The organism is Pseudomonas sp. OF001, from assembly GCF_904426495.1.
In the GTDB taxonomy this organism is placed as follows: domain Bacteria; phylum Pseudomonadota; class Gammaproteobacteria; order Pseudomonadales; family Pseudomonadaceae; genus Geopseudomonas.
Genome location: NZ_CAJGBM010000019.1, coordinates 1 through 53,627 on the forward strand (window position 1 = coordinate 1; position 53,627 = coordinate 53,627).

The 53,627-nt window shown below is 70.2% G+C and carries 58 protein-coding genes and 1 pseudogene (1 of these 59 running past the window's edge); 18 read left to right on the forward strand and 41 right to left on the reverse strand.

From position 1 onward, the window contains the following. A partial coding sequence (locus RA210_RS12270; RefSeq protein WP_201485905.1) for an FAD-dependent oxidoreductase occupies positions 1–185 on the forward strand: 185 nt, incomplete at its 5' end. Between the two features lie 63 nt (positions 186–248). Here RA210_RS12270 and RA210_RS12275 read toward each other — a convergent pair. The 15 genes and pseudogenes from RA210_RS12275 to RA210_RS12345 form a co-directional block, all read right to left on the reverse strand. Further along, a complete protein-coding gene (locus RA210_RS12275) occupies positions 249–485 on the reverse strand; it encodes a DUF2789 domain-containing protein (protein ID WP_201486642.1) in 237 nt (78 codons plus the stop codon). Positions 486–565: 80 nt separating this feature from the next. Next, positions 566–1,003, reverse strand: coding sequence for a YqaA family protein (locus tag RA210_RS12280; protein ID WP_201486643.1), 438 nt, complete (start codon positions 1,001–1,003; stop codon positions 566–568). 39 nt (positions 1,004–1,042) lie between these two features. Then, entirely contained in the window at positions 1,043–1,516 is a 474-nt protein-coding gene (locus RA210_RS12285) for a hypothetical protein (RefSeq protein ID WP_201486644.1), read from the reverse strand. Between the two features lie 106 nt (positions 1,517–1,622). Then, the gene (locus RA210_RS12290) at positions 1,623–2,882 is read right to left on the reverse strand and encodes an OmpP1/FadL family transporter (protein WP_201486645.1); all 1,260 of its coding nucleotides are present in this window, start codon (positions 2,880–2,882) and stop codon (positions 1,623–1,625) included. Positions 2,883–2,997: 115 nt separating this feature from the next. After that, positions 2,998–3,339, reverse strand: coding sequence for an ArsR/SmtB family transcription factor (locus tag RA210_RS12295; RefSeq protein WP_136491626.1), 342 nt, complete (start codon positions 3,337–3,339; stop codon positions 2,998–3,000). A 106-nt stretch (positions 3,340–3,445) separates the two neighbouring features. Beyond that, the gene (gene moaA / locus RA210_RS12300) at positions 3,446–4,429 is read right to left on the reverse strand and encodes a GTP 3',8-cyclase MoaA (RefSeq protein WP_442963400.1); all 984 of its coding nucleotides are present in this window, start codon (positions 4,427–4,429) and stop codon (positions 3,446–3,448) included. A gap of 223 nt (positions 4,430–4,652) precedes the next feature. Then, a complete protein-coding gene (gene moaE / locus RA210_RS12305) occupies positions 4,653–5,102 on the reverse strand; it encodes a molybdopterin synthase catalytic subunit MoaE (protein ID WP_201486647.1) in 450 nt (149 codons plus the stop codon). Between the two features lies 1 nt (position 5,103). Continuing rightward, entirely contained in the window at positions 5,104–5,352 is a 249-nt protein-coding gene (locus tag RA210_RS12310) for a MoaD/ThiS family protein (RefSeq protein ID WP_201486648.1), read from the reverse strand. Then, complete coding sequence (moaC, locus tag RA210_RS12315) at positions 5,349–5,825, reverse strand: cyclic pyranopterin monophosphate synthase MoaC (RefSeq protein WP_136491631.1); 477 nt, start codon at positions 5,823–5,825, stop codon at positions 5,349–5,351. The genes RA210_RS12310 and moaC overlap by 4 nt, the downstream gene beginning before the upstream one ends. A 51-nt stretch (positions 5,826–5,876) precedes the next feature. Then, positions 5,877–6,458, reverse strand: a pseudogene (mobA, locus tag RA210_RS12320) (molybdenum cofactor guanylyltransferase MobA); the annotation flags it as partial. A gap of 102 nt (positions 6,459–6,560) precedes the next feature. Continuing rightward, positions 6,561–7,673, reverse strand: a complete 1,113-nt coding sequence (locus RA210_RS12325) for a dihydrolipoamide acetyltransferase family protein (RefSeq protein WP_201486649.1) — start codon at positions 7,671–7,673, stop codon at positions 6,561–6,563. A gap of 117 nt (positions 7,674–7,790) precedes the next feature. Continuing rightward, entirely contained in the window at positions 7,791–8,777 is a 987-nt protein-coding gene (locus RA210_RS12330; RefSeq protein ID WP_201486650.1) for an alpha-ketoacid dehydrogenase subunit beta, read from the reverse strand. Then, a complete protein-coding gene (gene pdhA / locus RA210_RS12335) occupies positions 8,770–9,867 on the reverse strand; it encodes a pyruvate dehydrogenase (acetyl-transferring) E1 component subunit alpha (protein ID WP_201486651.1) in 1,098 nt (365 codons plus the stop codon). Before pdhA ends, RA210_RS12330 begins: the two co-directional genes overlap by 8 nt. Before the next feature lie 71 nt (positions 9,868–9,938). Further along, positions 9,939–10,961: a Leu/Phe/Val dehydrogenase gene (locus tag RA210_RS12340; RefSeq protein ID WP_201486652.1), complete on the reverse strand. Its 1,023-nt coding sequence runs from the start codon at positions 10,959–10,961 to the stop codon at positions 9,939–9,941. Positions 10,962–11,157: 196 nt separating this feature from the next. Then, positions 11,158–11,610: a flavodoxin domain-containing protein gene (locus RA210_RS12345; RefSeq protein ID WP_201486653.1), complete on the reverse strand. Its 453-nt coding sequence runs from the start codon at positions 11,608–11,610 to the stop codon at positions 11,158–11,160. Positions 11,611–11,986: 376 nt separating this feature from the next. Between RA210_RS12345 and folM the strand changes: the two genes are divergently transcribed. The 6 genes from folM to cysZ all read left to right on the forward strand — a co-directional run bounded on the left by folM (position 11,987) and on the right by cysZ (position 15,283). Further along, the gene (folM, locus tag RA210_RS12350) at positions 11,987–12,697 is read left to right on the forward strand and encodes a dihydromonapterin reductase (RefSeq protein WP_136491150.1); all 711 of its coding nucleotides are present in this window, start codon (positions 11,987–11,989) and stop codon (positions 12,695–12,697) included. A 26-nt stretch (positions 12,698–12,723) separates the two neighbouring features. Next, a complete protein-coding gene (gene folE / locus RA210_RS12355) occupies positions 12,724–13,293 on the forward strand; it encodes a GTP cyclohydrolase I FolE (protein ID WP_136491151.1) in 570 nt (189 codons plus the stop codon). Continuing rightward, on the forward strand, positions 13,294–13,665 hold the full coding sequence (gene folX / locus RA210_RS12360) for a dihydroneopterin triphosphate 2'-epimerase (RefSeq protein ID WP_136491152.1): 372 nt from the start codon (positions 13,294–13,296) through the stop codon (positions 13,663–13,665). A gap of 82 nt (positions 13,666–13,747) precedes the next feature. After that, positions 13,748–14,041, forward strand: a complete 294-nt coding sequence (locus tag RA210_RS12365) for a DUF1244 domain-containing protein (protein WP_201486654.1) — start codon at positions 13,748–13,750, stop codon at positions 14,039–14,041. Further along, on the forward strand, positions 14,038–14,379 hold the full coding sequence (locus RA210_RS12370; protein ID WP_201486655.1) for a HopJ type III effector protein: 342 nt from the start codon (positions 14,038–14,040) through the stop codon (positions 14,377–14,379). The genes RA210_RS12365 and RA210_RS12370 overlap by 4 nt, the downstream gene beginning before the upstream one ends. Positions 14,380–14,527: 148 nt before the next feature. Further along, positions 14,528–15,283 (forward strand): sulfate transporter CysZ, encoded by a 756-nt coding sequence (cysZ, locus tag RA210_RS12375; RefSeq protein WP_136491155.1) that lies wholly within the window; start codon positions 14,528–14,530, stop codon positions 15,281–15,283. 49 nt (positions 15,284–15,332) lie between these two features. On the opposite strand, the gene RA210_RS12380 is transcribed toward cysZ, so the two are convergent. Together RA210_RS12380 and RA210_RS12385 are read right to left on the reverse strand one after the other, a co-directional pair. Further along, positions 15,333–15,827 (reverse strand): glutathione peroxidase, encoded by a 495-nt coding sequence (locus RA210_RS12380; protein WP_136491156.1) that lies wholly within the window; start codon positions 15,825–15,827, stop codon positions 15,333–15,335. A 113-nt stretch (positions 15,828–15,940) separates the two neighbouring features. Continuing rightward, positions 15,941–16,426 carry an FKBP-type peptidyl-prolyl cis-trans isomerase gene (locus tag RA210_RS12385; RefSeq protein ID WP_136491157.1) on the reverse strand — a complete coding sequence of 162 codons (486 nt, stop codon included), beginning with the start codon at positions 16,424–16,426 and terminating at the stop codon, positions 15,941–15,943. A gap of 200 nt (positions 16,427–16,626) precedes the next feature. Between RA210_RS12385 and RA210_RS12390 the strand changes: the two genes are divergently transcribed. Further along, positions 16,627–17,568, forward strand: a complete 942-nt coding sequence (locus tag RA210_RS12390) for an acyltransferase (protein WP_136491158.1) — start codon at positions 16,627–16,629, stop codon at positions 17,566–17,568. Here RA210_RS12390 and RA210_RS12395 read toward each other — a convergent pair. From RA210_RS12395 to pedF, 18 genes are all read right to left on the reverse strand, one after another. Further along, positions 17,558–18,607: an extracellular solute-binding protein gene (locus RA210_RS12395; protein ID WP_168772548.1), complete on the reverse strand. Its 1,050-nt coding sequence runs from the start codon at positions 18,605–18,607 to the stop codon at positions 17,558–17,560. The two genes, RA210_RS12390 and RA210_RS12395, sit on opposite strands and share 11 nt — an antisense overlap. Positions 18,608–18,733: 126 nt before the next feature. Next, complete coding sequence (locus RA210_RS12400) at positions 18,734–20,455, reverse strand: PAS domain-containing hybrid sensor histidine kinase/response regulator (protein ID WP_136491160.1); 1,722 nt, start codon at positions 20,453–20,455, stop codon at positions 18,734–18,736. After that, positions 20,439–21,596, reverse strand: a complete 1,158-nt coding sequence (gene ercA / locus RA210_RS12405) for an alcohol dehydrogenase-like regulatory protein ErcA (protein WP_136491161.1) — start codon at positions 21,594–21,596, stop codon at positions 20,439–20,441. Before ercA ends, RA210_RS12400 begins: the two co-directional genes overlap by 17 nt. 119 nt (positions 21,597–21,715) lie before the next feature. Further along, positions 21,716–23,704, reverse strand: a complete 1,989-nt coding sequence (locus tag RA210_RS12410; protein WP_201486683.1) for a S9 family peptidase — start codon at positions 23,702–23,704, stop codon at positions 21,716–21,718. 106 nt (positions 23,705–23,810) lie between these two features. Next, positions 23,811–24,965 (reverse strand): pyrroloquinoline quinone biosynthesis protein PqqE, encoded by a 1,155-nt coding sequence (gene pqqE / locus RA210_RS12415; RefSeq protein ID WP_201486656.1) that lies wholly within the window; start codon positions 24,963–24,965, stop codon positions 23,811–23,813. Further along, positions 24,937–25,215, reverse strand: a complete 279-nt coding sequence (gene pqqD / locus RA210_RS12420; protein ID WP_201486657.1) for a pyrroloquinoline quinone biosynthesis peptide chaperone PqqD — start codon at positions 25,213–25,215, stop codon at positions 24,937–24,939. The genes pqqE and pqqD overlap by 29 nt, the downstream gene beginning before the upstream one ends. Further along, positions 25,212–25,964 carry a pyrroloquinoline-quinone synthase PqqC gene (gene pqqC, locus RA210_RS12425; protein ID WP_090214703.1) on the reverse strand — a complete coding sequence of 251 codons (753 nt, stop codon included), beginning with the start codon at positions 25,962–25,964 and terminating at the stop codon, positions 25,212–25,214. The genes pqqD and pqqC overlap by 4 nt, the downstream gene beginning before the upstream one ends. Before the next feature lie 128 nt (positions 25,965–26,092). After that, the gene (gene pqqB / locus RA210_RS12430) at positions 26,093–27,004 is read right to left on the reverse strand and encodes a pyrroloquinoline quinone biosynthesis protein PqqB (RefSeq protein WP_136491773.1); all 912 of its coding nucleotides are present in this window, start codon (positions 27,002–27,004) and stop codon (positions 26,093–26,095) included. Positions 27,005–27,052: 48 nt separating this feature from the next. After that, positions 27,053–27,124 carry a pyrroloquinoline quinone precursor peptide PqqA gene (pqqA, locus tag RA210_RS12435; protein ID WP_003253598.1) on the reverse strand — a complete coding sequence of 24 codons (72 nt, stop codon included), beginning with the start codon at positions 27,122–27,124 and terminating at the stop codon, positions 27,053–27,055. Between the two features lie 323 nt (positions 27,125–27,447). Further along, entirely contained in the window at positions 27,448–28,968 is a 1,521-nt protein-coding gene (exaC, locus tag RA210_RS12440; protein WP_201486684.1) for an acetaldehyde dehydrogenase ExaC, read from the reverse strand. A 196-nt stretch (positions 28,969–29,164) separates the two neighbouring features. After that, positions 29,165–30,820 (reverse strand): methyl-accepting chemotaxis protein, encoded by a 1,656-nt coding sequence (locus RA210_RS12445; RefSeq protein ID WP_442963399.1) that lies wholly within the window; start codon positions 30,818–30,820, stop codon positions 29,165–29,167. Positions 30,821–31,009: 189 nt separating this feature from the next. Beyond that, positions 31,010–32,794, reverse strand: a complete 1,785-nt coding sequence (locus RA210_RS12450; RefSeq protein WP_136489597.1) for a PQQ-dependent methanol/ethanol family dehydrogenase — start codon at positions 32,792–32,794, stop codon at positions 31,010–31,012. Between the two features lie 171 nt (positions 32,795–32,965). Continuing rightward, positions 32,966–34,855: an SLC13 family permease gene (locus tag RA210_RS22010; protein WP_201486659.1), complete on the reverse strand. Its 1,890-nt coding sequence runs from the start codon at positions 34,853–34,855 to the stop codon at positions 32,966–32,968. A gap of 148 nt (positions 34,856–35,003) precedes the next feature. Then, positions 35,004–35,213, reverse strand: coding sequence for a hypothetical protein (locus RA210_RS12460; protein ID WP_136489599.1), 210 nt, complete (start codon positions 35,211–35,213; stop codon positions 35,004–35,006). A gap of 285 nt (positions 35,214–35,498) precedes the next feature. After that, positions 35,499–36,437, reverse strand: a complete 939-nt coding sequence (locus tag RA210_RS12465; protein ID WP_201486660.1) for a quinoprotein relay system zinc metallohydrolase 1 — start codon at positions 36,435–36,437, stop codon at positions 35,499–35,501. 108 nt (positions 36,438–36,545) lie between these two features. Continuing rightward, positions 36,546–37,286: a quinoprotein dehydrogenase-associated SoxYZ-like carrier gene (locus tag RA210_RS12470; protein ID WP_372239872.1), complete on the reverse strand. Its 741-nt coding sequence runs from the start codon at positions 37,284–37,286 to the stop codon at positions 36,546–36,548. A 124-nt stretch (positions 37,287–37,410) separates the two neighbouring features. Next, entirely contained in the window at positions 37,411–38,316 is a 906-nt protein-coding gene (locus tag RA210_RS12475) for a substrate-binding periplasmic protein (protein ID WP_201486661.1), read from the reverse strand. A gap of 6 nt (positions 38,317–38,322) precedes the next feature. Continuing rightward, positions 38,323–38,760 carry a cytochrome c-550 PedF gene (gene pedF / locus RA210_RS12480; RefSeq protein WP_201486662.1) on the reverse strand — a complete coding sequence of 146 codons (438 nt, stop codon included), beginning with the start codon at positions 38,758–38,760 and terminating at the stop codon, positions 38,323–38,325. A gap of 322 nt (positions 38,761–39,082) precedes the next feature. Here pedF and exaA point away from each other — a divergent pair, with 322 nt between their 5' ends. Both exaA and RA210_RS12490 read left to right on the forward strand, forming a co-directional pair. Then, a complete protein-coding gene (gene exaA, locus RA210_RS12485) occupies positions 39,083–40,957 on the forward strand; it encodes a quinoprotein ethanol dehydrogenase (RefSeq protein ID WP_136489604.1) in 1,875 nt (624 codons plus the stop codon). Between the two features lie 157 nt (positions 40,958–41,114). After that, positions 41,115–41,765: a pentapeptide repeat-containing protein gene (locus RA210_RS12490; protein WP_201486663.1), complete on the forward strand. Its 651-nt coding sequence runs from the start codon at positions 41,115–41,117 to the stop codon at positions 41,763–41,765. Positions 41,766–41,905: 140 nt separating this feature from the next. Here RA210_RS12490 and RA210_RS12495 read toward each other — a convergent pair whose 3' ends face one another. The 3 genes from RA210_RS12495 to RA210_RS12505 form a co-directional block, all read right to left on the reverse strand. After that, entirely contained in the window at positions 41,906–42,550 is a 645-nt protein-coding gene (locus tag RA210_RS12495) for a response regulator (RefSeq protein WP_201486664.1), read from the reverse strand. Then, positions 42,538–43,812, reverse strand: a complete 1,275-nt coding sequence (locus RA210_RS12500; protein ID WP_201486665.1) for a sensor histidine kinase — start codon at positions 43,810–43,812, stop codon at positions 42,538–42,540. The genes RA210_RS12495 and RA210_RS12500 overlap by 13 nt, the downstream gene beginning before the upstream one ends. Positions 43,813–43,974: 162 nt before the next feature. Then, complete coding sequence (locus RA210_RS12505; protein ID WP_136489608.1) at positions 43,975–44,412, reverse strand: copper-binding protein; 438 nt, start codon at positions 44,410–44,412, stop codon at positions 43,975–43,977. 156 nt (positions 44,413–44,568) lie between these two features. On the opposite strand from RA210_RS12505, the gene RA210_RS12510 reads away from it, so the two are divergent. The 4 genes from RA210_RS12510 to RA210_RS12525 all read left to right on the forward strand — a co-directional run bounded on the left by RA210_RS12510 (position 44,569) and on the right by RA210_RS12525 (position 48,427). Next, positions 44,569–45,741, forward strand: coding sequence for an ABC transporter substrate-binding protein (locus tag RA210_RS12510; RefSeq protein WP_201486666.1), 1,173 nt, complete (start codon positions 44,569–44,571; stop codon positions 45,739–45,741). 106 nt (positions 45,742–45,847) lie between these two features. Then, a complete protein-coding gene (locus RA210_RS12515; RefSeq protein WP_201486667.1) occupies positions 45,848–46,819 on the forward strand; it encodes a YVTN family beta-propeller repeat protein in 972 nt (323 codons plus the stop codon). Beyond that, entirely contained in the window at positions 46,816–47,538 is a 723-nt protein-coding gene (locus tag RA210_RS12520; RefSeq protein ID WP_201486668.1) for an ABC transporter ATP-binding protein, read from the forward strand. Before RA210_RS12515 ends, RA210_RS12520 begins: the two co-directional genes overlap by 4 nt. Positions 47,539–47,635: 97 nt before the next feature. Then, positions 47,636–48,427 (forward strand): ABC transporter permease, encoded by a 792-nt coding sequence (locus RA210_RS12525; RefSeq protein WP_201486669.1) that lies wholly within the window; start codon positions 47,636–47,638, stop codon positions 48,425–48,427. Between the two features lie 10 nt (positions 48,428–48,437). On the opposite strand, the gene RA210_RS22015 is transcribed toward RA210_RS12525, so the two are convergent. Both RA210_RS22015 and RA210_RS12530 read right to left on the reverse strand, forming a co-directional pair. Then, complete coding sequence (locus tag RA210_RS22015; protein ID WP_268932788.1) at positions 48,438–48,560, reverse strand: hypothetical protein; 123 nt, start codon at positions 48,558–48,560, stop codon at positions 48,438–48,440. Further along, positions 48,560–49,765: an MFS transporter gene (locus tag RA210_RS12530; RefSeq protein WP_201486670.1), complete on the reverse strand. Its 1,206-nt coding sequence runs from the start codon at positions 49,763–49,765 to the stop codon at positions 48,560–48,562. The genes RA210_RS22015 and RA210_RS12530 overlap by 1 nt, the downstream gene beginning before the upstream one ends. A 113-nt stretch (positions 49,766–49,878) precedes the next feature. On the opposite strand from RA210_RS12530, the gene yejK reads away from it, so the two are divergent. Both yejK and RA210_RS12540 read left to right on the forward strand, forming a co-directional pair. Further along, entirely contained in the window at positions 49,879–50,886 is a 1,008-nt protein-coding gene (gene yejK, locus RA210_RS12535) for a nucleoid-associated protein YejK (protein WP_201486671.1), read from the forward strand. 5 nt (positions 50,887–50,891) lie between these two features. Beyond that, complete coding sequence (locus RA210_RS12540; RefSeq protein ID WP_201486672.1) at positions 50,892–51,710, forward strand: polyphosphate kinase 2 family protein; 819 nt, start codon at positions 50,892–50,894, stop codon at positions 51,708–51,710. 120 nt (positions 51,711–51,830) lie between these two features. Here the strand turns inward: RA210_RS12540 and RA210_RS12545 are convergent, their stop codons facing one another. After that, positions 51,831–52,124: a GIY-YIG nuclease family protein gene (locus RA210_RS12545; protein ID WP_201486673.1), complete on the reverse strand. Its 294-nt coding sequence runs from the start codon at positions 52,122–52,124 to the stop codon at positions 51,831–51,833. Between the two features lie 134 nt (positions 52,125–52,258). Between RA210_RS12545 and RA210_RS12550 the strand changes: the two genes are divergently transcribed. After that, complete coding sequence (locus tag RA210_RS12550) at positions 52,259–52,924, forward strand: alpha/beta hydrolase (protein WP_201486674.1); 666 nt, start codon at positions 52,259–52,261, stop codon at positions 52,922–52,924. Positions 52,925–53,021: 97 nt separating this feature from the next. Next, on the forward strand, positions 53,022–53,627 hold the 5' end (the start) of the coding sequence (rhlB, locus tag RA210_RS12555; RefSeq protein ID WP_236574733.1) for an ATP-dependent RNA helicase RhlB. It continues 903 nt past the right edge of the window; only the first 606 of its 1,509 coding nucleotides appear in the window; its start codon is at positions 53,022–53,024; its stop codon lies beyond the right edge, outside the window.

Genomic DNA, 53,627 nt, shown 5'->3' on the forward strand with positions numbered 1-53,627 from the left:
AGGGCACCGTGGAGCTGACCCGCTTCGGCGAGATCATCGTCGACGCCAAGGGCCAGACCAACATCCCCGGCGTGTTCGCCGCCGGCGACGTGACCACCGTGCCGTACAAGCAGATCGTCATCGCCGTCGGCGAGGGGGCCAAGGCGTCGCTGAGCGCCTTCGACCACCTGATCCGCCAGGGCTGATCGCCCGGCACCATCAGCGCCGCGCCCTTCCTCCGGAGGGCGCGGCGTTTTCGTTCGCGCGCGCTATCGGGCGCGCAGCGCCGCGTTGAGGTTGTCGACCACCTCGGCCCAGTCGGCGTCCTCGAGGAGCTCCTCGCGCAGGAAGGCCGCCTGGGCAGGCGTCCAGAAACTGGCGTCGGCCAGCTGCACCTCGGGCGGCAGCGGCGCGTGGCGCTCGATGAAGCGGCGGATCGAGTCGTTGTCGTTGGGCAGGCCGAGCTGCTCGAACAGGTGGTGAAAGGCGTGGACCGGCTGTTCCATGGCATCCTCCCGCTGCATGCGGCGTGGTTGAGAACAGCACAGAGTATTGCCTACCCGGCCGGAGCCTGCCGGACCGCTCCTCAGGCCAGGCCCAGGGTGGCCGCGGTCAGCACTGCGTAGCGCGCGCCCTTGGCCAGGGTGACGCAGAGCAGCACGATCCAGAACGACTCGCGCATTACCCCGGCGACCACGGTCAGCGGATCGCCGACCACCGGCAGCCAACTGAGCAGCAGCGACCAGCGCCCATGGCGCTGGTACCAGCCCTGCGCGCGCTGCAGATGCTGCTCGCGCACCGGAAACCAGCGCTTGTGGCGGAAGCGCTCGAGGTACAGCCCCAGCAGCCAGTTGAGCAGCGAGCCGAGCACGTTGCCGGCGGTGGCCACCGCCAGCAGGGTGAGCACCGGATGCTGCTCGGCCAGCAGCATGCCGACCAGCAGCGCCTCGGACTGCAGCGGCAGCAGGCTGGCCGCCCCGAAGGCGGCGAAGAACAGGCCGAGATAGGCGCCGAGATCGAGCATGGCTGGGGGAGCTACCAGTCTAGGGCTGTGGCGAAAGGATTACGGCGCGTCGTCCTCGCGGATCGACGCATAGTCGAAACCGTAGACATCGCTGAACCACACCGGGTTTCCCTCGGCCATGCCGCCGTAGGTGATGCGCAGGGCCAGCAGGCTGGCGCCATAGCCGAGATCGGCCAGACGCCGGGCGAACAGGTCGCGGTAGAAGCTGCTGGCTTCCTCGTACTCGGCGCTGGCGCGGGCCTCCTCGTCGGGAAAGCGCGCGTCCAGCTCGGCATCGAAGCGCTCGAAACGCTCGGCGAAGTCGGCCGAGGCGTAGACGAACTCGTCCTCCTCGCCGCCGAACACGAAGGCCAGATGTTCGCAGGGCGTTTCCAGGTACTCGTCGTCCTGCTCGACGAACTGCTGCTGGCCGCAGATCGGGCAATGCACCCGGGGCGGCTGCAGGCCGAAGGGCTGTTCGATGGCGACGTAACCGACCTGGCCGGCGACTGCCGGGGAAGCGTTGTCCTGCATGAAATCCTCGCTGAATCGACCCGGAACGAAACGGGGCGACCGATCGGTCACCCCGCGGGTGCGGCAAGTTTACGGTGTCGCGCCAGAATCCGGGCGAAAAATCGTCTCAGAGCTTCCAGGCGTAGGCGATGCCGACGCTGTCCTGCTGCATCTTCAGGTCCACCTCGCCGCCACCGAAGTTCTGCATCGAGTTGCGTCCCTTGAGCTCCTCGCTGAAGGCATGGGCGTAGAACAGGCTGATCTCGTGGTCGGCTTCGGGCGCCCAGGTGGCGCCGAGAGTCAGGTGCTCGCGCACCACGCCGGGGGCCAGGGTGTTGAAGAAGGTCTCGCCCTTGTCCAGCGCCTGGTCGGCCCAGCTGTAGCCGCCGCGCAGGGTCAGCTGCGGGCTGACCGCGTAGCTGGCGCCGAGCTTGTAGACGCGGATGTCTTCCCAGCCGAAGTTCGGGCCGTCCTCGGAGCCGAGCAGGTGGCCCTGGAACAGCACGCTGACCGGATTGGAGATGGCCTTGACGTCGCTGTAGTCGATCTGCTGCACGTCGGCGGCCAGGGTCAGGCGGTCGGTGGCCTGCCAGGCCAGGCCGATGCCGTAGTTCTCCGGGATGTCGAAGCTGCCGTGGTCGGCGAACAGGCCCTCGTAGCGCTCGAACTTGCCGGTCTTGATCTTCGACGACCAGGCCACGCCGAGGGTCAGGCTGTCGGCGAGCCGGCCAGTCCAGCCCAGGCGCAGACCCCAGCCGTCGGAGTGGTCATGGCCGTTGTCGCTGACCTTGGCAGGCGACTCGGACATGGCGGCGAAGCCGCCGATGCCACGCGCCTCGAAGCGCTGCCAGGCATAGTTGAGGCCGATGCCGAAGCTGTGGCGCTCGCTGAAACGCCAGGCCAGCGACGGGGTGACGAACACCTGGCTCAGGTCGACGCCGGCCTCGCCTTGCACGCCAGTGAGCGCAGCAAACGGATTGCGGCCGTAGTCGGTGTTCATGCCGCCGTTGCCGTAGACCGCCAGGCCAAATGCCAGGCGCTCGCCGAGCTGGCGGGTGTAGCCGAATTCGGGGATCAGGAAGGACTCGGTGTCGTTGCCGTCGTAGTGGCCGTTGGCGCCCGGCACGGGAGAGCCGCTGATGTCCACGCTGCGCTCGGGCTTGAACCAGGTGACGCCCAGATCGAGGCGGTTGCCGACCAGCGCGGTGCCGGCCGGATTGGTCGCGGCGGCCAGGGCGTCCTGCGGCAGGGCATAGCCGACGCCGGCCATGCCGAGGGACTTGATGCCGTAACCGTGGGCGAAATAGCCGTTGGTGGCGCAGGCCAGCGGGCTGATGGCGGCGCTGCCGACGAGCAGGGCAGCGAGAAGCGGCTTGTGGAACGACACGGAAACTCCCCCGAAAACGCGTGGCCGCCACAGGCTGGCCGGAACGGGGGCAATATTAAATAAAATACATAACGTGCAATTATAATATTAGCTGATATTTTAATTCCTGAAAGTTCTATTCAGGTTCATTCGCTTCGTCACCCTGCGGGCAGTACAGCTGGTAGAGCGTGCCGAGCAGCACCAGCATCTTCGGCTCGGCGATCGAGTAGAACATGCGCTTGCCGTCGCGGCGGGTCTGCACCAGGCCCTCGTTGCGCAGCACCGCCAGCTGCTGCGACAGGCTCGGCTGGCGCAGGCCGAGGATCTCCTCCAGCTCGCCGACCGAGCGTTCGCCCTGGCTGAGCTGGCAGAGCAGCAGCAGTCGGTCCGGATTGCCGAGGGTGCGCAGCACGCCGGCCGCCTCCGCAGCGGCGGCACGCATCAGCTGCATGTCGAGATCGGCTTGGGCTTCGGTCATGGGTGGGAGCTCCTTGTGACGCTGACCTGCAGATGCGGAAAGCGAAACATTATCACCCGAACCCGTATCAGCGTCACGGCCGCAACTGCCGTACTTGAGGAGGAAGTCAGCCCCCGGTGGCGTTCATGAAGCGCAGCACCTGCACCTCGCCGGAGCTGGCGAACTCGTGACGCAGCGGCTTGCGCTGCAGCGCCGCACCTATGGCCTCGATCAGCGGCCGGTCCTCGGTGGGATGGCGGCGCACCAGGCCGCGCAGGTCCAGGGCGTTCTCGTGGCCGAGGCACAGCAGCAGGCGCCCCTCGGCGGTCAGGCGCAGGCGGTTGCAGCTGGCGCAGAAGTTGTGCGAATGCGGCGAGATGAAGCCGACGCGGGTCTGCGGATGGCCCTCCAGGCGCACGTAGCGCGCCGGCCCGCCGCTCTGCTCGGGGCTGTCGAACAGCCGGTAGCGCTCGGCGATGCGCGCGCGCACCTCGTCGCTGGAGCAGAACGCCTCGCCGCGGTCGCGGCCGACCTGGCCCAGCGGCATCTCCTCGATGAAGCTGATGTCCAGGCCGTTGGCCACGGCGAAGTCGACCAGCGCCGGCACCTCGTCGTCGTTGCGCCCCTTCATGATCACGCTGTTGAGCTTGATGCGGGCGAAGCCCGCCGCGCGCGCCGCCTCAATGCCGGCCAGCACCTGGTCGAGCTTGCCGGTGCGGGTGATGGCGTGGAATCTGGCCGCATCCAGGCTGTCGAGGCTGATGTTCAGGCGCCTGACCCCAGCCTCGGCCAGCGGTGCGGCGAGCTTGCCCAGCTGCGAGCCGTTGCTGGTCATCACCAGCTCGCGCAGACCGGGCAGCGCGGCGATCTGCCGGCACAGGTCGACGATGCCGCGCCTGACCAGCGGCTCGCCGCCGGTCAGGCGGATCTTCCGCACCCCCAGGCCGACGAACAGCCGGGCGATGCGCACGATCTCCTCGAAACCGAGCACCTGCTGGCGCGGCAGGAAGGTCATGTCCTCGGCCATGCAGTAGACGCAGCGGAAATCGCAGCGATCGGTCACCGACAGGCGCAGGTAGTCGATCCTGCGGCCATGGCCGTCGAGCAGCATGGCGTCGTTCATCACGGGACTCTCCTCGGTTGCCGCCGCAGCGGTCAGGTGTGCCGCCCGGATGCAAGGACTGCACCAGTGCGGCACCGGGCGATCGCCGGCACACCTCGCTCAATAGTTAAGCACGCTGCTCGGGATCTGGGCCGCACCGACGCGCACCGATGCAGGGCATGCCATGCGGCGGGACACTGCCGGCGCACCATGGCGAAGCATCCCTGCCCCGCTACTCCCAGCGCTCGGCAGCCGCCCGGTCGCTGGCACGGCCGTCGACCCAGCGCGCACCGTCCGGGGTGTCCTCGCGCTTCCAGAACGGCGCGCGGGTCTTCAGGTAGTCCATGATGAACTCGCAGGCCGCGAAGGCGGCCTGGCGATGGGCGCTGGCCGTGCCGACGAAGACGATCGGCTCGCCGGGCAGCAGGCGGCCGACGCGGTGGACGATGGCCACGCCGAGCAGCGGCCAGCGCGAGCGCGCCTGTTCGACGATGCCGGCCAGGGCCTTCTCGGTCATCCCCGGATAGTGCTCGAGGGTCATGCCGGCGACTTCCCGGCCGTCGTTGTAGTCGCGCACGTAGCCGACGAAGGAGGCCAGCGCGCCGATGCCGGCGTTGGCGGCGTGCAGCGCCTCCAGTTCGACGCCCGGCAGGAAGGCTTCCACCTGTACCCGAATCGTCATCTCAGCCTCCGGTCACCGGCGGGAAGAAGGCCACCTCGTCGCCGTCGGTCAGCGGCTCGGCGAGGCTGCACAGCTCCTGGTTGCGCGCGCACATCAGGCACTGCTCGGCCAGCACCTGCCAGGCGCCGCCGCGCGCCAGCAGGCGCTGGCGCAGGGCCTCCAGGCTGTCCAGCTCGGCCGACCAGGGCAGGCGCTCGCCGTCGCAGTCCAGCGCCTCGCGGTAGCGGGCGAAATAACGCACCTCGATCATGCCGGCTCCTCCGCACGGTAGTCGCCGCTCTTGCCGCCGCTCTTCTCCAGCAGGCGCACGCGCTCGATGGTCATGCCGCGGTCGACCGCCTTGCACATGTCGTAGAGGGTCAGCGCGGCGACGCTGGCGGCGGTCAGCGCCTCCATCTCCACCCCGGTCTGCCCGGCCAGCCTGCAGCGCGCGACGATGCGCACCGCATCCAGCCCCTCCGGCTCCAGTTCGACACGGATGCCGGTGAGCAGCAGCGGGTGGCACAGCGGGATCAGTTCGTGGGTCTTCTTCGCCGCCATGATGCCGGCGACGCGGGCGACGGCGAACACATCGCCCTTGGGATGGCTGCCGTCGAGGATCAGCCCGAGGGTGTGCGGCTGCATGCGCACCAGCGCCTCGGCGCAGGCCTCGCGGGCAGTGACGGCCTTGGCGGTGACGTCGACCATGTTGGCGCGCCCCGCGGCGTCGAGATGGGTCAGCATCGCGGTACTCCCGGCAGTGGATGAGGAATCGGGTTCAGCAAGCGCCATGCCAGCCGCCGCCAGCGCCTGGGGGGTGTTCAGGTTGGCCAGCCGCGGATCGTCCGCCGCGCAGTCCAGCGCACGGGCACCATGGGCCAGCAGGAAGCGCAGCGGGCTGCGCTCGCCGGCCTGCCAGGCACGCTCCAGCTCGCCCAGCAGACGGCGCGGAATCAGGGCGAACAGCGGCTGCCAGTGCCCGGCCTGGCGCAGCAGCAGCGGCCGCTCCGGCCCGCCGAGGGCCTCGCGGCGCATGGCCTCGAGCAGCGGCGCATCGACCAGCGGCGCGTCGCAGGGCAGCACCAGCAGCCAGTCGTGACGCATGGCGGCGAGGCCGGCGCGGATGCCGGCCAGCGGACCGGGGAAACCGCCCTCCGCGTCCGCCACCAGGCGGTCGGCGAAGGGCGCGTAGCGCCCGGCGTTGCGGTTGCAGGAGATCAGCAGGTCGTCGCTCAGCGGCCTGACCGTCTCGGCCAGCCAGGCGATCAGTGGCCGGCCGGCGAACTCCAGCAGGCCCTTGTCCGCTCCGCCCATGCGCTGCCCGCGCCCGCCGGCGAGCAGCAGGATGGAACAGGGCGGCAGGTCGGCGGCGGACATGGCGGGACTCCGGGTGGACATGGCCCGATGGTACACCGCCCGCCAGGCATTCGCTCCCCAAGGGATCCCGCGCACCGGGGAGGGGCATGGGTGCGGACCGCGTCAGCCCTCCGGCTGCTCCAGCGCCTCCACCAGCACCTTGAAGAAGCGCGCCGCCTCGCCGCCGGTGACCACGCGGTGGTCGAAGGTCAGCGACAGCGGCATGATCGGGTGCACCTCGACCCTGCCGTCGACCGCCACCGGCTCGTCGCGGATCTTGCCGGCGCCGATGATCGCCACCTGCGGCGGCACCACCACCGGGCTGGCGTAGCGGCCGAACAGGGTGCCGAAGTTGGACAGGGTGAGGGTCGCGCCCATCATGTCCTTGGGCGGGATCGAGCGCGCCTTGACCGCCTCGCGCATGCGCCGCATGCCCTCGCGCAGGTCGTCGGCCGTGCGCCCGCCGACGTTGTGCAGCACCGGTACGAACAGCCCGTCCGGGGTGTCCACGGCGATGCCCAGATCGAGGTGGTCGTGCTGGCGGACCGCCATGGCCTTGCCGTCGAACCATACGTTGAGCCCCGGCTCGGCGCGGCAGGCCGCGGCGATGGCCTGGGCCAGGCGCACCAGCGGATCGCGGGCGGCCGGCCAGCGGCTGAGGTCGGCGTCCTCCACCAGCATCACCGGCACCACCTCGGCGTGGGCGCGGGCCATGTTCAGCGCCATGCTGCGGCGCACGCCGCGCAGGCGCTCGCCGCCGAAGCTGGTGCGCGCGCTCTCGGCGGCCGCCTCGACGTCGGCGCGGGTGATCAGGCCGTCGGCGCCGGAGCCGGACAGCCCGGCCAGCTCGACGCCCAACTGGCGGGCCAGCTGGCGCACCGCCGGGGTGGCGCGCGGCGCCAGGTGCTCGCGGGTCGAGGGCGCGGCGCCGACGAAGAAACTGTCGCCCCCGCCGCCCTCGCCAGCCTCCAGCTTGCCGACCACGGTGCCGGTGTCCTCGCCCTCGCCCTCGTAGGCCAGCAGCGGTTCGCCGACGTGGAGGATGTCGCCCTCGGCGCCGTAGGTCCTGGCCACCACGCCGTCGTAGGGCGCGGGAATGTCGACGATGGCCTTGGCGGTCTCCACCGAGACCAGCAGCTGGTCGGCCTTGACGCTGTCGCCGGCCTTGACGTGCCACTGGACGATTTCCGCCTCCTGCAGGCCTTCGCCGAGGTCGGGCAGCTTGAAGTGTTTCATGTTCCGTTCCCCCAGTTTCTCCCCGGCCTGGACGGCCCGGGAGGGTTCGGCCGTAGGGTGCGCCGTGCGCACCGGCCGGATGAGTCCATGTCGGTGCGCACGGCGCACCCTACCGGCTCAGGCGTACTCCAGCACCGCCTCGCAGGCGGCGAGGATGTCGCCGACGTCCGGGATGTAGTACGGCTCCAGGCGGTACAGCGGCGGCGGGATGTCCGGCGCGGCGACCCGCTGGATCGGCGCGTGCAGGTCGAGCAGCGCGCGCTCGTAGAGGCTGGCGGCGATCTCCGCGCCCACCCCGCCGCTCTTCGGCGCCTCGTGGACGATCACGCAGCGCCCGGTCTTGCGCACCGAGGCCTCTAGGGTGTCGAGGTCCAGCGGCTTGAGGCAGGCGACGTCGATCACCTCGGCGCTGACCCCGCGCTCGGCCAGCGCGCTCGCCGCCTGCAGGGTCTCGTGCACGCTGGCGCCCCAGCTGACCAGGGTCAGGTCGCTGCCCTCGCGCAGGGTGAAACAGCTGTCCAGCGGCAGGCGGCGGCCGTCGTCCTCCAGCGGCTGCGGGTTCATCCGGTACAGGCGGGTCGGCTCGAGGAAGACCACCGGGTCGGGGTCGTCGATGGCCGCCAGCAGCAGGCCGTAGGCGCGCGCCGGCGACGACGGCACCACCACGCGCAGGCCGGGGACGTGGGCGAACAGCGCCTCGGTGGATTCGCTGTGGTGCTCGGGGGCGCGGATGCCGGCGCCCATCGGCGAGCGCACCACCAGCGGGCAGGTCAGCCGGCCGCGGGTGCGGTTGCGCAGCCGCGCGGCGTGCGACACCAACTGCTCCATGGCGGCGTAGATGAAGCCGAGGAACTGGATCTCCATCACCGGCCGCAGCCCCTGGGTGGCCATGCCGATGGACAGGCCGGCGATCATGTTCTCCGCCAGCGGCGTGTCGATCACCCGCTTGAGGCCGAACTGCTCGCGCAGGCCGAGGGTGGCACGGAACACGCCGCCGTTGACGCCGATGTCCTCGCCGAGCACCACCACGTTCTCGTCCTCGTGCATGGCGCGGTGCAGGGCCAGGTTGACCGCCTCCAGCAGGCTGTACTTTTTCTCACTCATGGTCGGCTCCTTGCGTGCGGCGGGCGATGCGCTCGGCGAACTGCTCGCGCTGCTCGGCCAGCGCCGGCGGCCAGCTGGCGTAGACGTGGGCGAACACCGACTGCGGGTCCTGCGCCGCCAGCCCCTCGTAGGCGTCGATGGCCCGCTGCAGCTCGGCCTGGCACTCGGCCACCAGCGCCTGCTCGCGGCTCTCGTCCCACAGGCCCTGGCCGACCAGGTAGCTCTGCAGGCGCTTGACCGGCTCCTCGTGCCAGGCCTGGTTGACCTCCTCGGCACTGCGGTAGCGGGTGGCGTCGTCGGCGGTGGTGTGGTCGCACAGGCGGTAGGTGACGCACTCCAGCAGGGTCGGCCCCTTGCCGTGGCGGGCGCGCTCGATGGCCTGGCGCAGGCGCTCGACCACCGCGATCACGTCGTTGCCGTCCACCTGCTCGCCGGCGAAGCCGGCGCCGAGCGCCTTCTGCGCCAGGGTCGGCGCGCCGCACTGGATGCGCCGCGGCACCGAGATGGCCCACTGGTTGTTGTTGACCACGAACACCACCGGCAGCTGCCAGGTGCCGGCGACGTTGAGCGCCTCGAGGAAGTCGCCCTTGCTGGTGGCGCCGTCGCCGCAGGTGGTCAGCGCCACCCGGTGCTCGCCGCGGATCTTGAAGGCGCTGGCCACCCCGCAGGCGTGCAGCGCCTGGGTGGCGATCGGTACGCACAGCGGAAAGTCGCCGCGCGCCACCTCGCCACGGTAGTCGCTGCCGCGCTCGTCGCCGCCCCAGTACAGCAGCATCTCGCTCATGCTCACCCCGCGCAGCAGCTGGCTGGCGGTGTCGCGGTAGTAGGGCACCAGCACGTCGTCGGCGCGCAGCAGGCTGCCGATGGCGGTGCCGACCGCCTCCTGGCCGAGGCTGGAGGCGTAGGTGCCGATGCGCCCGGTGCGCTGCAGGGCGATCACCTTCTGGTCGAACAGGCGGGTGCGGACCATGGCGCGGTACAGCGGCAGCAGCCGCTCGCCGTCCAGCGCCCAGTCGGGCAGCGGCCCCAGCGGGCGGCCGTCGGCGTCGAGGTAGCGGGTGTAGGGCAGTTCGATGGAGCTGTGGGGCATGGCTTCCTCCCTGGCACCTTGCCGGTGCGTGGCGGCCTGCCGCTCCGGACGGCAGGCGTGGGACAGCGCATTCAGGAACCGTAGATCAGCCGTTCGGCCAGGCTGTCGGCGACCCGCGCCGGCGAGCGTCGCTCGGCCTGCGCCTCGGCGTAGATCTCCTCCAGGCGATGGCCGATCTGCGCCAGGTGGGCGGTGATTTCCGCCGGGCTGCGCCCCTGGTGCTGCAGGGCGACGAAGATCAGCCCGCCGGAGTTGATCACGTAGTCGGGGGCGTAGAGGATGCCGCGCGCGGTCAGCTCGTCGCCCATCTCCGGACTGTCCAGCTGGTTGTTGGCCGCCCCGGCCACCGCGGCGCAACGCAGCTTGGCGATGCTCTGCGCATTGATCGCCCCGCCCAGGCCGCAGGGCGCGAGGATGTCGCAGGGCACGCCGAGCAGGGCGTCGGCGGCCACCGGCTGCGCGCCGAGCTGCTCGACCGCCAGCGCCAGGCGTCCCTCGTCGATGTCGCTGACGATCAGCCGTGCGCCGGCCGCGGCCAGGTGCTCGGCGAGGGCGAAGCCGACGTGGCCGAGGCCCTGCACGGCGACGGTCAGGCCCTCCAGCGAATCGCTGCCCAGGCGCGCCCTGGCGGTGGCGCGGATGCCGGCGAACACGCCGAGCGCGGTGTGCGGCGAGGGATCGCCGCCGGCGGTGGTGCTGGTCACGTGCGGGGTGTGGCGGGCGATGCAGTCCATGTCGACGCCCGAGGTGCCGCTGTCGACGGCGGTGATGTAGCGCCCGCCGAGCTTGTCGATGAAGCGGCCGAAGGCCTCGAACAGCGCGGCGCGGTCGGCGACGTGCGGCGGGCGGATGATCACCGCCTTGCCGCCGCCCTGGGCGAGGCCCGCCAGCGCGGCCTTGTAGCTCATGCCGCGGGCCAGCCGCGCGGCATCGCGCACGGCGCTGTCCACGTCGGCATAGCCGAGATAGCGGCAGCCGCCGAGGGCCGGACCGAGGTGGGTGTTGTGGATGGCGACGATCGCCTGCAGACCCGTCGCCGGGTCGCTGGCCAGGTGCAGTTCCTCGAGACGCGCGTTTTCCATGATCGCGAACATGGGCGTACTCCTGACTGGTCGGTGTCTGGCGCCTATGCCGATACCCCCGGCGGCGGTCCCCATGGCGACGCCCCGGAGCGGCTGGTATCGCGACCCGTAGGCCGCGTGACGCTTCTGTTTCTTCTGCCTCGAGTATAGGCCCCGCACGGCGGGCTGTCCGCCGAGCGCTGTACGGAAAGCCGGCCGCGCCGCGCGATCAGCCTAGGTTGGCGGCCAGGCGCGCCAGCCAGGGCTCGGCGTCCTCGGCCGGGGTCACCGTCTCGCTGGCGTCCAGCTGCAGCTGCGACTGCAGATCGCGCATGCCCAGGCGCAGCAGCAGCATGTGCGCCTGCAGCGCGCCGGCGCAGAACTGCTCGCCATAGGCGGTATCGCCCAGGCCGATCACCGCCACGGGCCGGCCGCGCCAGTCGGGCTGCCAGGCCTCGATCTCGTCGAGCAGCCCCTGCAGGTTGTCCGGCACCTCGCCCATGCCGGTGGTCGAGGTCACCACCAGCAGCGCCTGCGGGTCCAGGGCCAGCAGCTCCTCGAGGGCGACGCGCGGCAGGTGGCGGGCCTCGATGCCGGCGTCCTGCAGGAACTGCTCGGCATGGCGGGCGACCTCCTCGGCGGTGCCGAAGGCGGAACCGGAAACGATGGCGAGCTGGAGCATGGCGGCCCTCCCGGGCGTTCTGACAAGGCCGGGCATTATGCCCGATCGCCGCATGGCGGTGCCCGTACCGGCATCGCAAGCGGACGGCGCCGGCCTGGGGGCCTGACGCGAGCAAAACCTTCCGCGCAGTTATACAACAAGCAATCACACGTACAATATCGCACCACCCCACGAGGGGAGCAGAGCCCGAGAAAATGCGGCTCGGGAGGCTTTCCGCCGCCTCCGTGCGGTCACGACCCTAGCCCACACATCTCGCAGGGTTGTACAGAGCGATTCGCTGGTATAACTTTGTGCCTGGTTCAGCCGGTACTCCGTCCCGCACTTGTCAGGTACCCGGCGGCTGTGCCGCTGAACCACCCTTTTGCGCGAGGCATGCATGAGCCAGTCACCCGCCCCCATCCTGATCACCGGCGCCAGCCAGCGAGTCGGGCTGCACTGCGCCCTGCGCCTGCTCGACGATGGCCAGCCGCTGATCGTCAGCTACCGCAGCGAGCGGCCGGCGCTGGACGAGCTGCGCCGGCGCGGGGCGCTGACCCTGCCGGCCGACTTCTCCAGCGAGCCCGGCATCCTCGCCTTCATCGATCTGCTGCAGCGGCACACCGACCGCCTGCGCGCCATCGTGCACAACGCCTCGGACTGGCTGCGCGAGGAGCCGGGCCACGAGGCCGAGGCCTTCGCGCGCATGGTCAGCGTGCACATGCTGGCGCCCTACCTGATCAACCTGCGCTGCCGCGCCCTGCTCGAACGCAGCGAGACGGCCGACATCGTGCACATCACCGACGACGTCGCCCGCCGCGGCAGCGCCAACCGGGTCGCCTACTGCGCCAGCAAGGCCGGCCTGGAGAACCTGACCCTGTCGTTCGCCGCGCAGTTCGCCCCGCGGATCAAGGTCAACGCCATCGCCCCGGCGCTGGTGATGTTCAACGACCACGACGACGCGAGCTACCGCGAGAAAACCCTGGCCAAGTCGGCCCTCGGCATCGAGCCCGGGCCGGAGGTCATCTACCAGAGCCTGCGCTATCTTCTGGACAACCCCTACGTCACCGGCACCAGCCTGTGCGTCAACGGCGGCCGCCACCTGAAATGAGCCCGGGCCGCCATGAGGAATCGAACATGAGCGATCAACTGTCGCAACTCACCCAGCACTACCATGAGATTCTCGTCGGCCTCGGCGAGAACCCCGAGCGCGAAGGCCTGCGCGACACGCCCAAGCGCGCCGCCAAGGCCATGCAGTACCTGTGCCGCGGCTACGAGCAGTCGCTGGAGGAGATCGTCAACGGCGCGCTGTTCGCCTCCGACAACGACGAGATGGTGATCGTCCGCGACATCGAGCTGTACTCGCTGTGCGAACACCACCTGCTGCCGTTCATCGGCAAGGCCCACGTCGCCTACATCCCCACCGGCAAGGTGCTCGGCCTGTCCAAGGTGGCGCGCATCGTCGACATGTTCGCCCGCCGCCTGCAGATCCAGGAAAACCTCACCCGGCAGATCGCCGAGGCGGTCCAGCAGGTGACCAACGCCGCCGGCGTGGCCGTGGTGATCGAAGCCCAGCACATGTGCATGATGATGCGCGGGGTGGAGAAGCAGAACTCGGTGATGTCCTCCTCGGTGATGCTCGGCGCCTTCCGCCAGTCGACCAACACCCGCCAGGAATTCCTCCAGCTGATCGGACGGAGCAAGTAGATGCCTCGACTGGAACCCGGCATGGCGCGCATCCGCGTCAAGGACCTGCGCCTGCGCACCTTCATCGGCATCAAGGAGGAGGAGATCCTCAACAAGCAGGACGTGCTGATCAACCTGACCATCCTCTACCCGGCCCGCGACGCCGTGCAGGGCAACGACATCGACCAGGCGCTGAACTACCGCACCATCACCAAGGCGATCATCCGCCACGTCGAGGAGAACCGCTTCGCCCTGCTCGAGCGGCTGACCCAGGAGATCCTCGACCTGGTCATGGCTCACCCGGCGGTGCGCTACGCCGAGGTCGAGGTGGACAAGCCGCATGCCCTGCGCTTCGCCGAGTCGGTATCGATCACCCTCGCCGGCCATCGCTGAACGCCCGCGGCCGCCCGGCATTGTCCGCCGCGGCCACGGCTCTTATGATCGACCTCCCCCACCGACCGCGCGAGAAGCCGCCATGACCGAACAACAGCGCCTCGAACTGGAAGCCGCCGCCTTCCGCCGCCTGCTCCAGCACCTGGGCGAGCGCAGCGACGTGCAGAACATCGAGCTGATGAACCTGGCCGGCTTCTGCCGCAACTGCCTGGGCAAGTGGTACAAGGCCGCCGCCGACGAGCGCGGCATCGAGCTGTCCGCCGAGGACGCGCGCGACGCCATCTACGGCATGCCCTACGCCGAGTGGAAGGCCCGGTACCAGCAAGAGGCCACGCCGCAGCAGCTGGCCGCCTTCGAACAAGCGAGCAAGAAATGACCGCACTGAACGACTTCCGCGCCTCCCTGCGCCGCGACGACCATCCCTTCGCCGACACCCTGGCGTTCATCGCCGCGCACTACGACTATCAGCCGCAGGCCTTCGTCAACGGCAGCACCGAAAGCGCCGCCGGGCAGAACGAGGGCTCCTGCAAGCTGCTCGGCCTCGCCCTGCTCGAGGGCCTGAGCGACGAGGAGACCCTGCTGGCCTTCGGCGAGCACTACCGCAGCGTGCTGGCCACCCCCGCGGGCAGCGACCACGCCAACATCCGCGCCCTGCAGGCCTCGGGCCTTTCCGGCGTGCGCTTCGCCGAGCTGCCGCTCAAGCGCAAGGCCTGATCAGGGCCGGTGCGCATAGCGCACCCTACGCTGCCCAGCGCCGTAGGGTGCGCCGCGCGCACTGCAGCCTGCCTCGCAATGCGCACCTGTCGCTAGGTGCCCGCCCCCGCGTGCTAAGGTTGGCGCCGTGTTCCCCACGGAGTGCCCCATGCCTATCCAGACCCTCTCCGGCCCCGGCTACCTCGCCGCCGGCCTGCGCCTGATCCTCAGCCCCGGACTGCGCCGCTTCGTCCTGCTGCCGCTGACCGTCAACCTGCTGCTGTTCGTCGCCCTGATCGTGCTGGCGGTGCAGCAGTTCGGCTTCTGGGTCGAGGCGCTGATGCCGACCCTGCCGCAGTGGCTGGCCTTCCTCGAATACCTGTTGTGGCCGCTGTTCGTGGCGCTGGTGCTGCTGATCCTGTTCTTCGGCTTCACCCTGCTGGCCAACCTGATCGCCGCACCGTTCAACGGCTTCCTCGCCGAGAAGGTCGAGGCGGTGGTGCGCGGCCGCGACGTCGCGCCGCCGTTCAGCTGGGGCGAGCTGCTGGCGATGATCCCGCGCACCCTCGGCCGCGAGCTGCGCAAGCTGGCCTACCTGCTGCCGCGGGCGCTGGCGCTGCTGGTGCTGTCGCTGATTCCGGGGCTGAACCTGCTCGCCGCGCCGCTGTGGCTGCTGTTCGGCGTGTGGATGATGGCGGTGCAGTACATCGACTACCCGGCGGACAACCACAAGATGGGCTGGGACGACATGCTCGCCTGGCTGCGCGCCAAGCGCTGGCAGAGCCTGGGCTTCGGTGCCGCCACCTACGCGGCGCTGCTGGTGCCGGGGCTGAACATCCTGCTGATGCCGGCGGCGGTGGCCGGGGCGACGGTGTTCTGGGTGCGCGAGGACGGCGCCTCACGACTGGTCGTCGCCAGCCGCTGAGACGATGGGGATGCCGCGCCCTGCGGGGCGCCGTATCACGGGCGGGGCGTCAGGCCGCCACGCCGGCCAGCGCCTTCTCGATCGCCTGGATCACCTGCGGATCCTCGGGGGCGATGCGCGGCGAGAAGCGCTCCAGCACGCGGCCGTCCGGGCCGACCAGGAATTTCTCGAAGTTCCAGGTGATGTCGCCGGGGAACTCCGCGCCCTCGCCGGCCAGCAGCAGGTACAGCGGATGACGGCCGGGACCGTTGACCTCGATCCTGGCGCTCATCGGGAAGCTGACGCCGTAGTTCAGCGTGCAGAACTCGCGGATCTGCGCCTCGCTGCCCGGCTCCTGGCCGGCGAACTGGTTGCACGGCAGGCCGAGCACGCTGAAGCCGCGCTCGCGGTATTGCTGGTGGAGATGCTCCAGGCCGGCGTACTGCGGGGTCAGACCACACTTCGAGGCGACGTTGACCACCAGCACCACCTTGCCCTTGAGCGGGGCCAGCGGCAGGTCGCCGCCGTCCAGGGCCTTGAGGGTCAGATCGTGGAAAAGGCTCATCACATAGCTCCATGCCAATCATCGGGCCATCAAAAAGGCGCTATCGCGAGCCGCAACAGCGCCTTCCTGGATTCAGCTTAGCAGCAGATCGGCTGCCGCCTGCCGAGCGGTTCTCAGTGGTGATGACCGCCTTCGCCGTGAATGTGACCGTGGGCGATTTCCTCGGGCTGGGCGTCGCGCACCTCGACCACCTTGACCTTGAAGTTCAGGCGCTGGCCGGCCAGCGGGTGGTTGCCGTCGACGGTGACATCGTCGCCTTCGATGTCGCGGATGGTGACGATCTGCATGCCGCCGTTCGGCGCGGAGGCGTGGAACTGCATGCCGACTTCCAGCTCGTCGACGCCTTCGAACATGGCGCGGTTGAGCACGGCCACCAGCTCGACGCTGTAGTCGCCGTAGGCGTCTTCCGGCTCGATGGTCACTTCCAGCTCGTCGCCGGCCTGCTTGCCCTCGAGGGCCTTCTCCAGACCGACGATGATGTTGCCGGCGCCATGCAGGTAGACCAGCGGCGCGCCGCCGACGGAACTGTCGATGACTTCACCGCCTTCGTTGGTCAGGGTGTAGTCGATGGATACCGCCTTGTTGGCCGCGATCTGCATGGTTGGAAACCTTTGCGAATGGAGTATGAACGCTGATTTTACGTCGCCCGGGGGCTGAAAGCGACCCGCCGCTGGACAGATGGCCAGCCTCGGCATGGATGGCTCCGATTGTCCGGCAATGGCCGCCAACGCCAGCGATCCTGCGCCAGAGCCCGGCACTGGGCTATCATCCAGCGCCCCGCCATCCCTGGAAGCCCGCCATGCTCCGACTCCTGCCCGCGCCGCTGCGCGGCCTCCTCTCCGGCCTGCTGCTGGTGCTCAACACCCTGCTGTGGTGCTGGCCGCTGCTGGCCCTGGCGCTGCTCAAGCTGCTGCCGCTGCCCGCCAGCCGGGCATGGAGCCGGCGCCTGATGGGGCACGTCGCCGAGTGCTGGGCCGACGGCAACCGGGCCTGGATGGAGCTGCTCGGCGACATCCGCTGGCAGGTCGAGGGCCTCGAGGACGTGCGGGTGCGCGGCTCCTGCCTGGTGATCTGCAACCACCAGAGCTGGGTGGACATCTTCGTCCTGCAGCGCCATCTCAACCGCCGCCTGCCGCTGCTGCGCTTCTTCCTCAAGCAGGAGCTGATCTGGATTCCGCTGTTCGGCCTGTGCTGCTGGGCGCTGGACTTCCCGTTCATGAAGCGCCACTCCAGGGCCTATCTGGAGCGCCACCCCGAGCAGCGCGGCGCCGACCTGGCGACCACGCGCCAGGCCTGCGCGCGCCTGCGCGGCATTCCGGTGGCGCTGTTCAACTTCCTCGAAGGCACGCGCTTCACCGAGGCCAAGCACGAGCAGCAGCAATCGCCCTACCGCCACCTGCTCAGGCCGCGCGCCGGCGGCATCGCCCTGGCCATCGACGCCATGGGCGAGCAGCTCGGGGCACTGGTCGACGTGACCATCCACTACCCGGACGGCCGGCCGCGCTTTCGCGACCTGCTGTGCGGACGCCTGCAGCGGGTGGTGGTGCATTTCGCGGAGCGTGAGATTCCCGCGCAGTTCCTCGGCCGCAGCTACGCCGAGGACGAGACCTACCGCCTGCAGTTCCAGCAGTGGGTCAACGGGCTGTGGAGCGACAAGGACGCCCGTCTGGAGCGCCTGCAGCAGCAGTGGCCACCGCGCGGGCCGGGGCTCGCGCGCGGCCGGGCCAGGGTCAGCGGCTGACCTGGGCCCAGGAGGCGTCCACCGCGCTCTTCTGCTTGGCGCTCAGCGCCTCCAGGTAGTAGAAGCTGCGGCGCTGGTCGCCGGTGACCACCAGCTCCAGGCGCTCGCCGGCCAGCCTGGTCATCGCCGGCGCGTCGATGCGGGTCACCGGGTAGAACAGGGTGTCGCGGGCGTTGAGGGTGTTGGCCTCGGCGCTGGCCAGGTAGTCGATGAAGCGGTGCGCCGCGGCGACGTTGCCGGCGTTGCGCGGAATCGCCATGGTATCGATGAACATCAGCGCCCCCTCGCGCGGCATGACGAAGCGCAGCGGCGCGCCGGCGTCGGCCGCCTTGAGCACGTGGCCGCTCCAGGCCATGGCCATGCACAGCTTGCCGCTGGCCAGTTGCTCGACGTAGGAGTTGTTGCCGAAGCTGGCGGCCTTGCCGCGCAGCGCCGCCAGCTCCGCGCCGGCCTGCTGGATCTGCCGCGGACCGCTGCGGCCCAGGGCGCGGCCCTTGTAGTTGAGCAGCAGCGACAGGGTTTCCTCGCGCGCATCGAGCATGCCGATGCCGCACTGCTTCAGGCGATCGCTGTTCTGCGCATCGAACAGCAGGCCCCAGGTGTCCTCGGGCATGGCACCCAGGGTGTCGACCACCTTGGAGACGTTCAGCGCCAGGCCGACGGTGCCCCACAGGTAGGGCACGGCGTGGCGGGACTTGCCGTCGAAGCCGCTGAGCATGGCCAGCAGGTCGGGATCGACCTCCTTCAGGTTGGGCAGCCTGGTCGGATCCAGCGGCTGCAGGCGCTGCGCGTCGATCAGCGCCGGCAGGTGGAAGTGCGCCGGGAACACCACGTCGTAGCTCTGGCCGCCATCGTTCAGCACGTCCTCGGCCGAAGCGGCGGTGGAGTACTCCACCTTGATCCCGCTCTGCTTCTCGAACGCCTCGATCACGCTGGGGGCCAGGCGCCCTTCCCAGCCATGCACCCTGAGCACCTCCTGCGCCTGCACCAGACCCGCCCCCAGGCCGAGGCTCACGGTCAACAGCATCCGCTTCAACATCCCCACACTCCTTATAGTTATGAGCGGACCGCGCCCCCATGACAGCGGCTCCGCGTCGGGGGGATTTAAACGGGCCATACGACCTTTGTCGCGAGGCTCTACGCCAAAGGTGACCCGCATCACACTTCAGGAGAGGAACTGGCTCAGCGCAGCGCGCAGCTTGCCCGGCTTGACCGGCTTGTTGAGCAGCGGGATGCCCTGCTCGTGCAGCTGGCGGCGGCACTGTTCGCTGCGCTCGGCGGTGATCATCACCGCCGGCAGCAGCCGCGCCGTCTCCGTGCGCAGGCTGGCGATCAGTTCGCAGCCGTTGGCACCCTGATCGAGGTGGTAGTCCACCAGCAGCAGCTCGGCATCCCAGCCCTGCAGCTGCGCGCGCGCCTCCGCCAGGCCGCCGGCCAGGCGCACCTCGCAGCCCCACTGGGCAAGCAGCGCCTGCATGCTCTGCTGGATGTCCGGCTCGTTGTCGACCACCAGCACGCGGCGCCCCGGCAGCGGATCGCCGAGGCTCTCCTGCGGGCGCGCCAGCGGTGCCGGCGCCACGTAGTCGGCCAGCGGCACCTCGATGCTGAACAGCGAGCCGCGCCCCGGCTGCGAGCGCACGGCGATGCGGTAGTCGAGCATGCGTGCGATGCGCTCGACGATGGCCAGGCCCAGGCCGACGCCCTTGCGCTCGGCGGCGCGGCCGGCATCGAGCTGGTTGAACTCGAGGAAGATCTCCTCGAGCTTGTCGGCCGGGATGCCGCGGCCGGTGTCGGCGACCTGGATCAGCAGGTGCGCGCCGCGCCGGCGGCAGCCGAGCAGCACGCGACCCTGGCCGGTGTAGCGGCAGGCATTGCTGAGGAAGTTGCGCAGGATGCGGGTGAGCAGGCGGAAGTCGGTGCGCACCGCCAGCCGCGGGATGCGCACGCGCAGGCCCAGGCCGGCGGCCTCCGCCACCGGCTGGAATTCCGAGGCCAGCGGCGCCAGCAGCTCGTCGAGACGGTACACGGCGAGGTCCGGACGGATCGCCCGGCTGTCCAGACGGGCGATGTCGAGCAGGTCGGCGAGCAGGTCCTCGGCGCCCTCCAGGGCCTGGTGGGTGCGCTCCACCAGGTTGGCCTCGCTGTCCGGCAGGCGCCGCTCGCGCAGGGTGGCGATCAAGAGGCGCGCGGCGTTGAGCGGCTGCAGCAGGTCGTGGCTGGCCGCCGCCAGGTACTTGTCCTTGCTCTGGTTGGCCGCCTCGGCGGCGTCGCGCGCCTCGCGCAGCTCGCACTGGATGCGCTCGCGCTCGCGGATCTCCTGCTGCAGGTGGCGGTTGGCCTCGAGCAGCTCGGCGGTGCGCGCGGCGACGCGCTGCTCCAGCTCGACGTTGAGCTGCTGCTGGCGCAGCTGGGCCTGCTTGCGCTCGGTGATGTCGGCGACGAAGCCCTCGACCAGCCCTTCCGCATCGGGCTTGAGCAGCAGGTTCATCAGCACGTCGATATGGCTGCCGTCGCGCCGGCGCAAGCGGGTTTCGTAGCCGAACAGGCCCTTGCCCTCGCGCAGTACCGCGCCGATGCGCGCCAGCTCGGCGGCGCCGCCGACGAACAGCTGCTCGGCCAGGTCGCGCTGCGACCACAGCACCTGCTGCGGATCGTCGTAGCCGAGCATGTGCGCCAGCGCCGGGTTGGCGGCGCGGATGCCGTCGTGCAGGCTGGCCTGGAAGATGCCGTGCACGGCGTGCTCGAACAGCCACTTGTAGCGGTTGCGCTCGCGCTCCAGCTCGTCGAGGCGCGCCGACAGCTCCGGGTAGTAGCTCTTGCGCGCCGAGTGGCTGCCGAGGCCGAGCAGGTCGGCGACGTTGGGCCGCGCGTCAGAGGGCTTCGCCATACACCACCTCGACGTCGCGCTGGGTCGACTGCCTGGGGTTGGTCAGGATGCACGGGTCGCGCATGGCGTGGCGCGACAGGAAGGGGATGTCCGAGCTGCCGACGCCGTGGCGGCGCAGGGTCTCCTCGAAACCGACCGCCTGCTTGAAGGCGATCAGGTGCTCGACCAGCCGCGCGCGCACCTGCGGTGGGGTCAGCCCGCGGCAGTCGATGCCGAGGGTCTCGGCGACCAGGCGGAAGCGCTCAGGCGCGGCATCGAAGTTGAACGCCACCACGTGCTCGACCAGCGCCGCGTTGCACAGGCCGTGCGGCAGGTCGAGGAAACCGCCGAGGCTGTGGCTCATGGCGTGCACCGCGCCGAGGATGGCATTGGAGAAGGCCAGGCCGGCCTGCATGCTGCCGAGCATGATCTTCTCGCGCAGGGCGATATCGTTGGGATCGGCGATCATCGCCACCAGGTTGCCGCCGATCAGCCGCATGGCCTCCAGCGCGTGGGGGTCGGTGAGCGGGCCGGCGCCGGTGGAGACGAACGCCTCGATGGCGTGCACCAGGGCGTCGATGCCGGTGCAGGCGGAGAGGAACGGATCCATGCTCAGCGTGGTTTCCGGGTCGATCAGCGACACGTCGGGCACCACCGCCTTGCTGACGATGGAGAACTTCATCCGCTCGACCTGGTTGGAGATGATCACGAACTGCGACACGTCGGCCGAGGTGCCGGCGGTGGTCGGGATCAGGATCAGCGGCGGGCTGGGCACACGGATGGTGTCGACGCCCTCGAACTCGAGGATGCTGCGCCCGTGCGCGGCGACGATGCCGATGGCCTTGGCGCAGTCCATCGGGCTGCCGCCGCCCACCGCGACTATCACGTCGCAGCCGCTGGCGCGGTACAGCTCGGCGCCGGCCATCACCTCCTCCACCCGCGGGTTGGGCGACACGCCGGTGAACAGCACGTGGGCGATGCCCTGCTGGTCGAGACTGGCCTGCACGTCGGTGACCCAGCCGGCCGCCAGCACGCCGGGGTCGGACACCACCAGCACCTTGCGGGCGCCGAAGGTCGCGGCGTAGTTGCCGACCGAATGGCGGGAACCGGCGCCGAAGATGATTTCCGGGCTGACGAACTTGCGGAGCGGCGAGAGGGACATGCAGGAACCTGACGGCATCGTTGTTGTTATGGAATGTTTCAAGGCGACAGCCTACTGCATTGCTCGGTCTTTGCAATCAACCGATGGCAATCCGCCCGCCGTGCGGTCGCCATCCGGCTTCAGCCGAGCAGGCGGCAATAGAACTGCCATTCGCGCTCGAGGGCATCGGCGAGATGGGCGGCCTGGCGGAAGCCGTGGCGCTCGTCCGGGTACAGGCGGTACTCGACCGCCACGCCGCCGGCCTGCAGCGCGGCGACCATCGCCTCGGTCTGCTGCGGCACCACCACGGCGTCCAGCCCGCCCTGGAAGAAGATCAGCGGCGCACGGATGTTCCCGGCATGGTTGAGCGGGGTGCGCGCCGCGTAGCGTTCGGCGTCGCGCACGGGATCGCCGATCAGCCAGTCCAGGTAGTCGCCCTCGAACTTGTGGGTGGCGCGGCGCAGGGCCAGCGGGTCGCTGACCCCGTACAGGCTGGCGCCGCCGCGGAACACGTCGTGGAAGGCCAGCGCGCACAGCGCGGTGTAGCCGCCGGCGCTGGCGCCGCGGATGAAGGCGCGCGCCGGGTCGATCAGCCCCTGCGCGCCGAGGTGGCGCACCAGCGCCACGGCGTCCGCCACCTCGATATCGCCCCATGCCCCCGTGAGGCGCAGCCGGCAGGCACGGCCGAAGCCGCTGGAGCCGCGGTAGTTGAGGTCGGCGACGGCGAAGCCGCGCTGGGTCCAGAACTGGATGCGCGGGTCGAACACCGGGTAGCAGGCCGAGGTCGGCCCGCCATGCAGGAACAGCACCAGCGGCGGCCGCTCGCCGGCCGGCACGCGGCAGGCGGCGTTGCGCGGCGCATGGAAGAACGCCCGGGCGCTCTCACCGTCGCCCGTGGCGAAGCGGATCGCCTGCGGGCGCGACAGCTCGGTCTCGACCAGCGGCTGCTCGCCGCCGGCGAGGATCTCGATCGCGCCCGAGTCGCGGGCGATGGCCAGCAGCGCCGGCAGCCGGTCCGGCGCGGCGGCGATGCAGTAGAAGTGCCGCGCGTCGGCGGCGAGCTGGCGGAAGCGCGAGAACTCCGCCGCCAGGCGGCGCTCGCGGCCGGCCGCGTCGCGCTCGACCAGCAGGCCCCAGCCCTCCTCCAGGCGCGCCAGCAGCCAGCCGCCGCCGGCCAGCGGCAGGTGGCTGACGGTGCCCAGCTGCCAGGGCGCCGGGGCGTGGTCGGCTTCCGCCATGGGCCGCGGTTCGCTCCAGCCCTTGCTGCCGCTGGAGCCGCTGGTGCGCATGGCGCACCCTACCGGCACGACGCCACGCTCGCAGGGTGCGCCATGCGCACCACCTGTCCCGACAGGCTGCCAGCGCCCGCCATACTCGTGCCACGGCCGCCACCAGCCGTCGCGGTCGCTCAGGCAGGTCAGGCTGCCGTCGGCGGCGAAGCACGGCTGCTGCAGCGACTGATCGTCCGCGTCGCCGGCCAGCACCTCGCGCGCGCCGAGCGAGCCGTCGGCGTGCAGCGCCATCCGGCACAGGCGGGTCGCCGTCCACGGCAGCTCGGGGCGGTCCCACTCGATCCAGGCCAGCCAGCGGCCATCGGCGGACAGCCGCGGCGCGCAATAGAAGTCGGCGCCCTCGGCCAGCACGCGGCGCGCGCCGTCGTGCAGCGCCAGGCTGACCAGGCGGTGCACCACGGCGTCGCCCTCGCGGCGCTCCTCCACCGCCAGCACCGCCTGCCAGGCCGGTGCATGCTGCAGGTCGCCGTAGCGGCAGTCGGGATTGGCGGTCACCCCGTGCAGCTCGCCGGGGCTGCCGTCGGCACCGACGCTCAGCCACCAGAGCTGCTGGTCGGCCTCGCCGACCAGCGCCACGCCGGCGCCGGTCAGGCAGAAGGCGCCGCCGCCGTACTCGTAGACCCGGCTGCGCACCGAGAAGCCCGGCGGGGTCAGCCGCCGCGCCCGCCCGGCGCGCCACAGCCACAGGCTGCAGGCCGCCTCCGCCGGGTCGAACTGCAGCCACAGCAGGCCGCCGAGGCCGGCGCGCAGCTCGGCGAAGTCGCGGCTGGCCGCGGCGGCCCGTTCGGCGCTCCAGGCGCTGGGCCAGGCGCCGCAGGGCAGCGGCTCGGCAGCCATCGCCGCGGGAGTCGGCTGCCCCCCGGCCGCCGGAGCGGCGACGGCGGCGTTCCCACGCGGGAGCGAGGGAACGATCAGCCCCCTGGCACGGCTCATCTGCCCGCCCTCAGCCCTTGCAGATGATCTGCGAGGCATGCACGTTGCGGTGGGTCAGTTGTTCCAGGCTCCAGGGCGCTTCCTCCGCCTCGCGGCGGGCGTCGAGGATCATGCCGTGGTGCGCCGACTTGCTGCACACCGGGTCGGCGTTGTCGGCGTCGCCGGTGAGCAGGAACGCCTGGCAGCGGCAGCCGCCGAAGTCGCGGTCCTTCTCGTCGCAGGAGCGGCACGGCTCGGGCATCCAGTCGTCGCCGCGGTAGCGGTTGAAGCCGAAGGAGTCGTACCAGATCTGCTTCAGGCTGTGCTCGGTGACCTTGGGGAACTGCACCGGCAGCATCCGCGCGCTGTGGCAGGGTAGCGCGGTACCGTCCGGGGTGATGTCGAGGAACAGGCTGCCCCAGCCGTTCATGCACGCCTTGGGGCGCTCCTCGTAGTAGTCGGGGGTGACGAAGATCAGCTTGCACGGGTGGCCCTGCGCCGCCAGCCTGTCGCGCCACTCGTTGGTGATGCGCTCGGCGCGCTCCAGCTGGGCGCGGGTCGGCAACAGCCCGGCGCGGTTGAGCTCGGCCCAGCCGTAGAACTGGCAGGTGGCCAGCTCGACGAAGTCGGCCTCCAGCTCGATGCACAGCTCGATGATCCGCTCGATGTTGTCGATGTTGTGCCGGTGGGTGACGAAGTTGAGCACCATCGGGTAGCCGTGCTTCTTCACCGCGCGAGCCATCTCCAGCTTGTGGGCGAAGGCCTTCTGCGAGCCGGCCAGCAGGTTGTTCACCTCCTCGTCGGCGGCCTGGAAGCTGATCTGGATATGGTCGAGGCCGGCCTCGGCGAACTCGGCGATGCGCGCCTCGGTCAGGCCGATCCCCGAGGTGATCAGGTTGGTGTAGTAGCCCAGTTCGCGCGCCGCGGCGATCAGCTCGGCGAGGTCCTGGCGCACCAGCGGCTCGCCGCCGGAGAAGCCGAGCTGGGCGGCGCCCAGCTCTCTGGCCTGGCGGAACACCTCGATCCACTGTTCGGTGGTCAGCTCCTCCTTGTGCTGGGCGAAGTCCAGCGGGTTGGAGCAGTACGGGCACTGCAGCGGGCAGCGGTAGGTCAGCTCGGCCAGCAGCCACAGCGGCGGGCCGGGCACGTGCCCCGGCTTAGCGAAGCTCGATCCAGAACCGTTCACGGGCCACCTCCAGGAATGCCAGGATGTCCTCGTCGATGCCCGGCACGTCCGGGAAGCGCGCGCAGAGGTCATCGATGATGGCAGCGACGCTGCGCACGCCGTCGACCTCGGCGAGGATCGCCCCGGCGCTGTCGTTGAGCTTGATCATGCCCTCGGGATAGAGCAGCACGTGGCAGCCCTGCGCCGGCTCCCACTGGAAGCGGAAGCCGCGGCGCAGCGCCGGCACCTGCTCGTGGCGTATCTCGTTCACAGCGCGATCCCCCGGTGCCAGACCCGCTCGGCGGTCACCGTGTGGTACGGCGGGCGCTCCAGCTCGTAGGCCATGCTCATGGCGTCGAGCATGCTCCACAGCACGTCGAGCTTGAACTGCAGGATCTCCAGCATGCGCTGCTGGGCCTGCCAGGTGGTGTAGTGCGCCAGGGTGATGCGCAGGCCGTGCTCGACGTCACGGCGCGCTTCCTTGAGGCGCTTGCGGAAGTAGTCGTAGCCGGTCGGGTCGATCCACGGGTAGTGCGCCGGCCAGGCGTCCAGGCGCGACTGGTGGATGTGCGGGGCGAACAGCTCGGTCAGCGAGCTGCTGGCCGCTTCCTGCCAGGACGCGCGGCGGGCGAAGTTGACGTAGGCGTCCACCGCGAAGCGCACCCCGGGCAGCACCAGCTCCTGGGACAGCAGTTGCGCGCGATCCAGGCCGACCGCCTCGCCGAGGCGCAGCCAGGCCTCGATGCCGCCCTCCTCTCCCGGCGCGCCGTCGTGGTCGACGATGCGCTGGATCCACTCGCGGCGGGTGTCGCGGTCCGGGCAGTTGGCCATGATCGCCGCGTCCTTCACCGGGATGCACACCTGGTAGTAGAAGCGGTTGGCCACCCAGCCCTGGATCTGCTCGCGCGTGGCGCGGCCCTCGTACATGGCGACGTGGAACGGGTGGTGGATGTGGTAGTAGGCGCCCTTGGCGCGCAGCGCCTGCTCGAATTCGGCGGGGCTCATGGCAGTCTGGGTCATCACGGCTCCTCGGGTGGCCACGCCTGCTGGCGCGGCTCGTTGTTGTTCTTGGCGTGCGGTGCGCATGGCGCACCCTACTGGGCGGTACGGCTGGCGTAGGGTGCGCCATGCGCACCATCAGCCGTGGCTTACAACGCGATCTGCATGCCGTCCCAGGCGACCTCGACGCCGCGCGCCTTCAGCTCGGCGCGCTCGGGCGACTCCTCGTCGAGGATCGGGTTGGTGTTGTTGATGTGGATGAGCACCTTGCGCTGACGCGGCAGGCGCTCGAGCACCTCGAGCATGCCGCCGGCGCCGCTCTGCGGCAGGTGGCCCATCTCGCTGCCCAGCTTGGTGCCGCAGCCGGCGTGGATCATCTCGTCGTCACGCCACAGGGTGCCGTCGACCAGCAGGCAGTCGGCGCGGTCCATCCACTCCAGCAGCGCACCGTCCACCTGGCCGAGGCCGGGGGCGTAGAACAGCTTGCCGCCGGTGCGGGTGTCCTCGACCAAGAGGCCGAGGTTGTCGCCCGGATGCGGGTCGTTGCGGTGCGGCGAATAGGGCGGCGCCGCGCTGCGCAGCGGGATCGGCGTGAAGCGCAGCGCCGGGCAGGCCTCGACGGTGAAGCCGCGGTCCAGCTCGATGCGCCGCCAGCTCAGGCCGCCGTGCCAGTGGCTGAGCATGTTGAACAGCGGGAAACCGCTGGTCAGGTCCTGGTGGACCATCTCGCTGCACCACACCTCGTGCGGGCAGCCCTCGCGCAGGGTGAGCAGGCCGGTGGTGTGGTCGATCTGGCTGTCCAGCAGGATCAGCGCGCGGATCGCGGTGTCGCGCACCGCGCGCGCCGGCTGCAGGGCCGGGAAGGATTCGATCTGCGCGCGGATGTCGGGCGAGGCGTTGCAGACGATCCAGTTGACCCCGTCATCGGACAGGGCGATGGAAGACTGGGTGCGCGGCGTGGCGCTCAGGGTGCCTTCGCGCAGGCCGCGGCAGTTGCGGCAGTTGCAGTTCCACTGGGGAAAGCCGCCGCCGGCGGCGGAACCGAGAATGCGGATATGCATGGGGGAGTCCCCGGACGGGAAGCCCCGGACGGGCCGGGGCTGTGTGGATCAACGGTTGGCGAAGTACATGGTCACTTCGAAGCCAATACGCAGATCGGTGAAGGCGGGCTTGGTCCACATGGCGCAGTCCTCTTGTTGTCGAAACCGGTGAATTCCGGCAAGACAGTTATGCGCCCTAACGCGGGCGCGCCAAATGGTACTTTGGAAGGAGTTTCGGCGATCCTTGGTAGTCCTGCCGGCGGACCGACCGGCGGGCATAAAAAAACGCGGCCGAAGCCGCGTTCGATACAAACTGCCTGGGGCCATGGGAAACCCGTCGGCAACCGCGCCCGGGGAGCGCATCGACAAGCAACACAGCAAGGGTTGGCGCGCCGGGGGAAGCGCGCCGCGTGGAGAGAGCGGGAGCCGGCGGACGGGGCTGCCGTCCCGTCCGCCGGTGGGACTCAGAAGAAGCCCAGCGGCTTGATGTCGTAGCTGACCAGCAGGTTCTTGGTCTGCTGGTAGTGGTCGAGCATCATCTTGTGGGTCTCGCGGCCCACGCCGGACTTCTTGTAGCCACCGAAGGCGGCGTGCGCCGGGTACAGGTGGTAGCAGTTGGTCCACACGCGGCCGGCCTTGATGCCGCGGCCCATGCGGTAGGCGCGGTTGATGTCGCGGGTCCACACGCCGGCGCCCAGGCCGAACTCGGTGTCGTTGGCGATCGCCAGCGCCTCGGCCTCGTCCTTGAAGGTGGTCACGCCGACCACCGGGCCGAAGATCTCCTCCTGGAACACGCGCATGTCGTTGGTGCCCTTGATCAGGGTCGGCTGCACGTAGTAGCCGCTGGCCAGGCTGCCTTCGAGCTTCTCGGCGGCGCCGCCGGTGAGGATCTCGGCACCCTCTTCGCGGGCGATATCCATGTAGGAGAGGATCTTCTCGAACTGCTGGTTGGACGCCTGGGCGCCGACCATGGTCTCGGTGTCCAGCGGGTTGCCACGCTTGATCTGCTTGACCTTCTGCATGACCACGGCCATGAACTCGTCGTAGATCGACTCCTGGATCAGCGCGCGCGACGGGCAGGTGCACACCTCGCCCTGGTTGAAGAAGGCCAGCACCAGGCCCTCGGCGGCCTTCTCGATGAACTCGGGCTCGGCGCGCATGATGTCTTCGAAGAAGATGTTCGGCGACTTGCCGCCCAGCTCGACGGTGCTGGGGATGATGTTCTCGGCGGCGCACTTGAGGATGTGCGAGCCGACCGGGGTGGAGCCGGTAAAGGCGATCTTGGCGATGCGCTTGCTGGTGGCCAGCGCCTCGCCGGCCTCGCGGCCGAAGCCCTGGACGATGTTCAGCACGCCCGGCGGCAGCAGGTCGGCGATGATCTCGGCCAGCACCATGATCGACAGCGGGGTCTGCTCGGCCGGCTTGAGCACGATGCAGTTGCCGGCGGCCAGCGCCGGGGCCAGCTTCCAGGCGGCCATCAGCAGCGGGAAGTTCCACGGGATGATCTGGCCGACCACGCCCAGCGGCTCGTGGAAGTGGTAGGCGGCGGTGGTGTCGTTGATCTCGGCGGCGGCGCCTTCCTGGGCGCGGATGCAGCCGGCGAAGTAGCGGAAGTGGTCGGCGGACAGCGGCACGTCGGCGTTGAGGGTCTCGCGCACGGCCTTGCCGTTGTCCCAGGTCTCGGCGACGGCCAGCACTTCCAGGTTCTGCTCGATGCGGTCGGCGATCTTCAGCAGGATGTTGGCGCGGTCCTGCACCGAGGTGCGGCCCCAGGCGTCGGCGGCGGCGTGGGCGGCGTCCAGCGCCAGCTCGATGTCCTCGGCGGTGGAGCGCGGGAATTCGGCGATCACCTCGCCGGTGACCGGCGTGGTGTTGGTGAAGTACTGGCCCTTCACCGGAGCCACGAACTCACCATTGATGAAGTTGCCGTAACGCGGCTTGAAGGAAACGATGGCGCCAGCGGTACCCGGTTGTGCGTAGATCATGCTCATGGCCTCTCTTTTATTGTTGCGGTCCGATCTGGTTCTGCGCGGACTGTGCGTTGATGGTGGCAGTCCGCACGCGGCGCAGGTATGCGCCGATGGAAGGCAGAAGCTCGTTATTTGGTAGTAACGGCCGCAAGAAAGGTTGCATGCGCGCCGGCAAAGCGCAAGGTGCCGCGCAGACGCCTTGCGCCGCCCTTCACGCCGCGGCGTGCTGGCGCTGGCGCGCCGGCTCGGGCGTCGCTGCGGCCTCCGGCCGGTAGCCCAGGCGCAGTCCGCCCCAGTGGCGGCCGTGGACGAGGATCGGCACCGACAGGTCGTGCATCAGCTCGCCGGTGTCGCGGGTGTAGGTCTGCATCAGCAGCGGCTGCTGGTGGCTGCCGCAGCGGATGCCGGTACGGTCGGTGAAGATGCGCTTGCTGCGGCTGTGCGCCATGTCCGCCTGCAGGTCGCCGGTGAGCGGCTGGCTGAACGCCAGGTTGTGGGTCGGCACGTAGCCGTCCGGCGTGCAGGCGATGGCGAACACCACGCCCTCGTGGCGCCCCAGCAGCGGCTCCTGGATGGCCGGCAGCACCTCGTCGGTGAAGCGGTCGAAGCGGCTGGCGTACTTCTGCGGATGGGTGCCGGGCACCGGCCGGTAGTGGCGGTCGAACAGGTCGTCGAGGCTGATCCGGCCAGCCTTGATCGCCGCCTCGAACTGCCGGGTGATCGCCTGCGCGCCCTCGCGGGCCAGGTCGTAGACGCGCTGGTGGTAGTCGTCGAGGGCCACCGCGGCGAGCTGCTCGCTGATGTGCTCGGTCAGCTCCTCCAGCTTCATCGCCTCGCCCTCCAGGCGGCGGGTCTGCTCGTCGCTGACCGCCAGGTCGCTGCGCATCTGGTCGACCGCGGCGAACAGGCTGCCGAGCTGGCGCCGGTTGTCGTCGGAACCGACGGCGATCTCGCTGATCTGCCGTTCGACATCCACCGACAGCGCGGCGATGCTCTCCAGGTGCTGGCCGGCGCGCTCCACCTCGTTGACCCCGGTGACCAGCTCGGCGGACAGACTGCGGATCTGCTCGACCACCTCGCGGGTGCGGCGCTGGATCTCGCCGATCATCTGTCCCACCTCGGCGGTCGCCGTCGCGGTACGCCCGGCCAGGCTGCGCACCTCGCCGGCCACCACGGCGAAGCCGCGGCCGTGCTCGCCGGCGCGCGCCGCCTCGATGGCCGCGTTGAGCGCCAGCAGGTTGGTCTGGCTGGCGATCTCCTCGATCACCCCGGTGACCCGCTGGATATCCGCGCTGCGCCGGTTCAGCTCCTCGATCAGCTCGCGGCTGGCACCGGCCTGCTGGCGCAGCTGCTGCATGCGGCCGATGGTGTCGACCAGCACGCGGCGGCCGGCATCGCTGCTCTGCCGCGCCTCGATGGCGGCCTCCACCGCCTGCTTGCTGAGCGCCGAGGTCTGCGCCTCGGTGGCGATCATCACCTCGGCGCTGCCGACGATCTGCGCGGCGGCGGTGACCTGCGACTCGACCCGCTCGGCCAGCTGCTGCGCCGAGTAGGCGACGCCGGCGGCCGACAGGGCGTTGTGACTGATCGAGTGGGACAGGCCGCGGGCCAGTTGGTCGACATCGACACCGGCCGTGCTGCCCCCCCGCGAGCTTCGGCGCACGAGCAGCGCCACGGCGGGCAGCGCCGCCAGCAGCAGGGCCAGGCACAGCCAGAACGGCAGCCAGCCCTGCGCCTGGGCGAGCAGCAACAGGGCCGCCACGCCGCCCGGCAACAGGCGTTCGGCGAGCGTGCGGAAACGGATGGATGTCATGGGGGCTCCTCGCTGGAGGCGCCGGCGCCGGCAGGCAGGGCGGCCTGTGGCCATCCGCTACTGCAGCCGGGCTTGCCGGCCTTGTTCTTGTTGGAAGCACGGCAGACCGTCGGGGAACATGGCGGCGGTCGCCTTGCGCGGGACATCGCCTGTATATCGGCCGCCGCACCGCAAACTTGAGCGACCGGCAGACGCGACGAGGCCGGCAAGTCGCCGGCCTCGTGCACTGCTACAGCGGACGGATCAGCGCTTGGCCACCGCCGCCACTTCCTTGGGCAGCTTGAAGGTCCACACCATGCCGCCCTGGTTGAAGTCCTTGATGCGCTTGGCCACCTCGCCGCCCCACAGCGGCACGGCGCCGCCCCAGCCGGACAGCACGGAGACGTACTGCTCGCCGTCCATCTCCCAGGTGATCGGCGAGCCGATCACGCCCGAGCCGGTGTTGAACTCGTAGAGCTTCTTGCCGGTCTTGGCGTCGAAGGCCATCAGGAAGCCTTCCGGGTTGCCGGTGAACACCAGGTTGCCCTTGGTGGCCAGCACGCCGCCCCACAGCGGCGCGTAGTTCTTGTAGCGCCAGACTTCCTTGCCGGTCTTCGGGTCAATGGCGCGCAGCACGCCGATGTAGTCCTCGTTGAGCGGGTGGATGGTGAAGCCGGCGCCGAGGTAGGCCGCGCCCTTCTTGTAGGCGGTGCCCTCGTTCCAGATGTCCATGCTCCACTCGTTGGACGGCACGTAGAACAGCCCGGTGTCCTGGCTGTAGGCCATCGGCATCCAGTTCTTGCCGCCGAGGAAGGACGGCGCCACGGTGACGGTCTTGCCCTGCGCACCGGCGTCGCCCGGCGAGCCCGGACGGTTGGCGTCGTCGTAGATCGGCCGGCCGTTCTTGTCCAGGCCCTTGGCCCAGGTGATCTTGTCGACGAACGGGAAGCCGCGGATGAACTTGCCGTTGGTGCGGTCGAGCACGTAGAAGAAGCCGTTGCGGTCGGCGGTGGCCGCCGCCTTCACGGTCTTGCCGCCGTCCTGGTAGTTGAACGACACCAGCTCGTTGACGCCGTCGAAGTCCCAGCCGTCGTGCGGGGTGGTCTGGAAGTGCCACTTGATGGTGCCGTCGTCCGGGTTCAGCGCCAGGCGCGAGGACGAGTAGAGGTTGTCGCCGGGGCGCAGGTGCGAGTTCCACGGCGCCGGGTTGCCGGTGCCGAACAGCAGCTGGTTGGTTTCCGGGTCGTAGTAGCCGCCCAGCCACGGCGCCGCGCCGCCGGTCTTCCACAGGTCGCCCGGCCAGGACTTGCCGGCCTCGCCGCCGGTGATGCCGTTCTCGACCTTCTTGCCGTCCTTCCAGACGTAGCCCATGTGGCCTTCCACGGTCGGACGGGTCCACAGCAGCTCGCCGTTCTTCGGGTTGTAGGCCTCGATCTTGCCGACCACGCCGAACTCGCCACCGGACACGCCGGTGATCAGCTTGCCGTTGACCACCAGCGGTGCGGCGGTGATCGAGTAGCCGGCCTTGTAGTCGGCCACGGTCTTCTTCCAGACCACCTTGCCGGTGTCCTTGTTGAGGGCGACCAGCTTGGCGTCGAGGGTGCCGAAGATCACCAGGTCGCCGTACAGGGCGACACCGCGGTTGATCACGTCGCAGCACGGCATGATGCCGTCGGGCAGGCGGGCGTCGTACTGCCAGAGTTCCTTGCCGGTGCGCGCGTCGACGGCGAACACCCGCGAGTAGGAGGCGGTCATGTACATCACGCCATCCTTGACCAGCGGCTGGGCCTGCTGGCCGCGCTGCTTCTCGCCACCGAAGGAGAACGCCCACACCGGACGCAGCTGGGTGACGTTGTCGGCGTTGAGGGTGTTCAGGGTGCTGTAGCGCTGGCCCTGCAGGCCGAGACCGTTGGTGACGACCTCGCCGGGGGTCTGCGCATCCTTGAGGATGTCGTCGTCGGTGACGGCCCAGGCGGACAGGCCGGACAGCGCCAGCGCAAGGCCCAGCGTGGTCCTGGCAAAGGAATGGGTGAGACCGGAGTGCTTCATTGCGGCTACCTCTGCGGGTTCATTGTTATGTGCCGGGAATTTTTCCCGGTCTGTAGCGAATTCTTCGCCGCAGGGGGTGGCGCAACAATTGATCGCGGGGAGCAAAGACATGCTTCCTTGGTAGCAATACCCGCCCGCAAGCCGCGCGCGGCGCGGGTTCGGAGCGGGCTCTCAGAGTGGCCAGACCCACAGCAGCATGGGCACCCCCACCGCCAACACGACCAGCTCCAGCGCCAGTCCCAGGCGCCAGAAGTCGCCGAAGCGCAGCCCGCCGGGGCCGAGGATCAGGGTGTTGTTCTGGTGGCCGATGGGGGTGAGGAAGGCGCAGGAGGCGCCCACCGCGATGGCCATCAGGAAGGCGTCGGCGTTGACTCCGAGCTGCGCCGCGCTGCTCAGGGCGATCGGGCTCATCACCGCGGCGGTGGCGGCGTTGTTCATCAGGTCGGAGAGGAACATGGTCACCACCAGCAGCAGCACCAGCGCCAGCAGCGCCTCGCCGCGCGCCAGGTGCTCGAGCAGGAAACGGGCGATGACGCCGGCCGCGCCGGTGGAGAACATGGCGTCGGCCACCGGCAGCATGGCGCCGAGCAGCACGATCACCGGCCAGTCGATCGCCGTGTACAGGGCGCGCGGCGGCACCAGATTGGTCAGCGCGAAGGCCAGCGCGCCGCCGGCGAAGGCCACCGCCGCCGGCAGCACGCCGAAGGCCGCCAGCGCCACCGCCGCCAGCATCAGCACCCCGGCGAGCAGCGCCTGGCCCGGCCTCGGCACGCGGATGTCGCGCGGCGCCAGCGGCAGGCAGCCGAACAGCCCGGCGAAGCCGGCCAGCGCCTCCTCGCCGCCCTGCAGCAGCAGCATGTCGCCTGCGCTCAGCGGCGTCGAGCGCAGGCGACGGATCACCCGCAGGCCCTGGCGCGAGATCGCCAGCAGGTTGATGCCGTAGCGGCTGCGCAGCTCCAGATCCCTGGCCGAGCGGCGGATCAGGCTGGAGCCCGGCATCACCACCAGCTCGCGGATCACCAGCTCCTCGCTGCCGGCCCGGCTCCTCGGCGCCGCATCCGCGACCTCCCCACCCGGCTCCGGCGCCTGCCCCGCGCCGGGTGCCTGGTCCGCCGCCGCGGCCGGCAGATCGCCACCATCCTCTGCGGGCAGCGGCTCCGGGGCCGGCGGCGGCACGTCCTCCACCAGCTTGGCGCCCAGGCTGGCCAGCGCCGGGGACAGCGACTCCGGCTCGACCTCGATGATCAGGATGTCGCCGGCCTGCAGGCGCCGGCGCGGTGCCGGCGAGGCGATGCGCACGTCGTGGCGGACCAGGCCGACGATCTGCGCGTCGCAGTCGTCGAGCAGCTGCTCGACCTCGCGCAGCATCTTGTCGGCCGCCTTGCCGCCCTCCTCGATGCGCACCTCGCTGAGATAGCTGTCGCTCTCGAAGTGCGCGGTGCCGGCCGGGCGCTGCGCCGGTACCCAGCGCCAGCCGAGCAGACCGACGAACAGCACGCCGAGCAGCGCCACCGCCAGCCCCACCGGGGTGAAGTCGAACATGGCGTAGCCGCCCAGGCCGCTGGAGGCACGGTAGCCGGAGACGATCAGGTTGGGGGGCGTGCCGATCAGGGTGGTCATGCCGCCGAGGATCGAGGCGAACGACAGCGGCATCAGCACCTGGCCCGGCGCCAGATGGTGCTTCGCCGCCAGCTGCAGGGCGATCGGCATCAGCAGGGCCAGGGCGCCGACGTTGTTCATGAAGCCCGACAGCAGCGCGGCCAGCCCCAGCAGCGCCAGCAGGCTGCTGGTCGGCCCGCCGCTGCCGGGCAGCAGGCGCTGCGCGAGGATGTCCACCGCACCGCTCTGCTGCAGGCCCTGGCCGAGCACCAGCACGCAGGCGACGGTGATCACCGCCGGATGGCCGAAGCCGGCGAAGGCGTCCTCGGCCGGCACCAGGCCGAGCAGCACGCAGGCCAGCAGCGCGGCCAGCGCCACCAGGTCGTGCCGCCAGCGGCCCCAGAGGAACAGCGCCAGGGTGACCAGCAGCACCGCGACTATCGCCATCTGGGAGCCCGTCATGCCCACCGCCTCGCCCGGTCCGACTGAGTTGAACCCTAGCCAGCGGCGGGCCGGGCGACAAGCCCGGTCCCGGAAACGCAACGCCCCGCACGCAGGCGGGGCGCAGGACCGGCGGCAGGGCGCGCCGGCGACCGGACGGAGCGGGCGGTCAGGCGTTCCTGGCGTGCCGGGCCGGGTCGAACGGCATCGGCCAGTTGAGCAGCTGGCTCGCCTTGGCCAGCTGGCTGCTGGCCGCCGGCAGCACATCGATGCCGTGCTCGCCGCGGATGATCTCCTGGATCAGATGATGCGCCTGGTCCACCAGTTCGGCGATGGCGATGCGCTCCTGGGCGCGCCACTCCAGCTCCATCTGCAGCATCCGGCCATCCGGGGCTTCGCGCTGCTCGCTATCGCAATGGCCACAGCACTCAGGCTGGCCGTCCGGGGTCCCACTGGTCTTGCAGTTCATCAAAATCCCTCTATGTCGTCGCTCGGTCTCGAGCTCACTCGCCCGTACAGTTTCCTCCGACGCCAGGGGCCTGCCCCGGCACTGTTTAACATTTATGAAATCGACCCCTGCCCCGGACATTGATCCAGAGCAATGCCAGGCGTTCCAGCCGGGAAGTGGGCCGGATGGCGCGCGGATCGGGCGGTTCCGGCGCCCCTACTGCCCCGCATCCACCCGCCGGAACACCTGCGCCTCGTACCTGGGGTAGAGGTGGCTGACCGTGCGGATCAGCTCGAAGCGGGTCAGGCTGATGGCGGCGAAACGCTCGGGGATCGGCGCCTGCATCGCCTCGTTCATGTCCAGGCCGGCGACCGCCGCCTCGCGCAGCAGACCGTCGAGCCAGCCGAGGTAGTCGCGCATCTGCACGAAGGGCTCGCGCCCCGTGGCGACCGGGCCGTGGCCGGGCACCAGCAGCCTGTAGGGCAGCTTCTCCAGCTCCGCCAGGTCGCCCAGCCAGACCTCCAGCCCCGGAGTCTGCGGGGTGGTCAGGGCGCGCTGGTAGAACACCAGGTCGGCGGCGAACAGTACGCCGGTGGTCTGGTCGAACACCGCCAGGTCGGCGCCGGTGTGGCCGCTGAAGGCCAGCAGCTGCAGGCGGTGGCCGCCGATCTCGCGCACGCCGGGCTCCAGCGTCTCGCCGGGCAGCAGCACCTCGGTGCCGCGCATCCAGTCGCCGAGCAGGCGGTACATGTTGTCGGCGAAGGCGCCGCCCTGCTCGGCCAGCAGCTCGCGGGTCTTCGCCAGGCTGGCGATGGGCACATCGCTGAACGCCTGGTTGCCGAACACGTGGTCGGGATGGTGGTGGGTGTTGATCACCAGGGCGATCGGCCGGTCGGTGACCCGGCCGATGGCGGCGCGCAGCGCCTCGCCGTAGCGCTTCGAGATGCCGGTGTCGATCAGCACCACCCCGGCCTCGGTGACGATGAATGCCACGTTGACGATGTTGCCGCCGTTGGCCATCTCGAAGTTGCCGGTGCTGCCTTCCAGCAGCCAGGTGTCCGCGGCGATCTGCCGGGGCTCGAGGTCGTAGGCCAGCTCGGCCGCCATCAGCGGCAGGCTGAGGAAGATCGCCACGAGCAAGGTAACCAAACGCATGCTGCCTCCTTTGCAATGTGATCGGTGCGCACGGCGCACCCTACCCACGCCGACGCGCATTCGCGCGCCCTGAACCGTGGGGTGCGCCACGCGCACCTGGCTGGACACTCAGAACGCCGCCTCGAACTCGTTGCCGTTGTTGTCGCGCAGCCACAGCTGCTGGTCGGCGTCCTGGCCGTCCAGCTGCAGGGTCAGGGTCGGGTTCTCGCTGACCGAGGGGTGCAGCTCCAGGCTGGCCAGCACCGCGCCGCCCGCGCCACGCAGCTCGGCGCGCTCGACGAAGAACTCGGGGATGCCGCCGGACAGGCCGTTGTCCATCGGGTGGGCGATGCGCAGGCGCAGGCGGCTGCCGTCGCCCTGCGGGAAGCGGGCGCCGAAGATCTCGCCGAGGTGTTCCTCCCAGCCGGCCTGGGCGCGCACCGCGCTGGGCGCGGTGCAGCCGCCGCCGGCGGCGTCGACGCGGGTCGAGCCGACGTGCCAGGTGCCGTCGCGGGTCAACACCGCGGCGCGGATCGGCGTGGCCTGCTCGACGCGGATGTTCAGCGCGATGCGCGGCGCCACCGGCCCGCTGGGGAAGAAGGTGAAGATGTGCGGGATCGGGTTGAGCTCGGCCCAGGCGACGATGCGCACCACCTCGCTGCCCAGCGCCGAGGCGTCGATGCTGATCGGCACCTGGCGCGAATCCTCGGCGAACGGTGGCGCGCTGAGGCGCACCCGCTCGTCGAACTCGTAGGGCGCCTCGCCGAGGAAGCGCGTCTGGTGGAAGCTCCACATCGGCGACTGCAGCGGATCGGACTCCGCCGCCCACAGCGGATTGCTCAGCAACAGCCAGCCCAGCGCCAGCCCCATGCTCCGGATGGTCATTCCCTGCCTCCTTCCCGTGTAGGGTGCGCCATGCGCACCGATAGCGCTCCTGCGCCCGGCAGACGCTCCCACGCCGGAGCGTGGAAGCGATCAGGCGCGGGAGCGACGCTCACTCGCCGTGAGTCTGCGCCTGCACCTCGCCCTCGTACAGCTCGGGCACCTCGTAGCGCAGGCCGTAGCGCGCGTAGACCTTTGCCAGTTCGCCGGAGCCGATCAGCTCCACCAGGGCGCCCTCCAGGGCATAGGCCAGCTGGCGGTTGCTCTCGTGCACCGCCATGCCGATGTCCCACTGCTGGCGGCCCATCTCCGGATAGGCGTTGTCGGCGGCCTTGAGCTGCGGATCCCCGGCTTCGTGGAGCAGCCAGTCGATCTCGCCGCGCATGGCCATCACCGCATCCACCTTGCCCTCGCGCATGGCGGCGAAGGCCAGCGGCGGGCTCGGATAGTGGCGGGTGTTGCCGCTCATGCGCCCGCCGAACACCGAGCTCATGTAGAACGACGGCACGCTCTCCAGCTCGACGCCGATGGGGTGGTAGCCGAACACCGCGACGCTGGGCACTTCCTTGAGGCGGCGGGTGTCGTGGGCGACCTGCCAGCGCTCGCGCTGGTAGGGGCCGAACATCACCACCAGCTCGTTGACCAGCTCGCCCAGCTCGTTGCGCTTGAACGCGTAGTTGCGGTCGTAGGGCACCCGCAGCATGACATCGGCGAGTTCGTCGGGGCGCAGGTAGTGGCCCTTCCAGACGAAGTTGCGCAAGTCGTCGTCGAGCTTCTCGCCCGGCGTGATCCACATCAGCTCCAGGCGCAGCGCCTGGCTGTCGGCGAGCTTCTGCGCCAGCTCGACGTCGACGCCGCGCGCCTGGCCGTCCTGCTGGTAGCTGTAGGGAGGGAAGTTCTCGTATACCGCCACCTTGAGCACTCCCGAGGCGACGATGTCGTCGAACGGCCGGACCTGCGCCTGCGCGCCCTGGGCGAGCAGCAGCAGGCTGGCGAACAGCAGGGCGAGCAGGCGCATGGCGGCTTACTCCGTGATGGCGACGCTTTCCAGGTAGCTGCGGATGGCCCACAGGGCTTCCTGGCTGAGGAAGTCGGCCATCTTCGGCATGTACACGCGACCGTCGCGCACCGCGCCGTTGATCACCCGCTCCTTGAACCACTCGTCGCCCTCGATGCCGGCATCCAGCATGCGCAGGTCGGGGGCGATGCCGCCGGAGATGGCATCCAGGCCGTGGCAGCGCGCGCAGTTCTGGGTATAGGCGGACTTGCCGATTTCCACGGCATGGCCATTGTTCTCGTAGGGCGCGCGATAGGGGTTCTCGTCACGCCACTCGCTACCCAGCTGCTCCAGGCCGGCGGTGTTGACGGCCTGCGGCGTCACGTCGCCATGGGCCAGGACCTGGGTGGCGGCGCCGAGGGCCAGGGTAGCCAGAAGGGCCGGCAGGAATTTCTTGTTGTTCATGGCGATACCTCGTTTCGATGCGGTGCAAGGCGGTGCATTCCAGGACGCGGAATGCGTTGATCGCATCTTAGGGAGACGACGGCCAGAGCCAGTATTCTGCTTTGGTGCCCGCGCCCTACTCCCTTGGTATGAGACCTTGGAAGCAGTACCTGGGGCCCTTCGGAGCAGACCCTTGGTAGCAGAACAAGTCATTGTTTCAAAAGGGATTTTTTCCCGAAGACAGCGGGAAGTCTTCCCTATCCGGCACATCGTCCCGGGGCCACTATCGGGGTGAGCGGCTGCCCCGCGCAGCCTTCCACCACCGACCAGGGATACCGCCCCCATGACAACAAGAGAGATCCTGCCCTCCGCTCCGCGCCCGCTGAGCCGCACCATCCACTGTCTGGTGCTGGCCGCGGGCCTCGGCCTCGGCCTGCCGGCGCTGGCCAAGACGGTCAGCTGGGAAGACATCGCCAACGACCACGTCACCACCGCCGACGTGCTGCAGTACGGCATGGGCACCAGCGCCCAGCGCTACAGTCCGCTGGCGCAGATCAACACCGACAACGTGTTCAAGCTGACCCCGGCCTGGTCCTACTCCTTCGGCGACGAGAAGCAGCGCGGCCAGGAATCCCAGGCCATCGTCCACGACGGGGTGATCTACGTCACCGGCTCCTACTCGCGGGTATTCGCCATCGACGCCAAGACCGGCAAGCGCCTGTGGACCTACAGCCACCGCCTGCCCGACGACATCCGCCCGTGCTGCGACGTGGTCAACCGCGGCGCCGCCATCTACGGCGACAAGATCTACTTCGGCACCCTCGATGCCGCGGTGGTCGCGCTGAACAAGGACACCGGCAAGGTGGTGTGGAAGAAGAAGTTCGGCGACCACGGTGCCGGCTACACCATGACCGGCGCGCCGACCATCGTGAAGGACCAGAAGACCGGCAAGGTGCTGCTGATCCACGGCAGCTCCGGCGACGAGTTCGGCGTGGTCGGCCAGTTGTTCGCCCGCGACCCGGAGACCGGCGAGGAAGTCTGGATGCGCCCGTTCGTCGAGGGCCACATGGGCCGCCTGAACGGCAAGGAGAGCACCCCGACCGGCGACGTCAAGGCGCCGTCCTGGCCGGACGATCCCAAGTCGCCGACCGGCAAGAAGGAAGCCTGGAGCCACGGCGGCGGCGCGCCCTGGCAGAGCGCCAGCTTCGACCCGGCGACCAACACCATCATCATCGGCGCCGGCAACCCGGCGCCGTGGAACGGCTGGGCGCGCACCAGCGAGGGCGGCGATCCCAAGGACTACGACAGCCTGTACACCTCCGGCCAGGTCGGCGTCGACCCGAGCACCGGCGAGGTGAAGTGGTTCTACCAGCACACCCCCAACGACGCCTGGGACTTCTCCGGCAACAACGAGCTGGTGCTGTTCGACTACAAGGACAAGGACGGCAAGACCGTCAAGGCCACCGCCCACGCCGACCGCAACGGCTTCTTCTACGTGGTCGACCGCGCCAACGGCAAGCTGCAGAACGCCTTCCCGTTCGTCGACGGCATCACCTGGGCCAGCCACATCGACCTCAAGACCGGCCGCCCGGTGGAGAACGAAGGCCAGCGCCCGGCCAAGCCCGAGCCGGGCGAGAAGCACGGCAAGGCGGTGGAGGTGTCGCCGCCGTTCCTCGGCGGCAAGAACTGGAACCCGATGGCCTACAGCCAGGACACCGGGCTGTTCTACGTGCCGGCCAACCACTGGAAGGAGGATTACTGGACCGAGGAGGTCGCCTACAAGAAGGGCTCCGCCTACCTCGGCCAGGGCTTCCGCATCAAGCGCATGTACGACGACCACGTCGGCATCCTGCGCGCGATGAACCCGACCACCGGCAAGGTGGCCTGGGAGCACAAGGAGAAGCTGCCGCTGTGGGCCGGCGTGCTGGCCACCAAGGGCAACCTGGTGTTCACCGGCACCGGCGACGGCTTCCTGAAGGCCTTCGACGCCAAGACCGGCAAGGAGCTGTGGCAGTTCAACGTCGGCACCGGGATCATCTCGCCGCCGATCACCTGGGAGCAGGACGGCGAGCAGTACATCGGCGTGACCGCCGGCTACGGCGGCGCGGTGCCGCTGTGGGGCGGCGACATGGCCGAACTGACCAAGCCGGTCGCCCAGGGCGGCTCGTTCTGGGTGTTCAAGCTGCCGAGCTGGGACGCCAAGACCGCCAAGCGCTGAGGACCTGGCAGGAAAAACCGGGCGTCTCTCCGCCGCCCGGCTTCTGGCGGGGGCGCCCGGTGCGTCCCCGTCCTTTTTCCGCTCACCGCCCGTAGGGTGCGCCGTGCGCACCTCCCCTCTTCATGGTGCGCACGGCGCACCCTACAGGAATGCTGCCATGAGCCCTCTTCTGCTTCTGCCGCTCGCCCTGCTGTCCCTCGCCAGCCATGCCCACGCCGACGACGAGGGCGCCACGGTGATCAACGGCTGCCGCCTGGAGGCGGAAAGCCGCTGCCCCGGCGCCGACCTGCGCGGCGCCGACCTGCGTCATCTGGACCTGCGCCGGATCGACCTGTCCGGCGCCGACCTGAGCGGCGCCGACCTGCGCCATGCCCGGCTCGACCTGGCCAACCTGGAGAAGGCCCGGCTGCACAAGGCCGACCTGACCCGCGCCAGCCTGCAGCAGGCCAACCTGCGCCTGGCCGACTTTTCCGGCGCGCGGCTGGTGGCGATCAACGGCTGGGCCGCGCACGGCCAGGCCGCACGCTTCACCGGCGCCGACCTGACCGGCGCCAACCTGGAATTCGCCCGCCTGTCCGCGGCGCGCCTGCACGACGCCAACCTGACGGCCGCCAACCTGGAGATGGCCTGGCTGAGCAAGGCCGACTTCAAGGGCGCCACGCTGCGCGACGCCAACCTGCAGGAAGCCAAGATCAACGACGCCAACCTGGAGGCCGTCGACCTCGCCGGCGCGCGCCGCCACTACGCCACCTTCCAGGGCACCAACATGGAAGGCTGCACGGAGTGTCCGCTGGATTGGGAACGCTGAGAGAGGTGTAGGGTCGGCAACTCTGATCGTGCCCACGCTCCTGCGTGGGCACGCCATCCGCAGACGCTCCGCGTCTGGTGCAGAGATGCCCGGAGTCCGGCTCCCACGCGGGAGCGTGGGAGCCATCGGTAGCGTGAAAGTCAGGCCCCCGCCTGCCCCACCCGCAGCAGGCCGGTGTCGATGGCCAGGTGCACCAGTTCGCCCTGGCTGGCGACCTGCAGCTTGTTCTTCAGCAGGGTCTGGTAGTTGGATACGGTCTTGGCGCTGATGCACAGCTTCTCGGCGATCTGCCGCAGGCCGACGCCGCGGGCGAGCATGACGAATATCTCCAGCTCGCGCTGGGTCATGCCGCGCAGGCGCGGGTCCTGGTCCTCCTGGCCGGAGCAGGCCAGCGCGGTGGCCAGGCCGTGCTCGAGGTAGGTGTGCCCGGCCAGCACCTTGCGCACCGCCTCCAGCAGCACCTGCGGCGGCGCGCTCTTGGTCAGGTAGCCGCTGGCGCCGGCCTCCAGCGCCTTGCGCACCACCGGCAGCTCGTCGTGCATGCTGAAGAACAGCACGCGCAGCCCGGCGTGGCGCGCCAGCAGGCGCCGCGCGGTCTCCAGGCCGCTGATGCCGGGCAGGCCTACATCGAGGATCAAGAGGTCCGGACAGCCCTGGGCCACCCGCTGCAGGGCCTCCTCGCCGCTGGCCGCCTCGCTCACGGAAACGTCCTCGAGCAGGGTCGCCAGCAGGCTGGCGTAGCCCTGGCGCACCACCGCATGGTCGTCGACTATCAGGATGTGCATGTCGTCCACTCCCGCCACGGAATATCCACGCACAGGCGCAGGCCGCGGGGCGCGGCGCCGTGCAGTTGCAGGGCGCCGCCGAGGCAGCGCGCCCTCTCGCGCATCGAGCGCAGACCGACGCCCTCGCGCAGTTCGGCCGGCAGGCCGCGGCCGTCGTCGCACACCTCCAGGCGCAGCAGCGCGCCGCGGCAGGTCAGGCCGACTCGCACCCCGCGCGCGCCGGCATGCCGGGCGACGTTGGTCAGCGCCTCCTGCAGCAGGCGATAGACGTGCGCGCGCGCCTCGTCGCGCAGCCGCGGCAGCGCCGCGTCCAGCTCCAGTTCGCAGGCGATGCCCTGCTGCGCCTGCCACTGCTCGACGTGCTGGCGCACCGCCTCGCCGAGACCGAGGCGCTCCAGCACCACCGGATAGAGGTCGCGCACCAGGCTGCGGAAGCTCTGCTGCATCTGCTCGCCGTTGTCCTGCAGGCGCCGGCTGATCGCCGCGACCTGCTGCGGCGACTCGCGGCAGGCGTCGAGCAGGTAGAGCTGGGCGCGCATGCCGGCGAGGATCTGGCCGAGGTCGTCGTGCAGCGCCTGGGCCAGGCGGGTGCGTTCGCGCTCCTGGGTCTCCAGCAGCGCCGCGGTCAGCGCCTGGTTGTCGGCGCCGGCCTGCTGCAGGGCCTGGGCCATGGCGTTGACCTGCCCGGCCAGCCGGCGCGCCTCGGGCTGGGCGTAGGCCGGCAGGCGGGTGTCCAGCGCACCGCCGGCGATCGCCTGCAGGGCGCGCAGGATGTCGGTGAGCAGCGTCAGCCCGCGGCGCACCAGCCAGGCGCTGGCGCCCAGGCACAGCAGCCAGGCGACCAGAAACAGCGCCAGCAGCTGCAGCAGCGACTCCCACACCTCGTCCAGCTCGTCGACGGGACTGACGCGGATGCTCAGGCTGCGGCCGTCGGCCAGCGCCACCCGGTACACCGGCAGGTCGGCGAAGCGCCCGGCAGCCCACAAGGCAAGGGGGTTGTCCGCCGTGTCGCTGCTGGCGCCGTCGCCCCAGTCCAGTTCGAGGTGGCGCAGGTTGGCGGTCAGGCTGGCGTCGAGCAGCGCCGGATCGTCCGCCGCGCGCAGGGCGAGGAAGCGCGCCACGCTGTCGGCGGCCTGCAGCTCGCGGCGGATGTCCAGCTCGGCCTGGCGCAGCAGCAGCGCCAGGCAGACCAGCAGCACGGCGAGGAACAGGCCGCTGACCAGCAGGCTGGCGCGGCCGAGGGCGGAAAGCGGCGCGGTCATGATCGGACTCTCTGAGCTCGAAGAGCCTGTTCACGATCTTGCGAGCTAAGGCCAGGCAAGGCGAAATCGGGTGAGGACGCGGAGTTTACGAGTTGTAAATGAGCAGTCCGAACCCGATTTCAACGCAGCATGGCCGACGCGCAGCTGATCGTGGACTGGCTCTCAGCGCACCACGAACACGCCGAGCATGCCCTTGCCTTCCAGACCCTTGGCGTAGAAGCGGTACTTGCCCGGCTTGATCGGCACGAAGAAGATCTCCGCCTCGCCGGCGTCCTCGAACTCCAGCTCGTTGAGGGTGGTCGCCTTGACCTCGACGCCGCCGGCCTCGACCTTGCGCAGGTAGATGGCGCCGGCGAACTCCGGCGCCTGGAAGGCGTACTCCTTGCGCCCGCTGGCGATGATCTTCAGTTGGTAGGCCTTGCCGGTTTCCAGGCGGTACTCGGTCTGCGACAGGCTGTAGTCGCTGGCTTCCGAGCCCATCACCAGGTCGGGCAAGGCTTCGGTGCGGCGGGTCAGGTCGCCGGCGGCGTGGGCGCCATCGAAGCCGAGCATGGAGAGGATCAGCACGGCAGGCAGGGCCAGGGTTCTGAGCGGGGACATGGGCAAGGCTCCTGTACTTGTTGTTGTCGGAGTCCATGCTAAGAGCAGCATCCCGCCGCCGAATCAGTACCTTGGTACCGGTCCGGCGGTACTTTCTGCATATTTGCCTACCCCCACTCCCTTCCTAAGCTGGCAGCAACCCCATCGGAGGCTGCCATGCGTACCCTGCTGCCCTGCCTGATCACCACCCTCGGCCTGCTCGCGGCCGGCCCGGCCAGCGCCGCGCTGGAAGTGCGCATCGGCTACCTCGGCTACACCCCGGAGCGCGGCCCGGTGCTGTCCAACGTCATCCCCGAGCCGACCGACGCCGGCCTGCGCGGCGCCGAGCTGGCCATCGAGGACAGCAACAGCACCGGGCGCTTCCTCAAGCACAGCTATCGCCTGGACAGCGTCGAGGCCGCCAGCCCCGCAGCGCTGCTGGAGCAGGCGCGCGCCCTGCACGAGTCCGGCCTGCGCCTGTTCGTGGTCAACGCCCCGGCCGACAGCCTGCGCCAGCTGGCCGCAGCCATGCCGGACAGCCTGCTGCTCAACGCCGGCAGCGCCGACGACGGCCTGCGCACCGACGCCTGCGCCACCAACGTGCTGCACACCCTGCCCAGCCGCGCCATGCTCGCCGACGCCCTCGGCCAGTTCCTCGCCGCGCGCAAGTGGCAGCGCGCCCTGCTGATCCCCGGCCCGACCGCCGACGACCAGGCCTACGCCGACGCCCTGCGCCGCGCCGCCAGGCGCTTCGGCGTGAAGATCGTCGCCGAGAAGCCGTGGACCTTCGACAACGACCAGCGCCGCAGCGCCCAGGCCGAGATGCCGCTGTTCACCCAGACCGCCGAGTACGACGTGGTGCTGGTCGCCGACGAACGCGGCGACTTCGGCGAGTACGTGCCCTACCACACCTGGTACCCGCGCCCGGTGGCCGGCACCCAGGGCCTGACCCCGACCGGCTGGCACAAGACCGTGGAAACCTACGGCGCCGCCCAGCTGCAGAAGCGCTTCGAGGAACACGCGAAACGCTGGATGAACGACCGCGACTTCGCCGCCTGGATCGCCGTGCGCAGCATCGCCACCGCGGCGAACAAGCTGAAGAGCAGCGATCCCGCGGCGATCCGCCAGCTGGCGCTGTCCGCCGAGCTGCCGCTGGACGGCTTCAAGGGCCGCAAGCTGAGCTTCCGCGACTGGAACGGCCAGCTGCGCCAGCCGATCCCGGTGGTGCAGCCGCGCGCGCTGGTCACCACCTCGCCGCAGGACGGCTTCCTGCACCCGGTCACCGACCTCGACAGCCTGGGCTACGACCGCCCGGAAAGCCGCTGCAACCTGGCCGCCCACGGCGGATGACTGCGGCCGCCCGCCTGGTGCGCATGGCGCACCCTGCAAGTCCGCAGTCGTAGGGTGCGCCGTGCGCACCAGAGAGCCGCCCGACAACCACAACAAGAGGCCCACCATGCACAAGACCCTGCTCGCCACGCTGATCGCCGCCCCCCTGCTGATCGGCGCGAACACGACCTTCGCCGCCACCGCCTACGTCTCCAACGAGAAGGACAACAGCATCAGCGTGATCGATCTCGACAAGCTGGAGACGGTGGCGACCCTCGAGGTCGGCATGCGCCCGCGCGGCCTGACCCTGTCCAGCGACAACAAGCTGCTGTACATCTGCGCCAGCGACTCCGACCGCGTGCAGGTGATGGACCTGGCCAGCCGCAAGATCGTCAAGGAACTGCCCTCCGGTGCCGACCCCGAGCAGTTCGCCCTGCACCCCAACAACCAGTGGCTGTACATCTCCAACGAGGACGACGCGCTGGTCACCGTGGTCGACGTCGACAGCGAGCAGGTCAAGGCGCAGATCGACGTCGGCGTCGAGCCGGAAGGCATGGCGGTCAGCCCGGACGGCAAGTGGGCGGTGAACACCAGCGAAACCACCAGCATGCTGCACTGGATCGACACCACCACCCACGAGCTGGTCGACAACACCCAGGTCGACCAGCGCCCGCGCCACGTCGAGTTCAGCCAGGACGGCAAGCTGCTATGGGCCTCGGCGGAGATCGGCGGCACCGTCACGGTGATCGACGTCGCCAGCCGCCAGCCGGTGAAGACCCTGAACTTCGCCATCAAGGGCGTGCACCCGGACAAGGTGCAGCCGGTGGGCGTCAAGCTGACCGCCGACGGCAGGTACGCCTTCGTCGCCCTCGGCCCGGCCAACCACGTGGCGGTGGTCGACGCCAGGACCTACGAGGTGCTCGACTACCTGCTGGTCGGCCGCCGCGTCTGGCACATGGCCTTCACCCCCGGCGAGAAGCAGCTCTTGACCACCAACGGGGTCAGCGGTGATGTCTCGGTGATCGACCTGGACAGCCTCAAGGTCACCAAGTCGATCAAGGTCGGCCGCTACCCGTGGGGCGTGGTGGTGACGCCATGATCGGCCTCGAGGTGTCCGGGGTCGGCTTCGCCTACGGCGCGCGCCAGGCGCTGGCCGGGCTGGATTTCGCCCTGGCGCCCGGGCGCTTCAACGCCCTGCTCGGCCCCAACGGCGCCGGCAAGTCGACCCTGATCGCCCTGCTCACCCGCCTCTACGACCTGCAGGAGGGCGACATCCGCATCGGCGACTGCTCGATCCGCCAGCAGCCGCGCCGCGCGCTGGCGCAGATCGGCGTGGTGTTCCAGCAGAGCACCCTCGACCTCGACCTCTCGGTGGAGCAGAACCTGCGCTACCACGCCGCCCTGCACGGCCTGCCGCGCGGCGTGGCGGCCGAGCGCATTGAGCTGGAGCTGAACCGCCAGCAGCTCGCCGAGCGCCGCCGCGAGCCGGTGCGCGCGCTCAACGGCGGCCACCGCCGCCGCGTGGAGATCGCCCGCGCGCTGCTGCACCGGCCGCAGCTGCTGCTGCTCGACGAGGCCAGCGCCGGCCTCGACCCGGCCAGCCGCCAGGCGCTCAACCAGCACGTGCGCACGCTCTGCGCCGAGGACGGCCTGACCGTGCTGTGGACCACCCACCTGTTCGACGAGGTGCAGGCCGACGACCCGCTGCTGATCCTGCATCGCGGCCGCCTGGTGGCCCGCGGCACCGCCGCCAGCCTGGCCGCGGAAGGCGAGGATCTGCCCGCCTCCTTCGCCCGTCTCACCGAGGTGGCGGCATGACTACCGGCACGTACGCCCTGCGTAGGGTGCGCCATGCGCACCAGCGGCCAAGCCGTAAACCATCGGTGCGCACGGCGCACCCTACCGAGACCCGCCCATGACCGCCTACCTGGAATGCCTGCGCGGCATCGTGCTGCGCGAATGGCTGCGCTTCGTCCAGCAGCGCTCGCGCTTTCTCAGCGCGCTGGTGCGCCCGCTGCTGTGGCTGCTGGTGTTCGCCGCCGGCTTCCGCGCGGCGCTGGGCATCGCCATCATCGAGCCCTACGACACCTACATCACCTACGAGACCTACATAGTGCCGGGGCTGGCCTGCATGATCCTGCTGTTCAACGGCATGCAGGGCTCGCTGTCGATGGTCTACGACCGCGAGATGGGCAGCATGCGCGTGCTGCTGATGAGCCCGCTGCCGCGGCCGTTCCTGCTCGCCGCCAAGCTCTTGGCCACCAGCCTGCTGTCGCTGTTGCAGGTGTACGCCTTCCTCGCCATCGCCTGGCTGTACGGCGTGCAACCGCCGGCCTGGGGCCTGCTGTATGCCCTGCCGGCGCTGCTGCTCGCCGCGCTGATGCTCGCCGCGCTGGGCCTGCTGCTGTCCAACGGCATCCGCCAGCTGGAGAACTTCGCCGGGGTGATGAACTTCGTGATCTTCCCGCTGTTCTTCCTGTCCTCGGCGCTCTACCCGCTGTGGAAGATGCGCGAGGCCAGCGAATGGCTGTACTGGCTGTGCGCGCTCAACCCGTTCAGCCACGCCGTGAAACTGGTGCGCTTCGCGCTCTACGAACGCCTGAGCGTCAGCGCCCTGCTGGTCTGCCTGGGCGTCACCGCGCTGTGCAGCCTGCTCGCCGTGCTGACCTTCAACCCGCAGCACGCGGCGCTGCGGCGCAACGCCTGACCCCGCGCCCTCAGCACGCGCCCAGCCCCTGCATCAGCAGGGCCAGCCCGCCCTGCTGCCAGCCCCACCAGGCCAGGGCGAGCAGCGCCGCCAGCAGCAGGCCGCCGGCCAGCCAGGGCAGCGCGCGGCGCATCAGGCGGTCTCCGCCTGCAGCCGCGCCACCGGCTGCTCGCGCACCGGCCAGTTGAGCAGCGCGGCCATCACGCTGAGACCGATGCAGATCTGCCAGACCAGCTGGTAGCTGCCGGTGCGGTCGAACAGGTAGCCGCCCAGCCAGCCGCCGAGGAAGGAGCCGAGCTGGTGGAACAGGAAGACGATGCCGCCGAGCATCGACAGGTTGCGCACACCGAACAGGGTCGCCACCGTGCCGTTGGTCAGCGGCACCGTCGACAGCCACAGGAAGCCCATAGCCATGCCGAAGGCATAGGCCGTCCACTCCGACAGCGGCGCCCACAGGAAGGCGACGATCACCACCCCGCGGATCAGGTACAGCGCGGCGAGCAGCTTCGGTTTCGCGTAGCAGCTGCCCAGCCAGCCGGCGGTGTAGGTGCCGAACACGTTGAACAGGCCGACCAGCGCCAGCACCGTGGTGCCGACCTGCGCCGGCAGGTGCTGGTCGACCAGGTAGGCCGGCAGGTGCACGCCGATGAACACCACCTGGAAGCCGCAGACGAAGAAGCCCAGCGCCAGCAGCCAGAAGCCGGAATGCCCGGCCGCCTCGCGCAAGGCCTCGCCGAGGGTCTGCACCGGGCCGTGCGCGACAGGCTGCGCCGGCGCGCGCAGCAGGCTCGCCAGCGGCAGGATCAGGGCGATCAGCGCGGCCAGCGCCAGCAGCGCTCCCGACCAGCCGAGCCAGGAAATCAGGCCGAGGCTGCCCGGCAGCATGACGAACTGGCCGAACGAGCCGGCCGCGGCGGCGACGCCCATGGCCATGCTGCGCTTCTCCACCGGCGCGGCCTGGCCGACGGCGCCGAGCAGCACCGAGAACGAGGTGCCGGACAGCCCGAGGCCGATCAGCAGGCCGGCGCTCAGCGACAGCGAGGCCGGCGAGTCGCTGAAGGCCATCAGCGCCAGGCCGGCGACGTAGAGCACGCCGCCGATCAGCACGGTGCGCCTGACCCCGAAACGGTCGGCGAAGGCGCCGGTGAACGGCTGGATCAGGCCCCAGATCAGGTTCTGCAGGGCGATGGCGAAGGCGAACACCTCGCGGCCCCAGCCGAACTCGGCGCTCATCGGCGGCAGGAACAGGCCGAAGCCGTGGCGCACGCCCAGCGACAGGGCGAGGATCAGCGAACTGCCCAGCAGCATCCAGCCGCAGTGGCGCCAAAGCGAGGTCATGGGGGTCTCCAGCAGGCAAAAGACGAGGATAACACTCGGATATGCCTGGCGGACCGTCCGGCGCCGGCCATCGGTTACACTGACGCATCCGAATTTCCCGCCACGAGACCGCCATGCCGATCCGTCACGCCATCGTCCACCTGATCGACAAGAAGCCCGACGGCAACCCCGCCACGCTGCACGCCCGCGACAGCGAGCTGGGCGAATCGCAGGCCATCGACAACCTGCTGGCCGACCTCAACGACAGCTACAACGCCAAGCCCAACAAGGTCTGGGGGCTGTTCCACGAGGAGTCCGGCGCCTACCCGTTCAGCGGCTGGCTGGCCGAGTACCTCGACGGCGGCCGCGACTTCGTCGCCTTCAGCCGCCAGGCGGTCGAGCATCTCAAGCAGCTGATGGAGGAGTCCAACCTGTCCACCGGCGGCCACGTGCTGCTCGCCCACTACCAGCAGGGCATGACCGACTACCTGGCCATCGCCCTGCTGCACCACAGCGAGGGCGTGGCGGTCACCGACAGCCTCGACGTCACCCCGTCCCGGCACCTCGACCTCGGCCAGCTGCACCTGGCCGCGCGCATCAACCTCTCCGAGTGGCGCAACAACAAGACCTCCCGGCAATACATCTCCTTCATCAAGGGCAAGGGCGGCAAGAAGGTCTCCGAGTACTTCCGCGAGTTCATCGGCTGCCAGGAGGGCGTCGACGCGCCGAGCGAGACGCGCACCCTGCTCAAGGCGTTCAGCGACTACGTCGAGAGCGAGGACCTGGCCGAGGAGCAGGCCCGCGAGAAGACCGAGGCGCTGGTCGACTACGCCAGCAGCCAGGCCCGGCGCGGCGAGCCGATCGCCCTCGAGGAGCTGTCCGAGCTGATCGACGAGGAGCACCCGCGCGCCTTCTTCGAGCACATCCGCAACCAGGACTACGGCCTGGCCCCGGAGATCCCGGCGGACAAGCGCACCCTCAACCAGTTCCGCCGCTTCACCGGGCGCGCCGAGGGCCTGTCGATCAGCTTCGAGGCGCACCTGCTGGGTTCGCAGATCGAGTACGACGAGAGCAGCGACACCCTGATCATCCGCCAGCTGCCGAGCAAGCTGAAGGACCAGCTCAAGCGGCGCAAGGACTGAACGCCATGCCGCGCCTGCCCGACAGCCTGCTCGACGCCTGCCTGGGCGACCCGCACGCGGCGGCGCCCGTCGACGCCGAGCGGCTGTGCGGCCTCGACCGCGACGGCGCGCGGGTACGACTGGAGACGCTCAGGCCGTGGCTGGCCGAGCAGCAGACGCTGCTGCGCGCGCGCCGCCAGGAGGCGCTGCTGGTCTGGCTGCAGGGCCCGGACTGCGCGGGCAAGGACGGCGCCATCCGCCAGGTGTTCGCCGGCCTCGGCCCGCAGGGGCTCGCCGTGCACGGCTTCCGCCAGCCGACGGCGGCCGAGCGCGCCGAGGGCTTCCTCGAACGCTACCGGCGCTGCCTGCCGGCGCCGGGCGAGGTCGTGCTGTTCAACCGCAGCCCCTACGAGGGCGTGGCCTGCGACCTGTTCGACGGCTTCATCGCCGCCGCGGACATTCCCGGCCGGCTGGCGCAGCTGGCCGCCTTCGAGGACGAACTGGCCGGGCGCGGCATCCGCCTGCTCAAGGTCTATCTGCAGATCTCCCGCGTCGAGCAGAAGGCGCGCCTGCGCAAGCGCCTGCTCGACCCGCGCAAGCACTGGAAGGTCGGCGCCGAGGACCTCGAGGCGCACCGCCAGTTCGATCGGCGCGAGGCGCACTGGGCCGCCATCCTCGCTGCCAGCCAGCGCCCGCCGGCGCCCTGGCGGCTGCTGCCGGCCAACCACAAGTGGCTGCGCGACCTGCTGCTGGCCAGCCTGGTCGCCCGCGAGTTCGAGCGCCTCGACCAGCGCTGGCCGAGCCCGCCGCTGCCGTTCGGCCTCGACGAGCTGGAGCGGGCCTGAACACGCATCCGCAGGGCGTAGGGTGGGTCAGCCGCGCAGCGGCGTAACCCACCATCGATGCCGCCAGGCATCGCAATGGGCCGGCCTGGCGGCCGGTTGGTGGGTTACGCCGCGTTGCGGCTAACCCACCCGACAAGGATCAGGCTCTGCTGCCACCCACTCGCTCACCAGCCGCTCCTTGGCCGGCTTGGCCAGGCGCTTGATCGCCCGCTCGCGCGACAGCGCCGCACCCTTGCCGACGCAGGCCTCGACGTAGACCAGCGCCTGCGCCGGGCTGCTGTGGAAGAAGCGCGCGCCCTTGCCGCTGCGGTGCGCGGCGAAGCGCCGCTGCGGATCGTCGCTGACCCCGCAGTACAGCGCGCCGTTCTCGGCGCGCACCAGATAGACGAACCACGGCTTGTCGGCGACCGTCATCGCGCCACTCCCGGCAGGAAAAGCCGCGATTATAGGGGCGGCCGCCGGCGCCTTTCGCCGGGGCGCAGGGCGCGGCGATAATCCCTCCTGCCCCGCCGCACTGCGCGGCCCCATCGCCCTTCGACGGAATGCCCATGCACGATACCCCGCCCCTGACCCTCGAACCCGCCGAGCCGGCCCGCGCCTGCGTGATCTGGCTGCACGGCCTCGGCGCCGACCGCTTCGACTTCCAGCCGGTGGCCGAGGCGCTGCAGAGCGTGCTGCCCGGCGTGCGCTTCGTGCTGCCGCAGGCGCCGAGCCGCCCGGTGACCATCAACGGCGGCTGGAGCATGCCGTCCTGGTACGACATCCTCGCCACCGGCCCGGAACGCGCCATCGACCGCGAGCAGCTGGAGGAGTCCGCCAGCACGGTGCTGGCGCTGATCGAGGCGCAGCGCGCCGCCGGCATTCCCGCCGCGCGCATCTTCCTCGCCGGCTTCTCCCAGGGCGGCGCGGTGGTGCTGCACACCGCCTTCCGCCGCTGGGCCGGCGAGCTGGGCGGGGTGCTGGCGCTGTCCACCTATGCGCCGACCTTCGAGGACGCCCAGCAGCTCGGCGCCATCCAGCAGGCCCACCCGGTGCTGTGCCTGCACGGCCGCGACGACCAGGTGGTGGCCGCCGAGCTCGGCCGCCGCGCCCACGACTGGCTGGCCGCGCGCGGCGTGACCGTGGCCTGGCACGACTACCCGATGGGCCACGAGGTGGTCAACGAGGAGCTGCGCGACATCGCCCTGTGGCTGCGCGAGCGCCTGGCCGGCTGAGTCCGGCGGGCCTGGCGCCGCCGCCACGCGGCTTCGCCAGGCCCCGATCTTGCTTTACACTGCAGTCTGTATCTATCTCATGCAGATCGAGATCACCGTGCTCAAGGCACTCACGCAAATCTTCAGCAAAGACCCGGAGGCCCAGTTGCCCCAGAACACCAGCCCGGCCAGCGGCCAGGGCGAAAGCCTGGCCGACGCCGCCCAGCACACCGAGAACACCACCCCCCGCGCCGAGCAGCAGCCGGCCCAGCAGGACGGCGAGCGCGCCCGCAAGCCGCGTGGCGACAAGCCGCGCGCCGAGAAGAACGGCGAAGGCCAGCCGCGCGACAGCAAGCCGAAGGCCGATCGCCCGCGCCGCGAGCGCACCCCGCGCAAGCCGGCGGTGGACAACTGGAAGCTGGAAGACTTCGTGGTCGAGCCGGCCGAAGGCAAGACCCGCTTCCACGACTTCAAGCTGGATGCGCGCCTGATGCACGCCATCCACGACCTCGGCTTCCCCTACTGCACGCCGATCCAGGCCCAGGTGCTCGGCCATACCCTGCGCGGCCGCGACGCCATCGGCCGGGCGCAGACCGGCACCGGCAAGACCGCCGCCTTCCTGATCTCCACCATCACCCAGCTGCTGATCACGCCGCCGCCGAAGGAACGCTACATGGGCGAGCCGCGCGCGCTGATCATCGCGCCGACCCGCGAGCTGGTGGTG

What these genes read in the sequence shown, in the direction of transcription:
- RA210_RS12275 (WP_201486642.1), bottom strand. Translation starts at nt 485, where the DNA reads ATGGAACAGCCGGTCCACGCCTTTCACCACCTGTTCGAGCAGCTCGGC.
- RA210_RS12280 (WP_201486643.1), bottom strand. Translation starts at nt 1,003, where the DNA reads ATGCTCGATCTCGGCGCCTATCTCGGCCTGTTCTTCGCCGCCTTCGGG.
- RA210_RS12285 (WP_201486644.1), bottom strand. Translation starts at nt 1,516, where the DNA reads ATGCAGGACAACGCTTCCCCGGCAGTCGCCGGCCAGGTCGGTTACGTC.
- RA210_RS12295 (WP_136491626.1), bottom strand. Translation starts at nt 3,339, where the DNA reads ATGACCGAAGCCCAAGCCGATCTCGACATGCAGCTGATGCGTGCCGCC.
- moaA (WP_442963400.1), bottom strand. Translation starts at nt 4,429, where the DNA reads ATGCTGCTCGACGGCCATGGCCGCAGGATCGACTACCTGCGCCTGTCG.
- moaE (WP_201486647.1), bottom strand. Translation starts at nt 5,102, where the DNA reads ATGACGATTCGGGTACAGGTGGAAGCCTTCCTGCCGGGCGTCGAACTG.
- RA210_RS12310 (WP_201486648.1), bottom strand. Translation starts at nt 5,352, where the DNA reads ATGATCGAGGTGCGTTATTTCGCCCGCTACCGCGAGGCGCTGGACTGC.
- moaC (WP_136491631.1), bottom strand. Translation starts at nt 5,825, where the DNA reads ATGCTGACCCATCTCGACGCCGCGGGGCGCGCCAACATGGTCGACGTC.
- RA210_RS12325 (WP_201486649.1), bottom strand. Translation starts at nt 7,673, where the DNA reads ATGAAACACTTCAAGCTGCCCGACCTCGGCGAAGGCCTGCAGGAGGCG.
- RA210_RS12330 (WP_201486650.1), bottom strand. Translation starts at nt 8,777, where the DNA reads ATGAGTGAGAAAAAGTACAGCCTGCTGGAGGCGGTCAACCTGGCCCTG.
- pdhA (WP_201486651.1), bottom strand. Translation starts at nt 9,867, where the DNA reads ATGCCCCACAGCTCCATCGAACTGCCCTACACCCGCTACCTCGACGCC.
- RA210_RS12340 (WP_201486652.1), bottom strand. Translation starts at nt 10,961, where the DNA reads ATGTTCGCGATCATGGAAAACGCGCGTCTCGAGGAACTGCACCTGGCC.
- RA210_RS12345 (WP_201486653.1), bottom strand. Translation starts at nt 11,610, where the DNA reads ATGCTCCAGCTCGCCATCGTTTCCGGTTCCGCCTTCGGCACCGCCGAG.
- folM (WP_136491150.1), top strand. Translation starts at nt 11,987, where the DNA reads ATGAGCCAGTCACCCGCCCCCATCCTGATCACCGGCGCCAGCCAGCGA.
- folE (WP_136491151.1), top strand. Translation starts at nt 12,724, where the DNA reads ATGAGCGATCAACTGTCGCAACTCACCCAGCACTACCATGAGATTCTC.
- folX (WP_136491152.1), top strand. Translation starts at nt 13,294, where the DNA reads ATGCCTCGACTGGAACCCGGCATGGCGCGCATCCGCGTCAAGGACCTG.
- RA210_RS12365 (WP_201486654.1), top strand. Translation starts at nt 13,748, where the DNA reads ATGACCGAACAACAGCGCCTCGAACTGGAAGCCGCCGCCTTCCGCCGC.
- RA210_RS12370 (WP_201486655.1), top strand. Translation starts at nt 14,038, where the DNA reads ATGACCGCACTGAACGACTTCCGCGCCTCCCTGCGCCGCGACGACCAT.
- cysZ (WP_136491155.1), top strand. Translation starts at nt 14,528, where the DNA reads ATGCCTATCCAGACCCTCTCCGGCCCCGGCTACCTCGCCGCCGGCCTG.
- RA210_RS12380 (WP_136491156.1), bottom strand. Translation starts at nt 15,827, where the DNA reads ATGAGCCTTTTCCACGATCTGACCCTCAAGGCCCTGGACGGCGGCGAC.
- RA210_RS12385 (WP_136491157.1), bottom strand. Translation starts at nt 16,426, where the DNA reads ATGCAGATCGCGGCCAACAAGGCGGTATCCATCGACTACACCCTGACC.
- RA210_RS12390 (WP_136491158.1), top strand. Translation starts at nt 16,627, where the DNA reads ATGCTCCGACTCCTGCCCGCGCCGCTGCGCGGCCTCCTCTCCGGCCTG.
- RA210_RS12395 (WP_168772548.1), bottom strand. Translation starts at nt 18,607, where the DNA reads ATGTTGAAGCGGATGCTGTTGACCGTGAGCCTCGGCCTGGGGGCGGGT.
- RA210_RS12400 (WP_136491160.1), bottom strand. Translation starts at nt 20,455, where the DNA reads ATGGCGAAGCCCTCTGACGCGCGGCCCAACGTCGCCGACCTGCTCGGC.
- ercA (WP_136491161.1), bottom strand. Translation starts at nt 21,596, where the DNA reads ATGTCCCTCTCGCCGCTCCGCAAGTTCGTCAGCCCGGAAATCATCTTC.
- RA210_RS12410 (WP_201486683.1), bottom strand. Translation starts at nt 23,704, where the DNA reads ATGGCTGCCGAGCCGCTGCCCTGCGGCGCCTGGCCCAGCGCCTGGAGC.
- pqqC (WP_090214703.1), bottom strand. Translation starts at nt 25,964, where the DNA reads ATGACCCAGACTGCCATGAGCCCCGCCGAATTCGAGCAGGCGCTGCGC.
- pqqB (WP_136491773.1), bottom strand. Translation starts at nt 27,004, where the DNA reads ATGCATATCCGCATTCTCGGTTCCGCCGCCGGCGGCGGCTTTCCCCAG.
- exaC (WP_201486684.1), bottom strand. Translation starts at nt 28,968, where the DNA reads ATGATCTACGCACAACCGGGTACCGCTGGCGCCATCGTTTCCTTCAAG.
- RA210_RS12445 (WP_442963399.1), bottom strand. Translation starts at nt 30,820, where the DNA reads ATGGCCACAGGCCGCCCTGCCTGCCGGCGCCGGCGCCTCCAGCGAGGA.
- RA210_RS12450 (WP_136489597.1), bottom strand. Translation starts at nt 32,794, where the DNA reads ATGAAGCACTCCGGTCTCACCCATTCCTTTGCCAGGACCACGCTGGGC.
- RA210_RS22010 (WP_201486659.1), bottom strand. Translation starts at nt 34,855, where the DNA reads ATGACGGGCTCCCAGATGGCGATAGTCGCGGTGCTGCTGGTCACCCTG.
- RA210_RS12460 (WP_136489599.1), bottom strand. Translation starts at nt 35,213, where the DNA reads ATGCTGCAGATGGAGCTGGAGTGGCGCGCCCAGGAGCGCATCGCCATC.
- RA210_RS12465 (WP_201486660.1), bottom strand. Translation starts at nt 36,437, where the DNA reads ATGCGTTTGGTTACCTTGCTCGTGGCGATCTTCCTCAGCCTGCCGCTG.
- RA210_RS12470 (WP_372239872.1), bottom strand. Translation starts at nt 37,286, where the DNA reads ATGGGGCTGGCGCTGGGCTGGCTGTTGCTGAGCAATCCGCTGTGGGCG.
- RA210_RS12475 (WP_201486661.1), bottom strand. Translation starts at nt 38,316, where the DNA reads ATGCGCCTGCTCGCCCTGCTGTTCGCCAGCCTGCTGCTGCTCGCCCAG.
- pedF (WP_201486662.1), bottom strand. Translation starts at nt 38,760, where the DNA reads ATGAACAACAAGAAATTCCTGCCGGCCCTTCTGGCTACCCTGGCCCTC.
- exaA (WP_136489604.1), top strand. Translation starts at nt 39,083, where the DNA reads ATGACAACAAGAGAGATCCTGCCCTCCGCTCCGCGCCCGCTGAGCCGC.
- RA210_RS12490 (WP_201486663.1), top strand. Translation starts at nt 41,115, where the DNA reads ATGAGCCCTCTTCTGCTTCTGCCGCTCGCCCTGCTGTCCCTCGCCAGC.
- RA210_RS12495 (WP_201486664.1), bottom strand. Translation starts at nt 42,550, where the DNA reads ATGCACATCCTGATAGTCGACGACCATGCGGTGGTGCGCCAGGGCTAC.
- RA210_RS12500 (WP_201486665.1), bottom strand. Translation starts at nt 43,812, where the DNA reads ATGACCGCGCCGCTTTCCGCCCTCGGCCGCGCCAGCCTGCTGGTCAGC.
- RA210_RS12505 (WP_136489608.1), bottom strand. Translation starts at nt 44,412, where the DNA reads ATGTCCCCGCTCAGAACCCTGGCCCTGCCTGCCGTGCTGATCCTCTCC.
- RA210_RS12510 (WP_201486666.1), top strand. Translation starts at nt 44,569, where the DNA reads ATGCGTACCCTGCTGCCCTGCCTGATCACCACCCTCGGCCTGCTCGCG.
- RA210_RS12515 (WP_201486667.1), top strand. Translation starts at nt 45,848, where the DNA reads ATGCACAAGACCCTGCTCGCCACGCTGATCGCCGCCCCCCTGCTGATC.
- RA210_RS12520 (WP_201486668.1), top strand. Translation starts at nt 46,816, where the DNA reads ATGATCGGCCTCGAGGTGTCCGGGGTCGGCTTCGCCTACGGCGCGCGC.
- RA210_RS12525 (WP_201486669.1), top strand. Translation starts at nt 47,636, where the DNA reads ATGACCGCCTACCTGGAATGCCTGCGCGGCATCGTGCTGCGCGAATGG.
- RA210_RS22015 (WP_268932788.1), bottom strand. Translation starts at nt 48,560, where the DNA reads ATGCGCCGCGCGCTGCCCTGGCTGGCCGGCGGCCTGCTGCTGGCGGCG.
- RA210_RS12530 (WP_201486670.1), bottom strand. Translation starts at nt 49,765, where the DNA reads ATGACCTCGCTTTGGCGCCACTGCGGCTGGATGCTGCTGGGCAGTTCG.
- yejK (WP_201486671.1), top strand. Translation starts at nt 49,879, where the DNA reads ATGCCGATCCGTCACGCCATCGTCCACCTGATCGACAAGAAGCCCGAC.
- RA210_RS12540 (WP_201486672.1), top strand. Translation starts at nt 50,892, where the DNA reads ATGCCGCGCCTGCCCGACAGCCTGCTCGACGCCTGCCTGGGCGACCCG.
- RA210_RS12545 (WP_201486673.1), bottom strand. Translation starts at nt 52,124, where the DNA reads ATGACGGTCGCCGACAAGCCGTGGTTCGTCTATCTGGTGCGCGCCGAG.
- RA210_RS12550 (WP_201486674.1), top strand. Translation starts at nt 52,259, where the DNA reads ATGCACGATACCCCGCCCCTGACCCTCGAACCCGCCGAGCCGGCCCGC.